Annotated in this window: 51 protein-coding genes (1 of these 51 only partly in view); 25 read left to right on the top strand and 26 right to left on the bottom strand. The window is 66.7% G+C overall.

What is annotated here, in order from left to right:
• Window positions 1-152 precede the first annotated feature (152 nt).
• The 3 genes from groES (at window position 153) to msrA (ending at window position 2,999) form a co-directional block, all read left to right on the top strand.
• The gene (gene groES, locus QTH90_RS15820) at window positions 153-443 is read left to right on the top strand and encodes a co-chaperone GroES (RefSeq protein ID WP_093109638.1); all 291 of its coding nucleotides are present in this window, start codon (window positions 153-155) and stop codon (window positions 441-443) included.
• A 48-nt stretch (window positions 444-491) separates the two neighbouring features.
• A complete protein-coding gene (gene groL / locus QTH90_RS15825) occupies window positions 492-2,144 on the top strand; it encodes a chaperonin GroEL (protein WP_286369040.1) in 1,653 nt (550 codons plus the stop codon).
• 108 nt (window positions 2,145-2,252) lie between these two features.
• Window positions 2,253-2,999 (top strand): peptide-methionine (S)-S-oxide reductase MsrA, encoded by a 747-nt coding sequence (gene msrA / locus QTH90_RS15830; RefSeq protein WP_286665521.1) that lies wholly within the window; start codon window positions 2,253-2,255, stop codon window positions 2,997-2,999.
• 30 nt (window positions 3,000-3,029) lie between these two features.
• Here msrA and QTH90_RS15835 read toward each other — a convergent pair whose 3' ends face one another.
• From QTH90_RS15835 to tal, 3 genes are all read right to left on the bottom strand, one after another.
• Entirely contained in the window at window positions 3,030-3,380 is a 351-nt protein-coding gene (locus QTH90_RS15835) for a DUF805 domain-containing protein (protein ID WP_286665522.1), read from the bottom strand.
• 77 nt (window positions 3,381-3,457) lie between these two features.
• Complete coding sequence (pgi, locus tag QTH90_RS15840; protein WP_286665523.1) at window positions 3,458-5,014, bottom strand: glucose-6-phosphate isomerase; 1,557 nt, start codon at window positions 5,012-5,014, stop codon at window positions 3,458-3,460.
• Complete coding sequence (tal, locus tag QTH90_RS15845) at window positions 5,011-5,961, bottom strand: transaldolase (RefSeq protein WP_286665524.1); 951 nt, start codon at window positions 5,959-5,961, stop codon at window positions 5,011-5,013. Before tal ends, pgi begins: the two co-directional genes overlap by 4 nt.
• Window positions 5,962-6,073: 112 nt before the next feature.
• Between tal and QTH90_RS15850 the strand changes: the two genes are divergently transcribed.
• Window positions 6,074-6,742, top strand: a complete 669-nt coding sequence (locus QTH90_RS15850; RefSeq protein WP_286665525.1) for a lipocalin family protein — start codon at window positions 6,074-6,076, stop codon at window positions 6,740-6,742.
• Here the strand turns inward: QTH90_RS15850 and QTH90_RS15855 are convergent.
• Genes QTH90_RS15855 through QTH90_RS15870 form a run of 4 tightly spaced genes read right to left on the bottom strand, consistent with a single transcriptional unit; the run spans window position 6,688 to window position 11,660 of the window.
• Window positions 6,688-7,350 (bottom strand): HAD family hydrolase, encoded by a 663-nt coding sequence (locus QTH90_RS15855; RefSeq protein ID WP_286665526.1) that lies wholly within the window; start codon window positions 7,348-7,350, stop codon window positions 6,688-6,690. The genes QTH90_RS15850 and QTH90_RS15855 overlap by 55 nt on opposite strands.
• Window positions 7,347-8,393: an ABC transporter ATP-binding protein gene (locus tag QTH90_RS15860; RefSeq protein WP_286665527.1), complete on the bottom strand. Its 1,047-nt coding sequence runs from the start codon at window positions 8,391-8,393 to the stop codon at window positions 7,347-7,349. Before QTH90_RS15860 ends, QTH90_RS15855 begins: the two co-directional genes overlap by 4 nt.
• A gap of 14 nt (window positions 8,394-8,407) precedes the next feature.
• Window positions 8,408-10,639, bottom strand: a complete 2,232-nt coding sequence (locus tag QTH90_RS15865; protein ID WP_444814729.1) for an ABC transporter permease — start codon at window positions 10,637-10,639, stop codon at window positions 8,408-8,410.
• A gap of 1 nt (window position 10,640) precedes the next feature.
• Entirely contained in the window at window positions 10,641-11,660 is a 1,020-nt protein-coding gene (locus tag QTH90_RS15870; RefSeq protein WP_286665528.1) for an ABC transporter substrate-binding protein, read from the bottom strand.
• 170 nt (window positions 11,661-11,830) lie between these two features.
• On the opposite strand from QTH90_RS15870, the gene zwf reads away from it, so the two are divergent.
• Window positions 11,831-13,300, top strand: a complete 1,470-nt coding sequence (gene zwf, locus QTH90_RS15875) for a glucose-6-phosphate dehydrogenase (protein WP_286665529.1) — start codon at window positions 11,831-11,833, stop codon at window positions 13,298-13,300.
• Window positions 13,301-13,315: 15 nt separating this feature from the next.
• Here the strand turns inward: zwf and QTH90_RS15880 are convergent, their stop codons facing one another.
• The 7 genes from QTH90_RS15880 to QTH90_RS15910 form a co-directional block, all read right to left on the bottom strand.
• Window positions 13,316-14,308, bottom strand: coding sequence for an ABC transporter ATP-binding protein (locus QTH90_RS15880; RefSeq protein WP_286665530.1), 993 nt, complete (start codon window positions 14,306-14,308; stop codon window positions 13,316-13,318).
• Window positions 14,305-15,297, bottom strand: coding sequence for an ABC transporter ATP-binding protein (locus QTH90_RS15885; protein ID WP_286665531.1), 993 nt, complete (start codon window positions 15,295-15,297; stop codon window positions 14,305-14,307). The genes QTH90_RS15880 and QTH90_RS15885 overlap by 4 nt, the downstream gene beginning before the upstream one ends.
• Window positions 15,298-15,312: 15 nt before the next feature.
• Complete coding sequence (locus QTH90_RS15890) at window positions 15,313-16,224, bottom strand: ABC transporter permease (protein WP_286665532.1); 912 nt, start codon at window positions 16,222-16,224, stop codon at window positions 15,313-15,315.
• A 94-nt stretch (window positions 16,225-16,318) separates the two neighbouring features.
• Window positions 16,319-17,902, bottom strand: a complete 1,584-nt coding sequence (locus tag QTH90_RS15895) for an ABC transporter substrate-binding protein (protein ID WP_286665533.1) — start codon at window positions 17,900-17,902, stop codon at window positions 16,319-16,321.
• Window positions 17,903-17,931: 29 nt separating this feature from the next.
• Window positions 17,932-19,185: a M20 aminoacylase family protein gene (locus QTH90_RS15900; protein ID WP_286665534.1), complete on the bottom strand. Its 1,254-nt coding sequence runs from the start codon at window positions 19,183-19,185 to the stop codon at window positions 17,932-17,934.
• Window positions 19,185-20,165: an ABC transporter permease gene (locus QTH90_RS15905; protein WP_286665535.1), complete on the bottom strand. Its 981-nt coding sequence runs from the start codon at window positions 20,163-20,165 to the stop codon at window positions 19,185-19,187. Before QTH90_RS15905 ends, QTH90_RS15900 begins: the two co-directional genes overlap by 1 nt.
• A gap of 162 nt (window positions 20,166-20,327) precedes the next feature.
• Window positions 20,328-21,683, bottom strand: a complete 1,356-nt coding sequence (locus QTH90_RS15910) for a porin (protein WP_286665536.1) — start codon at window positions 21,681-21,683, stop codon at window positions 20,328-20,330.
• Between the two features lie 285 nt (window positions 21,684-21,968).
• Between QTH90_RS15910 and coq7 the strand changes: the two genes are divergently transcribed.
• The gene (coq7, locus tag QTH90_RS15915; protein WP_286665537.1) at window positions 21,969-22,598 is read left to right on the top strand and encodes a 2-polyprenyl-3-methyl-6-methoxy-1,4-benzoquinone monooxygenase; all 630 of its coding nucleotides are present in this window, start codon (window positions 21,969-21,971) and stop codon (window positions 22,596-22,598) included.
• Between the two features lie 21 nt (window positions 22,599-22,619).
• Here coq7 and QTH90_RS15920 read toward each other — a convergent pair whose 3' ends face one another.
• On the bottom strand, window positions 22,620-23,069 hold the full coding sequence (locus QTH90_RS15920; protein WP_286665538.1) for an OsmC family protein: 450 nt from the start codon (window positions 23,067-23,069) through the stop codon (window positions 22,620-22,622).
• 252 nt (window positions 23,070-23,321) lie between these two features.
• Here QTH90_RS15920 and ilvA point away from each other — a divergent pair, with 252 nt between their 5' ends.
• Window positions 23,322-24,875, top strand: coding sequence for a threonine ammonia-lyase, biosynthetic (ilvA, locus tag QTH90_RS15925; protein WP_286665539.1), 1,554 nt, complete (start codon window positions 23,322-23,324; stop codon window positions 24,873-24,875).
• A gap of 6 nt (window positions 24,876-24,881) precedes the next feature.
• On the opposite strand, the gene QTH90_RS15930 is transcribed toward ilvA, so the two are convergent.
• A complete protein-coding gene (locus QTH90_RS15930; protein ID WP_286665540.1) occupies window positions 24,882-25,415 on the bottom strand; it encodes a type II secretion system protein N in 534 nt (177 codons plus the stop codon).
• Window positions 25,416-25,480: 65 nt separating this feature from the next.
• On the opposite strand from QTH90_RS15930, the gene gspG reads away from it, so the two are divergent.
• The 12 genes from gspG (at window position 25,481) to QTH90_RS15990 (ending at window position 37,243) form a co-directional block, all read left to right on the top strand.
• The gene (gene gspG / locus QTH90_RS15935) at window positions 25,481-25,921 is read left to right on the top strand and encodes a type II secretion system major pseudopilin GspG (RefSeq protein WP_286665541.1); all 441 of its coding nucleotides are present in this window, start codon (window positions 25,481-25,483) and stop codon (window positions 25,919-25,921) included.
• Window positions 25,896-26,399, top strand: a complete 504-nt coding sequence (locus QTH90_RS15940) for a prepilin-type N-terminal cleavage/methylation domain-containing protein (RefSeq protein WP_286665542.1) — start codon at window positions 25,896-25,898, stop codon at window positions 26,397-26,399. The genes gspG and QTH90_RS15940 overlap by 26 nt, the downstream gene beginning before the upstream one ends.
• Window positions 26,400-26,419: 20 nt before the next feature.
• Window positions 26,420-26,770: a type II secretion system minor pseudopilin GspI gene (gspI, locus tag QTH90_RS15945; RefSeq protein ID WP_286666271.1), complete on the top strand. Its 351-nt coding sequence runs from the start codon at window positions 26,420-26,422 to the stop codon at window positions 26,768-26,770.
• Window positions 26,770-27,414 (top strand): PulJ/GspJ family protein, encoded by a 645-nt coding sequence (locus tag QTH90_RS15950; RefSeq protein WP_286665543.1) that lies wholly within the window; start codon window positions 26,770-26,772, stop codon window positions 27,412-27,414. Before gspI ends, QTH90_RS15950 begins: the two co-directional genes overlap by 1 nt.
• On the top strand, window positions 27,411-28,526 hold the full coding sequence (gspK, locus tag QTH90_RS15955) for a type II secretion system minor pseudopilin GspK (protein WP_286665544.1): 1,116 nt from the start codon (window positions 27,411-27,413) through the stop codon (window positions 28,524-28,526). Before QTH90_RS15950 ends, gspK begins: the two co-directional genes overlap by 4 nt.
• Window positions 28,527-28,647: 121 nt before the next feature.
• On the top strand, window positions 28,648-29,859 hold the full coding sequence (gene gspL / locus QTH90_RS15960; protein WP_286665545.1) for a type II secretion system protein GspL: 1,212 nt from the start codon (window positions 28,648-28,650) through the stop codon (window positions 29,857-29,859).
• Entirely contained in the window at window positions 29,856-30,419 is a 564-nt protein-coding gene (locus tag QTH90_RS15965; protein WP_286665546.1) for a type II secretion system protein M, read from the top strand. The genes gspL and QTH90_RS15965 overlap by 4 nt, the downstream gene beginning before the upstream one ends.
• Window positions 30,420-30,423: 4 nt before the next feature.
• Window positions 30,424-31,227, top strand: a complete 804-nt coding sequence (gspN, locus tag QTH90_RS15970; RefSeq protein ID WP_286665547.1) for a type II secretion system protein N — start codon at window positions 30,424-30,426, stop codon at window positions 31,225-31,227.
• Window positions 31,228-31,229: 2 nt separating this feature from the next.
• Window positions 31,230-33,548 carry a type II secretion system secretin GspD gene (gspD, locus tag QTH90_RS15975; protein WP_286665548.1) on the top strand — a complete coding sequence of 773 codons (2,319 nt, stop codon included), beginning with the start codon at window positions 31,230-31,232 and terminating at the stop codon, window positions 33,546-33,548.
• 9 nt (window positions 33,549-33,557) lie between these two features.
• Entirely contained in the window at window positions 33,558-34,976 is a 1,419-nt protein-coding gene (gene gspE / locus QTH90_RS15980) for a type II secretion system ATPase GspE (RefSeq protein WP_286665549.1), read from the top strand.
• A gap of 131 nt (window positions 34,977-35,107) precedes the next feature.
• Complete coding sequence (gene gspF, locus QTH90_RS15985) at window positions 35,108-36,340, top strand: type II secretion system inner membrane protein GspF (protein WP_286665550.1); 1,233 nt, start codon at window positions 35,108-35,110, stop codon at window positions 36,338-36,340.
• Window positions 36,341-36,343: 3 nt separating this feature from the next.
• Window positions 36,344-37,243, top strand: a complete 900-nt coding sequence (locus QTH90_RS15990) for a 5'-nucleotidase (RefSeq protein WP_286665551.1) — start codon at window positions 36,344-36,346, stop codon at window positions 37,241-37,243.
• Window positions 37,244-37,260: 17 nt separating this feature from the next.
• Here QTH90_RS15990 and QTH90_RS15995 read toward each other — a convergent pair whose 3' ends face one another.
• Genes QTH90_RS15995 through QTH90_RS16005 form a run of 3 tightly spaced genes read right to left on the bottom strand, consistent with a single transcriptional unit; the run spans window position 37,261 to window position 41,109 of the window.
• Complete coding sequence (locus QTH90_RS15995; protein ID WP_444814741.1) at window positions 37,261-38,958, bottom strand: putative 2-aminoethylphosphonate ABC transporter permease subunit; 1,698 nt, start codon at window positions 38,956-38,958, stop codon at window positions 37,261-37,263.
• Between the two features lie 38 nt (window positions 38,959-38,996).
• The gene (locus QTH90_RS16000; RefSeq protein WP_286665552.1) at window positions 38,997-40,064 is read right to left on the bottom strand and encodes an ABC transporter ATP-binding protein; all 1,068 of its coding nucleotides are present in this window, start codon (window positions 40,062-40,064) and stop codon (window positions 38,997-38,999) included.
• 10 nt (window positions 40,065-40,074) lie between these two features.
• Entirely contained in the window at window positions 40,075-41,109 is a 1,035-nt protein-coding gene (locus QTH90_RS16005; RefSeq protein ID WP_286665553.1) for a putative 2-aminoethylphosphonate ABC transporter substrate-binding protein, read from the bottom strand.
• 247 nt (window positions 41,110-41,356) lie between these two features.
• Between QTH90_RS16005 and QTH90_RS16010 the strand changes: the two genes are divergently transcribed.
• The gene (locus tag QTH90_RS16010; protein WP_286665554.1) at window positions 41,357-43,132 is read left to right on the top strand and encodes an ABC transporter ATP-binding protein/permease; all 1,776 of its coding nucleotides are present in this window, start codon (window positions 41,357-41,359) and stop codon (window positions 43,130-43,132) included.
• Here the strand turns inward: QTH90_RS16010 and queC are convergent.
• The 3 genes from queC to QTH90_RS16025 are packed head-to-tail and all read right to left on the bottom strand — an operon-like array spanning window position 43,111 to window position 46,600.
• Window positions 43,111-43,812, bottom strand: a complete 702-nt coding sequence (gene queC, locus QTH90_RS16015) for a 7-cyano-7-deazaguanine synthase QueC (protein ID WP_286665555.1) — start codon at window positions 43,810-43,812, stop codon at window positions 43,111-43,113. The genes QTH90_RS16010 and queC overlap by 22 nt on opposite strands.
• A gap of 47 nt (window positions 43,813-43,859) precedes the next feature.
• Window positions 43,860-44,327: a cyanophycin metabolism-associated DUF1854 family protein gene (locus QTH90_RS16020; RefSeq protein WP_286665556.1), complete on the bottom strand. Its 468-nt coding sequence runs from the start codon at window positions 44,325-44,327 to the stop codon at window positions 43,860-43,862.
• Window positions 44,324-46,600: a cyanophycin metabolism-associated ABC transporter gene (locus tag QTH90_RS16025; protein ID WP_286665557.1), complete on the bottom strand. Its 2,277-nt coding sequence runs from the start codon at window positions 46,598-46,600 to the stop codon at window positions 44,324-44,326. Before QTH90_RS16025 ends, QTH90_RS16020 begins: the two co-directional genes overlap by 4 nt.
• A gap of 127 nt (window positions 46,601-46,727) precedes the next feature.
• On the opposite strand from QTH90_RS16025, the gene QTH90_RS16030 reads away from it, so the two are divergent.
• The 5 genes from QTH90_RS16030 (at window position 46,728) to QTH90_RS16050 (ending at window position 54,098) form a co-directional block, all read left to right on the top strand.
• Window positions 46,728-48,968 (top strand): cyanophycin synthetase, encoded by a 2,241-nt coding sequence (locus tag QTH90_RS16030; protein ID WP_286665558.1) that lies wholly within the window; start codon window positions 46,728-46,730, stop codon window positions 48,966-48,968.
• A gap of 97 nt (window positions 48,969-49,065) precedes the next feature.
• Window positions 49,066-51,633 (top strand): cyanophycin synthetase, encoded by a 2,568-nt coding sequence (cphA, locus tag QTH90_RS16035; RefSeq protein WP_286665559.1) that lies wholly within the window; start codon window positions 49,066-49,068, stop codon window positions 51,631-51,633.
• A gap of 200 nt (window positions 51,634-51,833) precedes the next feature.
• On the top strand, window positions 51,834-52,199 hold the full coding sequence (locus QTH90_RS16040; RefSeq protein WP_286665560.1) for a hypothetical protein: 366 nt from the start codon (window positions 51,834-51,836) through the stop codon (window positions 52,197-52,199).
• Window positions 52,200-52,310: 111 nt separating this feature from the next.
• Complete coding sequence (locus QTH90_RS16045) at window positions 52,311-52,562, top strand: hypothetical protein (protein WP_286665561.1); 252 nt, start codon at window positions 52,311-52,313, stop codon at window positions 52,560-52,562.
• A gap of 30 nt (window positions 52,563-52,592) precedes the next feature.
• Complete coding sequence (locus QTH90_RS16050; RefSeq protein WP_286665562.1) at window positions 52,593-54,098, top strand: CYTH and CHAD domain-containing protein; 1,506 nt, start codon at window positions 52,593-52,595, stop codon at window positions 54,096-54,098.
• Here the strand turns inward: QTH90_RS16050 and QTH90_RS16055 are convergent, their stop codons facing one another.
• The 4 genes from QTH90_RS16055 to QTH90_RS16070 all read right to left on the bottom strand — a co-directional run.
• The gene (locus tag QTH90_RS16055; RefSeq protein WP_286665563.1) at window positions 54,099-54,467 is read right to left on the bottom strand and encodes a ribbon-helix-helix domain-containing protein; all 369 of its coding nucleotides are present in this window, start codon (window positions 54,465-54,467) and stop codon (window positions 54,099-54,101) included.
• 65 nt (window positions 54,468-54,532) lie between these two features.
• Window positions 54,533-55,111, bottom strand: a complete 579-nt coding sequence (locus QTH90_RS16060; protein ID WP_286568182.1) for a DJ-1/PfpI family protein — start codon at window positions 55,109-55,111, stop codon at window positions 54,533-54,535.
• A gap of 106 nt (window positions 55,112-55,217) precedes the next feature.
• Window positions 55,218-56,147: a dihydrodipicolinate synthase family protein gene (locus tag QTH90_RS16065; protein WP_286665564.1), complete on the bottom strand. Its 930-nt coding sequence runs from the start codon at window positions 56,145-56,147 to the stop codon at window positions 55,218-55,220.
• A gap of 16 nt (window positions 56,148-56,163) precedes the next feature.
• Window positions 56,164-57,230, bottom strand: the 3' portion of a protein-coding gene (locus tag QTH90_RS16070) for an IlvD/Edd family dehydratase (protein ID WP_286665565.1). The gene runs 670 nt beyond the window's last position; only the last 1,067 of its 1,737 coding nucleotides appear in the window; the start codon falls outside the window, past its right edge; its stop codon occupies window positions 56,164-56,166.

Consider the following 57,230-nt stretch of genomic DNA (forward strand, 5'->3'; position numbering starts at 1 on the left):
ACGCCGGCCGGCCCGACCCTTGAAAGCGTGCAAAAGGCCCTTATGATTAGCACTCGTCCAAGTTGAGTGCTAACAACACCGGCTTTTGACGTTGTGGAGCCGGCAACCGCGCCGGTGCCCGAACCAACCCCCGTTTCTTATCAGGAGATGCAATGAAACTTCGTCCTTTGCACGATCGCGTGATCGTCAAGCGCATTGAAAGCGAAACCAAGACCGCCTCGGGCATCGTGATCCCCGACAACGCGGCCGAAAAGCCCGATCAAGGCGAAGTGCTGGCCGTGGGCCCTGGCAAGAAGAACGACAAGGGCGAACTCGGCGCGATGAGCGTCAAGGTCGGTGACCGCGTCCTGTTCGGCAAGTACAGCGGCCAGACCGTCAAGGTCGACGGCGACGAACTGCTGGTCATGAAGGAAGACGACCTGTTCGCAGTCGTCGAGAAGTAATTTCTCGCCCGTCCATCCCCCCATCCAACTGAATCTCGGAGAAAACTCATGGCAGCAAAAGACGTAGTCTTCGGCGGCGAAGCCCGCGCGCGCATGGTCGAAGGCGTGAACATCCTCGCCAACGCCGTCAAGGTAACCCTGGGCCCCAAGGGCCGCAACGTGGTGCTCGAGCGCTCCTTCGGCGCCCCCACCGTGACCAAGGACGGCGTGTCGGTCGCCAAGGAAATCGAACTCAAGGACAAGCTCCAGAACATGGGCGCCCAGCTCGTGAAAGAAGTGGCCTCCAAGACTTCGGACAACGCCGGCGACGGCACCACCACCGCGACCGTGCTGGCACAAGCCATCGTTCGCGAAGGTTTCAAGCTGGTGGCTGCCGGCATGAACCCGATGGACCTGAAGCGCGGCATCGACAAGGCGGTCACCGCCCTGGTCGCCGAGCTGAAGAAGGCTTCCAAGGCCACCACCACCTCGAAGGAAATCGCACAAGTCGGCTCGATCTCGGCCAACAGCGACGAAACCATCGGCAAGCTCATCGCTGACGCGATGGACAAGGTCGGCAAGGAAGGCGTGATCACCGTGGAAGACGGCAAGTCGCTCGACAGCGAACTCGACGTCGTCGAAGGCATGCAGTTCGACCGCGGCTACCTGTCGCCCTACTTCATCAACAACCCGGAAAAGCAAAGCGCGATCCTGGACAACCCGTTCGTGCTGCTGTTCGACAAGAAGATCAGCAACATCCGCGACCTGCTGCCCACGCTGGAGCAAGTGGCGAAAGCCGGCCGTCCGCTGCTGATCATTGCCGAGGAAGTCGAAGGCGAAGCCCTCGCGACCCTGGTCGTGAACACGATCCGCGGCATCCTGAAGGTCGTGGCCGTCAAGGCACCTGGCTTCGGCGACCGCCGCAAGGCCATGCTGGAAGACATCGCCATCCTGACGGGCGGCAAGGTCATCGCTGAAGAAGTGGGCCTGACGCTCGAGAAGGTGACGCTGGCCGACCTGGGCCAGGCCAAGCGCATCGAAGTGGGCAAGGAAAACACCATCATCATCGACGGCTCCGGCGCTGCTGGCGACATCGAAGCCCGCGTGAAGCAAGTGCGCGTGCAGATCGAAGAAGCGACCAGCGACTACGACCGCGAAAAGCTGCAAGAACGCGTGGCCAAGCTGGCCGGCGGCGTGGCAGTGATCAAGGTTGGCGCTGCGACCGAAGTCGAAATGAAGGAAAAGAAGGCTCGCGTCGAAGACGCCCTGCACGCTACCCGCGCTGCAGTGGAAGAAGGCGTGGTTGCCGGTGGTGGCGTGGCCCTGCTGCGCGCCAAGCAAGCCGTGGGCGACAAGCTCAAGGGTGACAACGCTGACCAGGACGCCGGCATCAAGCTGGTGCTCAAGGCCATCGAAGCGCCCCTGCGCGAGATCGTCAACAACGCCGGTGGCGAAGCCTCGGTGGTCGTGAACGCTGTGTTGGCCGGCAAGGGCAACTACGGCTTCAACGCCGCCAACGACACCTACGGCGACATGCTCGAACTGGGCATCCTGGACCCGACCAAGGTGACCCGCACCGCACTGCAGAACGCCGCTTCGGTGTCCTCGCTGCTGCTCACGACCGAAGCCATGGTCGCTGACGCACCGAAGGAAGAAGCCGGCGCCGGCGGCGGCATGCCCGACATGGGCGGCATGGGTGGCATGGGCGGCATGGGCATGTAATTCACGCCCGGCTTCCAGCCAACAAGAAAACCCCGCAGCTCGCGCTGCGGGGTTTTTTCGTTTTGGGGGAAAAGCGCCACACTCGGAGGACATGAGGAGCCAGCCGGAATGAAATCACCCAACCATTCGAATCCCAGTCAATCCGCTACCGCCCTGCCACGTCGACCGGTGCTGGCGGCACTCGCCGCGCTGGCGGGACTGGGGCTGTGGCGAGCGACGCCGTCGATGGCGGCCGAGCGCGCGGTGGTCATCCCCCCGCCCAAGGACGACCAGGCCGCAGCCGGTGGCGCGACGTCCGAGACGGCCGTGCTCGCGGGCGGCTGCTTCTGGGGTGTGCAGGGCGTGTTCCAGCATGTCAAGGGCGTGAGCAGCGCGGTATCGGGCTATGCCGGCGGGGATGCCGCCTCCGCCAACTACGACGCGGTCGGGCTGGGCAACACGGGCCACGCCGAATCGGTCCGCATCACCTACGACCCCCGGCAGATCAGCTTCGGACGGCTGCTGCAGATCTATTTTTCGGTCGCCCACAATCCGACCGAGCTGAACCGGCAGGGACCGGACACCGGCACCCAGTACCGCTCGACGATCTTTCCGGCCAATGCCGAGCAGACGCGCATCGCCAGGAGCTACATCGCGCAACTCGACAAGGCCAAGGTGTTCGGCAAGCCGATCGCGACCACCATCGAGCCGCTGAAGGCCTTCTATCCGGCGGAGGGCTACCACCAGGATTTCATGACGCGCAACCCGGACCATCCGTACATTGCTTTCAACGACCTGCCGAAGGTCGACAACCTGAAGCGCGTGTTTCCCGAAACCTATCGCGTGAAGCCGGTGCTGGTGGGCTCCGGCGCCTGAGCGGCGCTGAAGCGAATCGCAGCAGCAGGATCAGGCGCCGGCCGGCACCGGCGCGGGTGGCGGCCCGTACTCATTGGACTCGGGCTGGCTGGGCTGCACCGTGAAATAGAGGAGCACCAGGCCCCCGATCACAGGGATCAGCCCGAGCAGCAGCCACCAGCCGCTCTTGCCGATGTCATGCAGCCGGCGTGCGCCGGCCGCCAGCAGTGGCAGCAGGAAGACCAGCACCACGATGAAGTAGATGTATTCGTGAATGAAGCCGGTCACGAACGCCAGGATGATGTACGCCAGGATGAACCACCAGTACTCGGGCCGCGATGCGCGACCCGAAAAGTCCACGTACTTGCGAAAGCAGGTCTGAACGGCCTGTTGAAAGTTCATGTGCAAACTCCTCTTGTTGATTCCCACGGGAAAACCCCGCGGCCATCATATAGAGCAGTTCGCCGGCCCCGAACGCTTCAGGCGTGCTGCCGCAAACGTTCGAGCAGGCCGGCGGTCGACGCATCGAGACCCTGAGCATTGCCCGAGGCAAGCCGCGGCTCGATGTCCTTGGCGAGCACCTTGCCGAGTTCGACCCCCCACTGGTCGAAGCTGTTGATGCCCCAGAGCGAGCCGCTGGTGAACACGCGGTGCTCGTAGAGCGCCAGGAAGGCGCCGAGCGACTCGGGCGTCAGCTTCTCCATCACGAAGAAGGTGCTGGGCCTGTTGCCGGGGAAGTTCCGGTGGCCGCCTTCGTCGCGCTGGCCGAGCATCAGCGCCTGAGCCTGCGCGAGCGCGTTGGCCAGCAGCTTGGGGTGATGGCCTTCGAGGTCGTGCGCAGCATCGCGCACCGCGATGAACTCCAGCGGGATCACGTCCGTGCCCTGATGCAGCATCTGGAAATAGGCGTGCTGGCCGTTGGTGCCCGGTTCGCCCCAGAGCACGGGCGAGGTCCCGAAGGTCAGCATCTTGCCGGCCATGTCGACCTGTTTGCCGTTGCTTTCCATTTCGAGCTGCTGCAGGTAGGCGGGCAGGCGCTTGAGCGCGCTGTGGTACGGGGCGATGCCCCGGCTGGTGAAGCGGTGGAAGTTGCGATACCAGACATCGAGCAGGCCCAGACGCACGGGCAGGTTCTGCTCGAGCGGCGCCGTGCGGAAGTGCTCGTCCATCGCATGCGCGCCGGCGAGCAATGCACGAAAGCCATCCGCGCCGATCGCCAGCGCAATCGGCAGGCCGATCGCCGACCACAGCGAATAGCGTCCGCCGACCCAGTCCCAGAATCCGAAGGTCGTCTCGATGCCGAAGGCGCGGGCTGCCTCGACGTTGGTCGTGAGCGCAGCGAAATGACGGGCGATGTCCACGCTGCCGGACTGCTCGAACCAGCGCTTGGCCGATTGCGCGTTCGCCATCGTCTCGGCCGTGGTGAAGGTCTTCGACGCGATCAGGAACAACGTGTGCTCGGGTGCCAGGCCCCGCAGGACGCCCGCCAGTTCATGTCCGTCGACGTTCGAGACGAAGTGGAACCGCTTGCCGGGCGCCACGTACTGGTCGAGCGCCAGCACCGCCATCTGCGGCCCCAGATCGGACCCGCCGATGCCGATGTTGACCACGTCGGTGATCGTGTGGTCGGCGCGCACTTCCTCTGCAAACGCAAGCATCGCGGTCAGCGTGGACTGCACGTCGCCGAAAGCAGCGGCGAGGTCTCCGGCGACGGGCGCCGAAGCCGGCCGCCTGAGGAGCGTATGCAGCACTGCCCGGTCCTCGGTCGCGTTGATGTGCTCGCCCGCGAACATCGCGTCCCGATGCGCCTCCAGGCCCGATTCGCGGGCGACGGCCAGCAGGAGTTCCTCGGTCCGTGAATCGAACAGATTCTTCGAAAGATCGGCAAAAAGATGCGGCGCCGATTGGCTCAAGGCGCCGAAACGCTTCGGATCGGCAACAAAGGCCTTTCGCACATCGAAGCCAAGGCCGACCCTGTCGTAGTGCAACTGGAGTTCGGCCCACGCGGCCGTTCGATCGCAGCGCGTTCTCGTCATGTGGCCTCCATCAGCTTTTCGAGCTTCACCGCGTCGGCCGCGAATGCGCGAATGCCTTCGGCGAGCTTTTCGGTGGCCATCGCATCCTCGTTCAGGGCGAAGCGGAATGCAGGCTCATCGAGCGTCACCTTCGGGATGTCGAGACGCCTCGCCGCCTCGGCGTCCAGGGCATGGCTCAGGGGCGCGTCGCTCGCGGCCAGCTCGCCCAGCAACTCGGGGCTGATGGTCAGCAGGTCGCAGCCGGCGAGCGCGGCGATCTGCCCGACATTGCGGAAGCTCGCGCCCATGACCTCTGTAGCGATGCCGTGCTTCTTGTAGTAATCGAAGATCTGGCGCACCGACTTCACGCCCGGATCGTTGGCGCCGGCCTTGTCCGCTTCGTTCCAGTGGCTGCCGGCAGATTTCTTGTACCAGTCGTAGATGCGCCCGACGAAGGGCGAGATCAGCTGCACCCCGGCCGCGCCGCAAGCGACTGCCTGCGCAAAGGAGAACAGCAGCGTGAGATTGCAATGGATGCCTTTTTTCTCGAGCTGCCGCGCCGCCTCGATGCCTTCCCAGGTGGAGGCGATCTTGATCAGCAGTCGCTTCTCGATATCGACGCCCTCTGCACGATAGAGCCCCACGATCCGCTCCGCCCGGGCGATGGTCGCTTCCGGGTCGAAACTCAGCCGCGCGTCGACCTCGGTCGAAACCCGGCCCGGGATGATCGAAAGGATCTCGGTGCCGAAGCGCACCAGCAGTCGATCGATGACCTCGTCGATGGGCTGGCCGTTGTGCTTCCTGACCGCTTCGTCCAGCAGCGGCCGGTATTCCGGCTTTTGCACGGCTTTCAGGATCAGCGACGGATTGGTCGTCGCGTCCTGGGGCTTGAACTGGGCCAGTTGGCGGAAATCACCGGTGTCGGCCACTACGGTGGTCCATTGACGGAGGGCATCGAGTTGGTTCATGCGGCCATTATCCCGCCGCAAAACTACAGCCCGTGTGGTCCCTGGCTGACGCGACATGGCGTGGCTGGTAACTAATCTTGCTGTTTGCTTGTATGCCCTCCGGAGAAACGCCATGCCCTCTCGCACTCCCAGCGCCCCGCCCACCGTTGTCTTCGACGACCGTGCGCACAGCGCATCGATCGGCACGCTCGCTGCGGCTTTCTGCGTCGGCGGCGCGTTGACCCTGCTGGCACTGACGAGCGCCCGCACCGCACGCGCGGCCAACCTCGCCGGTCCCGCCGACGGAGCACCGCTGATGCGTGCCCCGCTCCAGGTCGTGGCGCCGGTGGACCTGAAGCGCTATGCCGGCGTGTGGCACGAACAGGCGCGCCTTCCCAACCGCTTCCAGAAGCAATGCACCGGACCGGTGACCGCTGAATACACCCTGCTGGACGACGGCAGCGTGGAAGTGCGCAACCGTTGCATCCTCGAAAACGGAAGCTTCGACGAATCCGTGGGCTCGGCCAGGGTGGTGCCCGTCGCCGGACAGCCCGGCGCGGGCCGGCTCGAAGTGCGTTTTGCGCCCGAATGGCTGAGCTGGCTGCCGCTGGTATGGGGCGACTACTGGATCCTCAAGCTCGACCGCGACTACCAGGTCGCCCTGGTCGGTACGCCGAACCGGCAATACCTGTGGGTGCTGTCGCGCGCACCCCGGCTCGACGAGGCAGCCCTGCAGGCGGAACTCGACTACGCCCGCACGCTGGGCTTCGATGTCGACAAGGTCGAGCTGACCGGCAGGTAAGCAGCCAACTGCGCGGGCACGGCGCTCGGCCGCTCGCAGTGGATCGCGTGCCAGCCGAATTCGCGCGCCGCCACGACATTGGCGAGCGAATCGTCGATGAACACGGTCTCCGCGCCGTTGAGCCCATAGCGCTCGGCGAGCATCTCGTAGATCCTGCGCTGCGGCTTGATCACCTGCACGTCGCCCGAGAAGATGCCGCCGTCGAACCATCGGAAGAAGGCGTGGCGATACTCCAGCACGCGCGCATACGGCGAAGGCATGTTGGACAGGTAGTAGAGGCGCAAGTCTTCCCCCGCATCGCGGCGCGTGCGCAGCGATGCCAGGAGATCCACCGTGACGGCGATCGGCTCGAGCCGTTCGCCCATCGGCGCCAGCACGTCGCTGAGCCGGTCAGCCGGCAGCGCGAGGCGAAGCGCCATGCGGCCGATGGCATCGTCGAGGCTGTGCGTACCACGGTCGAATCCGAGCCAGTCCTCGTGATGGAACATCTGGCTGGCCAGCGTATGGGCGGCCTCGGCCGTTGGCGCGTGAGGCTCGAAATTCGCTTGCACCAGTGCCACGGGCTCCCAGGTCAGGAGAACGGCACCCAGATCGAAAACAACATTCATAAGGCGGCAGGCACGATGGAAACGCCGTGGCTCGTGAGAGAAAGGTGGGTCTCCGCACCGGCCATCAACGGATGGGCGAGATCGGTGGACACGACGAACACCGAACCGAGTGCGGTGTCGAAAGCGTACTCGTAAAAATTACCGAGGAAAGCGGCCTTGCGCAAGATCGCCGGCAGGCCGACCGCCGCGCCGATGTACCAGGCCTCCGGCCGCACCGCGACCTTGACGATGCCGGGCGCGATCGGGTAGCCGGGTGTCAGCATCAGCGGCCCCATCTGCACCCGGCCGTCGGGCTGGGCCAGCGCCGGGAACACCATTGCTTCACCCATGAAGCCGGCGACGAATTCGCTTTCGGGATGACCGTAGAGCTGCTCGGGCGTGCCTCGCTGCGCGATGACGCCATGGTCCATCACGATGATCTCGTCGCTGACCGCGAGCGCTTCGCTCTGGTCGTGCGTGACGTAGGCGACGGTGAGCTGGAGCCTTCTCTGCAGGTTGCGGATTTCCTCGCGCATCTCGCGGCGCAGCCTTGCATCGAGGTTGGAAAGCGGCTCGTCGAAGAGCAGCACCGCGGGCTCCAGCACCAGCGCGCGTGCGAGTGCCACCCGCTGCTGCTGGCCGCCCGACAGTTCGCTCGGCAGGCGCTCGTCGAAGCCGACCAGCCCCACGCCCTTGAGCGCGTCCCGCGCCCGCGCCGTCGCCTCGTTCTTGCGCACGCCGCTCATTCGCAAGCCGTAACTCACGTTCTCGATCACGTTCATGTGCGGGAACAGCGCATAGCTCTGGAACATCATGCTCACGTTGCGCTCGGCCGGCCCCAGCGTCGTGACGTTGCGGCCGCCCATGAGGATCGAGCCCGAGGTCGGCGACTCCAGCCCGGCAATCATGCGCAGGATAGTGGTCTTGCCGCAGCCCGAGGGGCCGAGGATGGTGGTCAGCGTGCCCGCCGGCACCTCGAAGCTGACCCCCTTGACCGCCAGAGGCGCGCGCGCGTCCTTGCCGTAGCGCTTGGTGATGTTGCGAAGTTCGATGCCGTTGCTCATGGGCTTTTCCGTCATCAATGCACCGGGGCGGCGAAGGCCTGGATGCCGACCTTGCGGCGTCCCAGCTTGCGTTCGCCGACGAGGAGTTGCACGAGCGCGATCGCGACCGACATGAGGATCATCAGCACCGTGCAGTAGGCGAGCGCGAGGCCATAGTCTCCGTTGCCGACGCGGCCGATGATGTAGGTCGTGGCCAGTTCGTTTTCGGCCGTGACCAGGAAGATCACGGCGCTGACCGTCGTCATGGCGCGCACGAAACTGTAGACCAGTGCCGCCACCAGGGCTGGCTTCAGCAGCGGCAGCACCACCTTGAAGAGCGTCTGCGACGTCGAGGCGCGCAGCATCAACGATGCCTCGTCGAGCGAGCGGTCGAGTTGCTTGAATGCCGCCGTCCCCGCGCGTACGCCCACCGGCAGGTTCCGGAAGATGAAGCACAGCACGATGATCAGGCCCGTGCCCGTGAGTTCGAGCGGCGGCACGTTGAACGCCAGGATGTAGCTCACGCCGAGCACCGTGCCGGGAATCGCGAAGGCAAGCAATGCCGCGAACTCGAACGCGCCCTGCCCCTTGAATTCATTGCGCGCCAGCAGCCAGGCGATCAACAGGCCGAAGCCCGCCGTCAGCGGCGCCGAGATGCCGGCGAGCTTGACGGTCGTGATCAGCGAATTCCACGCCGTACCCGCCCACACCAGACCGAACTGCCCCCATTCGAGCGCAAAGGCATTCCTGAAATGATTGAGCGTGAAGGTGTAGTCGCGCCCCCAGGTCTGCACGAAGCCGCCCGCGAAGGCGAAGAGATAGACGACCACGGTGAACGCGATCCACGGCAGCGCAATGCAGTAGGTGGTGCGGCGCACGCCGTCGGGCAGAGCCATGGGGATGCCCGCGTCGCCCTTCCCTGTCACCGTCGTGAAGCTCTGCTTGCCGAGCACCCAGCGCTGGATCGCGAAAACGCCGAGCGCGAAGATCGTCAGCACCCAGGCCAGCGATGCGGCGCGGCCCTGGTCGTACTGCGCACCGACGATCGCAAAGAAGATGTCCGTCGACAGCACGGAGAACTGGCCGCCCACGACGATCGGGTTGCCGAAGTCCGCAATGCTCTCGATGAAGCCGACAAGGAACGCATTGGCGAGCCCTGGCTTGAGCAGGGGCAGCGTGATGGTGAAGAAGGTGCGGCGACGGTCGGCACGCAGCATCTGCGCGGCCTCTTCCAGGCTCGGCGACACGCCCTGCACGACGCCCCGCATGATCATGAAGGCGATCGGCGTGAAGGCGAACAGTTGCGCGACCAGCACGCCCGGCATGCCGTAGAACCAGCGCGTGGGTTCGATGCCGAAGCTGCTTTCGAGGAACTGGTTGACCACGCCGGCCCGGCCGAACAACAGGATCAGGCCAAGCCCGACGACGAAGGGCGGCGTGATGATGGGCAGCAGCGCCAGCACGCGCAACGGCCCCTGCCAGCGCCTGCTGCCGCGTTCGGCCATCAGCGCCATCAGCGTGCCGAGGAAGGTGGTTCCCGCGGCGGTCAGCAGCGCCAACGCGAGGGTGTTCCAGGCCACGCCGCACCGAACGCCGCCCGTGAGACACCCCAGTCCCCAGATGCGCTCCATGCCGAGGCGAGCGGTGAAGGCCGTCAGCGACCATGCCCCATCCTCATTGATGAAAGCGCCCGCGAGCGCCTTGCTCACGGGGTAGGCGATGAACAGGGCCATCAGCACGCCGCATGCGATCACCGCGCCGGACACGAAGAGGTCGCCCTTGAAGAAGCCGAGCCGCGCCAGCCCGAAGGCTGTCAGCAGCACCAGCGACGCAAGAGCGATGGCTCCACCCGCGCCGATACCGAACTGGTTGACCGGCAGTTCACCGAGGTAGCCGTTGAGAAGGCCAAAGCTCCAGCCCTTCGCGCCGATGAGGAAGCCGCTGAGCGCCAGTCCCACGCACCCCACCGCGCCACCGACAAGCAACAGCCGGCCTTGTGCACGGCCGGCACGCAGAAAGCCGCCGATGGCGCACAACGCCAGTCCGATCAACCCGATGTAGAGCCAGCTTCGCCCTTGCAGCGCAGCCTGCATCACGCCGTTCGCGCCCTCGCCTCCACTGAGGACTTGCGGAAGCACTTCGTACCAGGAGGTGTCCTGGATCGCATACCAGGGGAGCGCGACATAGCCGAACACGCCGGCTGCGATGCACAGCCAGATCGGCGCATTGGCGCTGCGGCGCCGTGGGGATGCGGAAGGCGCGGACACGCTAGCGGGGCAGCGAGTTGACGTCCTTCTCCCAGCGCGCGATCAGGCGCCGGCGCTCTGCACTCGCGCCGTACTTGGCGTAGTCGTAGTTGATCATCTTGATCTTCTTGAAGTCCGGCACGTTCGGGTCCACCGGCGTCGCCTTGTTCGAAGGCAGTTGGTACTGCTTGGCCGCGGCCCCGAAGGTCTGCGCCTGCGGCGTGAGCGCCCATTCGTAGAACTTCTTCGCTTGCTCGAGGTTGCGCGCACCCTTGACGATGCTCATGGAACCGATCTCGGCGCCCGTGCCTTCCGAAGGCGTCGTGGTCTCGACCGGGAAGCCTTGCATCCTTTCCTGCGGCGCGTCGTGTACGAAGCTGATCGACACGGCCGTCTCGCCACGCGCGACCGCCTTGATCGGGCCGGTGCCGGAGCGCGTGTACTGGCCGACGTTGCGATGCAGGCCCTTGAGGTACTCGAAGGCCTTGTCCTCGCCCATCAGCTGCACCAGCGTCGCGATCATCGTGTAGGCCGTGCCGCTCGACGCCGGGTTCGCCACCTGGATGTCGCCCTTGTATTCGGCCTTCAGAAGATCGGCCCAACTGCGCGGCACGCCGAGCTTCTTCTTCTGGATGAGTTCAGTGTTGTAGGCGAAGCCCAGCGGCCCCGAGTAGATGCCGACCGTCTTGTAGCCCGATTGCTGGGCCTGCTGCTGGGCCCACGGATAGAGCTGGGGCAGGGTCGGCGACTTGTATTCGAGCGTGAGGCCCGACTCGGCCGCCTGCAGGTGCGGATCGCCGGTGCCGCCGAACCAGACGTCGGTCTTGGGGTTGTCCTTTTCTGCGATCAGTTGCGCAAGTGCCTCACCCGAGCCCTTGAGCGCCATGTTGAGCTTGACGCCCGTGGTGCGTGCGTACACCGTCGAGATCATGTTGCACCAGTCGGCCTGGACCGAACAGATGACGTTGACAGTCTGGGCCGAAGCGCCGGCAGACATGCCGACCCACGCAGCCATCACCGTCATGCTGAAAATCTTCTTCATCCAGGACCTTTCCAAATAATGAGGTCCTCCCTTTTTCTTGACACGAAGCACGTGTAGCTTGGCCGCAAGTTTCAGCCAGCTTAGCCCGGAGGCGCGGCTCTCCAGATCGGTACAAGTACCATTCGCTGGCAAGCTTCATGCTCGCTCCTCACAACCATACGGATGTATCCATGAGTTTCGACCTCGTCCTCTTTGGCGGTACCGGTGATCTCGCATGGCGGAAGCTGATGCCCGCCCTGTTCCAGGCGTTCCGGCACGGCAGCCTGCCCGAAGGCGGGCGCATCATCGGCGTGGCTCGCGATGAACTTTCCGACGACGCCTATCGCGAGCTGATCCAGTCGCGCTTCGAGGCGGTCGAGGGCGCCAAACGGCCGACGCCGGAAGAGTTCAAGAAGTTCGCGTCGCTGCTGTACTTTCTGCGCATGGATCTGTCGCAGCCGGGCGACTATGAAAAACTCGCCCAGGTGCTGAAGGCGCGCGATGCCAGCACGGTGGTGATGTACCTGGCCACGGCGCCGGCGCTCTTCACGCAGGTCGTCGAGCAGATCGCGAAGGCCGGCCTCAACGGGCCGCAGACGCGCGTCGTGCTCGAGAAGCCGCTGGGCCACGACCTGGCCTCGAACCGGGCGATCAACAAGGCCGTGTGCCAGGTCCTCGCGGAGCACCAGGTGTTTCGCATCGACCACTACCTCGGCAAGCCATCGGTGCAGAACCTGTTCGCGATGCGCTTCGGCAATGCGCTCTTCGAACCGATCTGGCGCCGTGAGCACATCGCGAACATCCAGATCACCATCGCCGAGGACCTGGGCGTGGAGAAGCGCGGTGCCTTCTACGACCAGACCGGCGCCCTGCGCGACATGGTGCAGAACCATGCGCTGCAACTGGTCTGCGCGCTCGGGATGGAGCCGCCGATCAATGCGCACGCCGATGCCATTCGCGACGAAAAGCTCAAGGTGCTACGCGCCCTGAAGCCCTGGACGGCCGAATCCATCGGGCTGCATGCGATCCGCGGGCAGTACACCTCAGGCACGGCGTACGGCCAGCGCGTGCAAGGCTACCGCGACGAGCCCGGCGTGGACCCGGAAAGCCGCACCGAAACTTTCGTGGCACTGCGCACCGAGATCGCCAACTGGCGATGGGCCGGCGTGCCGCTCTACATCCGCACCGGCAAGCGCCTTGCGTCGCGCGATGCGCGCATCGAAGTGAACTTCAAGCCGACACCGCATGCGATCTTCCGGGCGCCTGCGAACGCGGTCAACAAGCTGGTGATCAACCTCCAGCCCAAGGACGGCCTGGAACTGCACATGCTCGCGCAGGCGCAGGGCGACCGCCAGCGCAACGGCAATCGCCGCGCCGGTCCGCAATTGGCGCCGGTGCAGCTAGACCTCGATTTCGACAAGCGATTCGGCTCGGAACGCGTGGGCGCTTACGAGCGCCTGCTGCTCGATGTGATCGATGGCCGCCTCAACCTGTTCGTGCGCAGCGACGAGCAGGAAGAGGCATGGCGATGGGTCGAGCCGCTCATCGACAGCTGGAACTCCGATGGCGCCCCGCGACCCTATGCGGCAGGCACGTGGGGGCCTAGCGCGTCGAGCGCGATGATCGCCCGCGACGGCTACGCCTGGGGCGAGGAACAGTAGCCCGGAGGGGCTGGGCTAGGCCCTTCCCTCCTCCACGGCGTGGCAGGCGAACTGCACGCCGCGCAGCATTTGCAACTGCGGGCGTTCGGCCTTGCAGCGCTCGTTGGCCAGGGGGCAGCGCGGATGGAATGTGCAGCCCGTTGGCGGATTGAGCGGGTTCGGCACCTCGCCCTGCACCGGCGTGCGGCGTCGCCCGGTGTGCTTCATCTGCGGAATGGCATCCAGCAGCATCCGCGTGTAGGGATGCTGCGGCGAGTCGAACAGCGTGTGCTTGTCGGCCACTTCGACCAGGCGCCCCAGGTACATCACGCCGACCTGGTCGGCGACATGGCGCACCACCGCAAGGTTGTGCGAGATGAAGAGATAGGTCAGGCCCTGCTCTCGCTGCAGGTCCTTCATGATGTTGAGCACCTGCGCCTGCACGCTCACGTCGAGCGCCGAGGTCGGCTCGTCGCACACGAGAAATTCGGGCTGCGTCGCCAAGGCCCGCGCGATGGAAATGCGCTGGCGCTGGCCGCCGGAAAACTGGTGCGGGTACTTCACCATGTCCAGCGGACTCAGGCCGACCGACTTCAGCAGGTCGCCGACGCGCGCCTTGAGTTCGGGCCCCTTGCCCAGGATGCCGTGCTCGCGCAGCGGCTCGCCGACGATGTCCTCGACGATCCATCGCGGGTTCAGGCTCGCATACGGGTCCTGGAAGATCATCTGGATGCGACGGCGCAGCGTGCGCCCCTCGGCGGTCTTGAACGCCGCGTGCGCATCCTGTCCATCGAACTGCATCCCGCCGCGCGTGGGGTCGTACAGCCCCACCAGCAGGCGCGCCACGGTGCTCTTGCCGCATCCGGATTCACCCACCAGCGCGAGCGTCTTGCCGCGTTCGATCGAGAAGCTCACGCCGTCGACGGCCTTCAGCAGCACGCGCGGCTTGCGCTCCAGCACACGGTTGAGCCAGGGCGGCGAGACGTCGAAGCTCTTGGCGAGATCGTGTGCCTGCACCAATGCCGTCATGCCGCACCTCCGTAGGCCGGCGAGGCCGTGTGCGCTTCGTGCAGCCAGCAGGCGGCCCGGGTGGCACCGGCGTTGAGCAGGTCCGGGCGCTCGACCAGGCAGTGGTCGAAGACGCGCGGACAGCGCGGGTTGTAGGCGCATCCCTTGGGAATGGCATTGAGCCGCGGCATCGCGCCGTCGATCTGGTTGAGGCGTTCGCGGTCCATCGTCATGTCGGGGATGGAGGCCATCAGGCCCGAGGTGTAGGGATGGGCCGGCTGATGGATGACCTCATGCACCGGCCCGATCTCGGCCACACGGCCGGCGTACATCACGGCCACGCGGTCACAGGTTTCGGCAATGACGCCCATGTCGTGGGTGATCAGCATCACGGCGGCGCCATGCTCCTTGCAGATGCCCTTGAGCAACTGGATGATCTGCGCCTGGATCGACACATCCAGCGCGGTCGTGGGTTCGTCGGCAACGATGAGCTTCGGCTCGGCCGCGAGGGCGAGTGCGATCACGACGCGCTGGCGCATGCCGCCGGAGAACTGATGCGGAAAGTGATCGATGCGCTGCGCGGCCGCCGGAATGCCGGTGTCCTCCAGCAGTCCGATGGCGCGGCGGCGCGCCTCCGCCTCGGTCACGGGAAGGTGCGTGCGGATGGTTTCGATCAGTTGCCGCCCGATCGTGTAGAGCGGGTTCAGCGAAGTCAGCGGGTCCTGGAAGATCGCGCCGATCTTGCGTCCGCGAATGTGACGCATGGCCTCGTGGCCGAGGTTGTCGATGCGCTGCCCCTCGAGCACGATCTGCCCGCCGGCCACGCGGCCGGGTGGCTCGAGCAGGCCGATGATCGCGGCGCCGGTCAGCGACTTGCCCGCGCCCGATTCACCGACCACGCCGAGGATCTCGCCCGGCGCGATCTCGAAGGAGATGTCGTCCAGCGCGCGCAGTGTGCCGCGGCGATTCGGAAACTCGACGACCAGGTTCTGGACTTGAAGCAGGCTCATGGGTACGTTCCGCCTTCAGCGCAGTCGCGGGTTGAGGGCGTCGCGCAGCCAGTCGCCCAGCAGGTTCACGCTCAGTGCGATCAGCACGAGCATCGCGCCGGGGAACACGGTGATCCACCATTCGCCGGAGAACAGATATTCGTTGCCGACGCGGATCAAGGTGCCCAGCGACGGCGATGTCGGGGGCACGCCAACGCCCAGGAAGGACAGCGTGGCTTCGGTGATGATGGCTGTCGCGACCTGGATCGTCGCCAGCACCAGCACCGGGCCCATCACGTTCGGCAGCACGTGGCGCATCATGATCCGCCACGGCGATACGCCGGTCACGCGAGCGGCCTGCACGTACTCCCTGCTCCGCTCCACCAGCGTCGACCCGCGCACGGTGCGTGCGTATTGGACCCAGCCGGTGAGCGATATCGAGATGATCAGCACGCCGAAGGCCACCGAGGTGGGCGCATCCGGAAACAGCGCCCGGCCGACACCCGCCATCAGCAGGGCCACGAGGATCGGCGGGAACGACAGCATCACGTCGCACACGCGCATGAGGAAGGCATCGAGCCATCCGCCCCAGAAGCCCGCCAGCAATCCGAAGAGCACGCCGACGAAGACCGAAACGATGACCGACACCAGCCCCACGATCAGCGAGATGCGTGCGCCGTAGATCACCGCCGAGAGGATGTCCCGGCCCTGGTCATCGGTGCCGAGCAGGTACTTGGCCGTGCCTTCGGCGCTCCACGCCGGAGGAAGGCGAGCGTCGCCGAGTTCGAGTGTCGCGAGGTCGAAAGGGTTGTGCGGCGACACCCATCCCGCGAACACGGCGCAGAACACGCAGACGAAGGCGACCGCGGCCGCCAGCATCGCGACGGGCGAACTGCGAAAGCTGTGGCCGACATCGCTGTCAAGCCAGCGGGCTATGGTTTTTTTCATCGGGGTGAAGAAGAGATGGCGCGATCAGGCCCGTGCCGTGCCACCCCGTTCGGGGGCAGCGACGACACGAAGTGCGTGAGCAGTGCTCACACGCTCAAGGCTTGATGCTCATCCACTTGAACATCATCCAGTTGTCGGCGAGCTGAGTCAGCTCGACCTTCTTGCTCACGCCCCACGCCAGCGACTGCTGGTGCAGCGGCAAGTGGCCCACGTCATCAGCGTGGATCGCGAAGGCTTCCTTGATCATCGCGTCGCGCTTGGGCTTGTCGGTCTCGGACTGGATCTTCTTGGTCAGTTCGTCCACCTTGGGATTGCAGTAGGCGCCGAGGTTGAACTGGCCGGTTCCCTTGTCGTCGACGCAAGCGGCGAGCGAACTGAGCGCGTTGTGCGAGTCATACGTGGTCGGCGTCCAGCCGAGCAGGTAGAAGCTGGTGTCGCGGCGGAGGACCTTCGGGAAGTAGGTGCCCTTGGTCTCGGCCGCGAGATTGATCTTGACGCCGATCTTCGCGAGGCTGGCCGCCACGCTCTGGCAAATCTGGCCATCGTTGACGTAGCGGTCGTTCGGGCAGTTCATCGTCACTTCGAAGCCGTTGGGGTAGCCCGCATCGGCCAACAGCTTCTTCGCCGCCTCGACGTCGTAGGGCAGCCGCTTGTCCTGCTCGGCCGTCCAGCCATTGATGCCCGGACCCACCAGCAGCGCGGTGGGACGCGAGGCGCCGCGCATCACGGTTCGCTGGATGCCTGTGATGTCGATCGCCTGATAGAAGGCCTGGCGGACGCGCTTGTCCTTGAACGGGTTCTTTCCCTTCACGCTGGAGTACAGCAGCTCGTCGCGCTTCTGGTCCATGCCCAGGAAGATGGTCCGCAGTTCCGGGCCGGCGATGACACGTGCGTTCGGGCTCGCATTGACGCGTGCGACGTCCTGCACCGGCACCGGCTCCATCACTTCGACCTCGCCGGAAATCAGGGCGGCCACACGCGTCGCAGGATTGGCGATCGGCGTGAAGATGACTTCCTGGACGTTGCCTTCGATCTTGCCCCAGTAGTTGTTGTTGCGAACAAAGACCGTGCGCACATTGGGCTGGCGCTCACGCACGCGGAACGGTCCGGTGCCGTTGGCCTTGAACGACGCGGTGTTCTCGATGCCCTTGCGGCGATCGACCGGCCGTGTCGCCTGGTTCTCCTCGCACCACTTCTTGCTCATGATCATCAGCTGCGAGATCACGTCGGGGAGAATCGGAAACGGGCCGCGCGTTTCGATCTCGACCGCGAGATCGCCCACCTTGCGGACTTCCTTTATGTCGGTGGTGGCGCCCTGCATGTCCGAGCCCTCGCCCGCCGCGCGCTTGAAGCTGAACACCACGTCATCCGCCGAGAACGGCGTGCCGTCGTGGAACTGCACGCCCTTGCGCAGCTCGAAGCGCCAGACCGTGGGCGATGTCTGCTTCCAGCTCGTGGCGAGCAACGGTGCCAGGGTCAGGTCCTTGTTGCGTCCCACCAGCATCTCGTAGACGTTGGCGGTCGTGCTCAGTTGGAGCGTCTCATTGAGCGAGTGCGGATCCAGAGAGAGTGCATCGCCCTGGTTTGCAATGCGAATGGTTTGCGCACCGGCCATCAAGCTCGTGGCCGCCAGGACGGAAAGAACCGCTGCAGCAACCAAACTTTTCTTCAGACTCATGGGAAAGCACTCCTCGGGGTTGGAAAGACTCAAGACGCTGTCGAAGCGATCTTGTTTTTGGGTTTCTCGGCCACGGTGGCCAGCGGCATGCCCTGCTCGATCAGGCCCGCATGCAACGCGGCGCCGAGCGGCAGGATCTCGTCGTTGAAGTCGTACCGGCTGTTGTGCAGGAAAGCGCCGCCCCTGGCGTCCTGGCCGATGCGCAGATAGGCGCCCGCCTTCTTCTGCAGCATGAAGGAAAAGTCTTCCGCGCCCATGCTCGGCTCCATGTTGCGCTCGACGTTGTGCGCGCCCACCAGCGACTGCGCGACATCGCCGGCAAACACGGCCTCCGGCGCGGTGTTGATGGTCGCGGGGTAGATCCTCTCGAACTTGACCTGGGCCGTGGCACCGAATCCGGAAGCGACTGCGGCGCACAGCTCCGCCAATCGGCGCTCGACCTGCTCCTGCACCCTGGAGCTGAACGTGCGCACCGTGCCGACCAGCGTGGCCTTGCCCGGCACGACGCTCATCGCGCCCAGGTCGCCCGCGCTCACTGCGCAGATGCTGATCACGGCGGCATCGATCGGCCGCACGTTGCGCGACACGATGCTCTGCACCGCGGTGATGATGTGCGCGGACACCACAACGGGATCGACCGTCAGATAGGCATGCGCGCCGTGCCCGCCCTTGCCGGTGACTTCGATCGTGATGCGATCGGCCGCGGCCATCATCGCGCCGCGATTGATGCCCACCGTGCCGGCCGGCATGCCCGGCCAGTTGTGCATGGCATAGACCGAATCGACCGGAAAGCGGTCGAAGAGGCCGTCCTCGATCATCACGCGCGCACCGGCAAAGCCTTCTTCGCCCGGCTGGAAGATCAAGACCGCAGTGCCATCGAAGTTGCGGGTTTCCGCGAGATAGCGCGCGGCGCCGACGAGCATGGCGGTGTGGCCGTCGTGACCGCAACCGTGCATCAGGCCGTTCTTGGCCGAGCGCCAGGGGAAGTCGTTGTCCTCGCACATGGGCAAGGCATCCATGTCGGCGCGCAGGCCCATCATGCGACCGCTTGCCGTCGAAGCGCCGCGAATCACGCCCACCACACCGGTCTTGCCGATGCCGGAGTGGATCTCGTCGACGCCGCAGGCCCTCAACGCCTCCTGCACGCGGCCAGAGGTGTAGACCTCTTCGAAGCCGAGTTCGGGATGCGCGTGCAGGTCGCGACGGAATGCGGTGATTTCGGGATAGAAGCGGGCGATGTGGGCGAACGCCCTCCCCGCCGCTTGCAGACGAGGCTCAGTCATCAGTGACCTCCAGCGTTGCCAATACGCAACCGCGGGTCGACGACGAAATAGAGCAGATCGACCACGAGATTGATGACAACAAAGATGAGTGCGATCAGGCACAGATAAGCCGCCATCACGGGGATGTCGGCAAAGGTCACGGCCTGGATGAACAGCAGGCCCATGCCGGGCCACTGGAACACCGATTCCGTGATGATCGCGAATGCGATCAGGCCGCCGAGCTGGAGGCCGGTGATCGTCATGACGGGCACCAATGTGTTCTTGAGTGCGTGTCCGAAATGGATTGCGCGATCCGAAAGGCCGCGTGCGCGAGCGAACTTGATGTAGTCGGTGCGCAGCACTTCGAGCATCTCCGCTCGCACGAGCCGCATGATCAATGTGAGTTGAAAGATGGCAAGCGTGACTGCGGGCAACACGATGTGAAGCCAGCCGTCGGCCTTCAGCAGGCCCGTGCTCCACCAGCCGAACTGCACGGTGTCGCCGCGTCCGAAGCTGGGGAACCAGCCGAGCAGCACGGCGAAGACGAGGATCAGCAGGATGCCGATCAGGAAGGTGGGCAATGAGACGCCGAGCAGGGAGATCGTCATGAACACCTGGCTCATGAAGCTGCCGCGCCGCAGCGCCGTGTAGACGCCCATCGGAATGCCGATGGCCAACGCGAGCACGGCTGCGACCAACGCAAGTTCGAGCGTGGCGGGGAAGCGTTCGCCAATCAGGCGCGACACCTTCGCACCTTGCCGCAAGCTGAGACCGAACTCGCCTTGCGCGGCATTCACGAGGAAGTGCCAGAACTGCACGAAGAAGGGCTTGTCGAGTCCGAGGCTCTCACGAAGCTCTCGGATCTGCTCTGGCCTTGCGTCCTGGCCGAGCAGGAACACCACCGGATCACCCACGTACTGGAAGAGAAGAAAGGCGATGAAGGCAACCGCGACCATCACTATCACGGCTTGGATCAGGCGACGCAGTACGAAAGCGATCATTCAGGAAACAAAGTTTTCAATGATGCTAGCAGAGCAAAGTACGTGCCCATGCGGGAGTTCCCCGGGGGCACCACATCGGTCACCCAAAGAAAAAAAGCCATCCGACTTGCATCGGATGGCTTTCAAGAACTTCCCTTGAAGCTGGCTTACGCCAGCGTCAGATCAGAAAGCGTGACGGATACCGAAGTCGTAGCCCATCGAGCTCTTCGGGGTCAGGCTCGGCACTGCCAGGGGGTTGGGCGTGCCAACACCGGTGACCGGGTTCACGTTGATGACTGCCGGAGCATTGCCGAAGTACTCGGGGCTGCCGCCGATGGTCAGGTCAGCACCATTCTTGTTGTCGATGTAGGCGACCGTTGCGTACAGAGCGGTGCGCTTCGACAGGTTGTGCACGTAGCCCAGGGCCCACTTGCTGGCCTTCGGCTCAGGCAGACCAAAGAATTGGTTAGCCGGGGTCGTGTTCTTGTAGTCGACAGCGGAGTACGCAGCGCGGATCAGGCCAGGGCCAACCGGCACGGTCACGCCAACCAGCCAGCCGTCAGCGCCGGGCTCACGGAAGCCGAGTGCGCCAGCAACGGTGGTCGGGAACGGAGCCGACGATTGGATCTTGGTGTCAGCCTTCGAGTATTCACCGAAGAGCTTCACGACGCCGAAGTCGTACGAAGCGCCGATGCTGCCCGAATCCAGCTTGCTCGTGGTGCCGTTGACGAAGTTGCTGGCCAGCGTGGTTTCAGCGTAGGAGAGCGCGACGTCCAGAGGACCGTTGGCGTAGCCAACGCGACCACCGATGTAGCGGCCGGTGCGCGAGTCATTGAACGCAACGCCAGGGCCAGGAACAGCGGCGCCGGTCACGGGGTTCACGCCGGTCTGCACCAGCACGCCCGGATCCAGGCTAGCCTTCTCGTTGAAGGCGTACATGAACTGACCGTAGAAGCCACCCAGGTTCGGCGGCAGGAAGTAGCCGATCGAGTTGCTGGAACGCACGTATTGGTTGTTGATCGTGAAGCCGCTGTTCGCGATGTTGCCGCTGGCGTAGCCGTTGGCCGTCGAGATCAGGTTGGTACCCACGCCGTTGGTGCCGAACGGATCGAACACGGTGTCGTTCCAGAACGTCGGGGTGTAGTCGCGACCGAGGCGGACTTCACCGAATGCACCCGACAGGCTCACGGTTGCACGACGGTTGAACGTCAGGCCACCACCACCCGTGGCGGTCGGGCCAAGGCCAGTGATGGTCTGGCCGGTGCCGTCGTCGTTGTTGATACCGGCTTCGAGCCAGAAGCTGGCTGCCAGGCCACCGCCGAGGTCTTCCGTACCACGGAAGCCCAGACGGCTGGAGTTGTAGCCCGAGTTCGACAGCGCGGTGCGCTTGGTCGTAACGCTGTTGCCGAAGACATCTTCCGTCTTGTTGGAATAGCCGCTGACAGCGGCGTCAACCACGCCGAACAACGTGACAGACGACTGAGCCGAGGCGACGCCGGCGACAGCCAGAGCAGCCAGGGCAACTAGAGATTTTTTCATTGCAAGTTTCTCCAAGGTTAAACATAGGGCTCCGGTGCGAAGGGCTCACCGTGACTGGCACTTTTGTGCTCCCACCGGACCCCGGGCCAACCTCCTTTTGGGAAGTTGTCGCTATTGCACCAGAGCCGGTTCGCCAGGGCAAAACAATTCGCCCGAAAACACGGGTGTCCAGCGCGTTTCGTTGCAGTAGTGCAACAAAAGTTCTGGGGGTTTTGCGACACCACGATGTGAAAGGATTGGGCCCCGAGGAGTTGTGACTTTCTGTGTTTCGGGTCCAATCGGGCCATGACCCCATCTCTCGACTCCGTCCTGGCAGTGGCAGACGCGGCGCTGCGCACACTGTTCGCCAAGCCGCATGCAACAAGGGATGCCCCTGCGCCCGCAACTCCGGCAAGCGCGCTGAGCGATGCCGAACGGCGGGAAGCGGGGGCCCTGATGCGCGTGAACCACGTTGGAGAGGTCTGCGCCCAGGCGTTGTATACGGCCCAGGCGGCCGTCACCCGGGATCCGGCGCTGCGGATGCACTTCAGCGACGCGGCGCGCGAGGAAACCGATCACCTGGCCTGGACGCAGCAACGGCTTGATGAACTGGGCGCTCATCCGTCGGTCCTGAATCCAGTCTGGTACCTGGGCGCATTCGGCCTGGGCCTCGTCGCTGGCCGGCTGGGGGATTCATTGAGCCTCGGCTTCGTCGCCGAGACGGAGCGCCAGGTGGAGGCCCACCTCGATGGTCACCTCGACCGATTGCCGGCAGGCGACACCGCATCGCGGGCTGTCATCAACCAGATGAAACTCGACGAGGCGCGCCACGCCGCGCAGGCGTGGAGTGCGGGCGCGACGGAACTCCCGGCCCCCGCGAAAGCCATGATGCGCATGGCCTCCCGGGTGATGACGACCGTCGCTCACCGCATCTGAGCGAGCGCACGACAGGCGCGATCAAGCCTCGATCAGGTCGAAACTGGTCGTGATTTCTGCGGTCTTGGCCAGCATGACGCTGGCCGAGCAATAGGTGTCGTGGCTCAACGCGATCGCCCGTTCGACGGCCGCTGTCGGAATGCCTTTGCCCGCCACAGTGAAATGCATGTGGATCTTTGTAAAGACCTTGGGGTCCTTTTCGGCGCGTTCGCTGGTCAGCTTGACACTGCAACGCTCCACCTTGTGGCGTCCGCGCTTCAGGATGAGCACCACGTCGTAGGCCGTGCACCCGCCGGTGCCCGCCAACAGGGTTTCCATCGGGCGGGCGGCGAGGTTCTGCCCGCCGTTCTCGGGCTTTGCGCTGTCGGGCGCTCCATCCATCATGAGGACATGGCCCGTGCCGGTTTCGGCGACGAATCCCATCGCCGACCGCGTGCCGGTGTTGCCGGTCCAACTCACTGTGCATTCCATCTTTGCTGACTCCAGGACGCGCGATGGAGGTCAAAAACTCTCATCGGCGTGATTTAGTGTTCGAAAAGCGCCACTCGCTTGTTGCAATGCAACAAACAGTCGATATACTTTATTTCATTGCACACCGACACGTGTGCGCAGGTTGTCTCCTCCACCCTCCCAATTGGTGGATTTAGCCCCGAGCCGCAAGGCCCGGGGCTTTTTTCTTGGCGGCTCCAGCCCCTGCATCGGCCGGCCTATGATCGCGGCCCTATGTCCACGCCGACCACGCCTCTCACTCCCGCCGACTACCTGAAGAAAATCCTCACCGCGCGCGTCTACGACGTGGCGGTGGAATCGGCCCTCGAGCCGGCGCGCGCGCTGAGCGCAAGGCTCGGCAACACCGTGCTGCTCAAGCGCGAGGACCAGCAACCCGTCTTCAGCTTCAAGCTGCGTGGCGCGTACAACAAGATGGTGCAACTGAGCGAAGAACAGCTCACGAAAGGCGTGATCTGCGCGTCGGCCGGCAACCATGCCCAGGGCGTGGCCCTCAGCGCCCACAAGCTGGGTGTCCGCGCGGTCGTCGTGATGCCCGTCACCACGCCCCAACTGAAGGTCGATGCCGTTCGCGCCCTCGGCGGCGAAGTGCATCTGCACGGCGACAGCTATTCGGACGCGTATGCGTATGCGGTCGAGCAGCAAAAGCAGCACGGGCTGACCTTTGTCCACCCCTTCGACGACCCGGATGTGATCGCCGGCCAAGGCACCATCGCGATGGAGATCCTCCGCCAGCACCAAGGGCCGCTGGACGCCGTTTTCGTCGCCATCGGCGGGGGCGGATTGATTTCCGGCGTGGCCAACTACATCAAGGCCGTGCGCCCCGAGATCAAGGTCATCGGCGTGCAGATGAACGATTCGGACGCGATGATGCAGTCGGTCGCGGCCCATGAGCGGGTGACGCTGCCCGATGTCGGCCTCTTCTCTGACGGCACTGCTGTCAAGCTGGTCGGCGAGGAAACCTTCCGCATCGCGAGCGACCTGGTGGACGAGTTCATCACGGTCGACACCGACGCGGTCTGCGCCGGCATCAAGGATGTGTTCATCGACACGCGCAGCATCGTCGAACCCGCGGGTGCGCTCGCCGTGGCTGCGATCAAGCAGTATGTCGAGGAGCGTGGCACGCGCGGCGAAACCTACGCGGCCATCCTCTGCGGCGCGAACATGAATTTCGACCGCCTCCGCTTCGTCGCAGAGCGGGCCGAGGTGGGCGAGGAACGCGAGGGGCTGTTCGCCGTGACGATCCCCGAGGAGCGGGGCAGCTTCCGGCGCTTCTGCGAGCTGGTCGGCCAGTTGCCGGGCGCATCGCGCAACGTGACGGAGTTCAACTACCGGATCAGCGATTCGAAGGAGGCCCACGTCTTCGTCGGCCTGACGACGACCACGCGAGGCGAATCGAAGACGATCGCAGACACCTTTGTTGCGCACGGTTTCGGCGCCATCGACCTCACGCACGACGAACTCGCCAAGGAGCACATCCGCCATCTGGTCGGCGGCCGCACCGGCCTCGCGAAGGACGAACGCCTGCTGCGCTTCGTATTCCCGGAGCGTCCTGGTGCGCTGCTGAAGTTCCTGAGCCTGTTGCGGCCCAACTGGAACATCAGTCTCTTTCACTACCGGAACCAGGGCGCCGACTACGGACGCATCCTCGTCGGACTGCAGGTGCCAGGCGCGGACAACGAGGCCTTCGACGAATTCCTCCAGGCGCTGGGCTATCCCTTCGTGGAAGAGACCGCCAACCCGGCGTACCGGCTGTTCCTGCAGGCCTGAAGACCCTTATCGAACCGGGGCGACGGGCGCGCCAGGCGCGGCGGGCGCAATGACGGGAGGCGGCGAAGACAAGGCGGGCGGCGTCATCACCGCCAACGGCCGCGTCGGCAACTGCAAGGTGAAAGCCAACGCCGAATTCGCACTGGCACCGAAGGACGCGGCACGCGTCGTGACCGACTGGAGCACATAGCCTTCCTCGACCTTGGCGCCCACACGGAACGGCTTCGCCGGCTTGCCGTCTACGGCAATGAGCGCCGCGCCTTGCCCGTCGCTGTCCGCCACCACGCCGAGCAGCGCGAAGCGGCTCGCGGCTTCGGGCGCGGCCACCACCGCGGCCTGAGTCGGCACGGCACCCAGCAACTGGGCGACCGCGGCCGGATCGGCGGCCGCCTGAGGCGTGGCCACAGCGGGCGGCGCGATGGCGTCCGATGGTGCGGCCAGCCTCAGTCCCCAGAACACGATGCTCGCGGCCGCAAGCGCCCAGAGACCAGTGGTCGCCGTGGCCACGGGCCAGCGGGCAGGAGCGTAGGGAACTGACATGGGGCCGGATTATCATTCAGTGAACGCGGCACGTGCTGCCTCCCCGACGCTCTCACCACATCTTCATGCCCCTTTCTCACCGTTCTCTTTCGCGCGCGATCCAACGCGGCTTCACCCTGATCGAGCTGATGGTCGTCCTGGTGATCATCGGCGTGCTCGCCGCGCTGATCGTGCCGAACGTCATCGAGCGCGCGGACGACGCCCGCGTGACGGCGGCCAAGACCGACGTCAACAACCTGATGCAGGCGCTCAAGCTCTACCGGCTCGACAACCAGCGCTACCCCACGGCCGAACAGGGCCTGCAGGCGCTGCTCACGCGGCCGACGAACGGCCCGGCAGCCCCCAACTGGAAGCCTTACGTCGAAAAGCTCCCGAACGACCCGTGGGGCCGTCCCTACCAGTACATGAACCCGGGCATCAAGGGCGAGATCGATGTGCTTTCGCTCGGCGCCGACGGCCAGCCTGGCGGCGAAGGCAAGAATGCCGACATCGGCAGCTGGCAGTAAGGCGCGCTGCCGTCTCTCCGAAAGCGCTCGCCGCAGGACTGGCGGGTTCACGCTGCTCGAACTGCTGGTCGTCATCGCCATCATTGCCCTGGCCACGGCCGGGGTCGGAATGGCGATGCGTGATTCCGGCCAGGCCACGCTCGACCGCGAGGCCGAGCGGCTCGCAGCCCTGCTCGAGGCCGCCCGCGCGCAATCGCGCGCTGCCGGGGTCGCGGTCCGCTGGCGCCCCACGCCCGACGGGCCCGGCAATTTCAGCTTCGATGGACTGCCATCCAACTCTCTCCCAACCGCATGGCTCGCCGACGGCATCACGGCCCAGCCGATGAGCGCAGACGGCGTTGCCGTGCCTGCACTGCAACTGGGGCCCGATCCGATCATCGCGGCGCAACAGGTGCTGATCACGTCCGACGGCTCGCCGAGCCGCAGCCTGCGCATCGGCACCGACGGGCTGCGTCCCTTTGCGGTGGTTTCGCCGTGAAGCAGCGGCGCCGCAGCCCCATGCTCGGCTTCACGCTGATCGAGGTGCTGGTCGCCCTGGGCATCGTCGCCATTGCGCTGATGGCGGGCACGCAGGCGACGATGGCGCTCACGCGCAACGCCCAACGCCAGTCCGACGTGATGCTGGCCCAGATGTGCGCGGAGAACGAACTCATCAAGGCCCGCCTGGCGCGGCAACTCCCCGCTGTCGGCGATGCGGGCCTGGTCTGCACCCAGGCCAATGTGAGCTTTGGCGTCACGGTCTCGACCACGCCGACGTTGAACCCCAACTTCCGCCGCGTCGACGTGCAGGTTCGCGATGCCGACGAGGCGCCGGTGCTGCGGCTTTCCACCGTGGTGGGGCGCTACTGATGCGCAGGTCGCGCGGCTTCACACTGATCGAGTTGCTGGTCGCGATCTCGGTCATGGCGCTGCTCGCGATCATGAGTTGGCGCGGCCTCGACGGCATGGCGCGCGCGCAGGCCCAGAACCGCGAGCGCGGCGACGCCGTGCTCACGCTGCAGACCACGCTGACGCAATGGGGCGCCGATCTCGACGCCACCGTGGCGCTGTCGCAGACCCGCGCCATGGACTGGAACGGCCGCGTGTTTCGGCTCACCCGGCGCAGCACCGACGGCGGCACGCCGCGCGTCTACGTGGTGGCCTGGACCTTGCGCACCGACGCTGCCGCCGGCACGCACTGGCGCCGTTGGCAGTCGCCCGGCTTCACCACGCGCGCCGAGTGGCAGCAGGCCTGGGACCGTGCCGCCGCCTGGGCGGAGAACGGCAGCAACGAGGCCCACGACGCGGAGGTCGACCTGATGCCGGCCGACGGCTGGCAGATCTACTACTTCCGCAGCGACAACTGGTCGCCCGCCGTCAGCGCCGAAGCCCTGGGAACCACGCCCGTGCCGGACGGGGTGCGGCTGGTCCTGAGCCTGCCGCCGGGGCCGGCGCTCGCGGGCGTGATCACGCGCGACTGGGTGCGGCCCTCGTTGACGGTGCCCAAGACATGAAGCGCCGGACGCCCATTCCGGCTGGCGCGCGTCAACTCGGCGCCGCGCTGCTTGCCGCCATGCTCACCGTCACGCTGGTCGCGACCTTCGCGGCGGCGGCGCTCTGGCAGCAATGGCGCGCGACGGAAATCGAAGGGGCCGAGCGGGCACGGGTGCAATCGGGCTGGATCCTGCTCGGGGCGCTCGACTGGTCCCGGCTGATCCTGCGGGAGGACGCCCGCGCCGCCACTCCCACCAACGCGGCCGATCATCTGGCCGAACCGTGGGCCATCCCGCTGGAAGAAGCCAAGCTGACCAGCTTCCTCGCGGCCGACAAGAACATCGCCAGCGACGCGCTCGAGGGGCTGCCGGACGCCTTTCTCTCGGGTCGCATCATCGACGCCCAATCCAAGCTCAACGTGATGAACCTGGTGGCAAGCGGCAAGCCGGTCGACGCGTCGGTCAAGGCCTTCGAGAAGCTCTTCCAACTGCTCGGCCTGCCCGCACAGGAAGTCCCGTTGATGGTGAGGAGCCTTCAACAGGCGCTCCCGGCCACGGCGAGCGTGGCGCCCACGACCGGAACGACGGGAACCACAGGCACAACGGGAACCACGGGCGCGACGCTCGTCACGCCGGTGCCCACGGCATCGGCGGAAACCGACACGTCCGCATCGGCCACCGGCCCCCTGATACCGCAGCACACCGCCCAATTGGTCTGGCTGGGCGTGTCACCGACGACCGCAGCGGCGCTGGAACCCTATGTCACCGTCCTGCCCGTGGGCACCGCCACGAAGCTGAACATCAACACAGCCAGCGCCGAAGCCATCTTTGCCAGCGTCCCGAAGCTGGATCTCGCGAGCGCCAAGCGGGTGGTCGAGCAGCGAAAGGCGCGGGGCTATTTCCGCACCCTCGCCGACGCCAATGCGCTGATCCAGCAAAACTCGGCGCAGTTTGCCGAGGACCAGCACAGCATCGTCACCAGCTATTTCGAAGTCCATGCCCGGCTGCGCCTCGAAAGCGCCTGGGTGGACGAGCAGACGCTGTTGCGTCGGGACGGCATCGACGTCCGAATCGTCTGGCGGGAGCGTGGCGCAGGCGCCACGGTGGCAGCACCCAAACCCCTGAACCCGTGAGCAACGAAACCCTTTGGATCAAGAATTAGCGCAGCGCCCGTAGCCTCTGCATCACACGCTATCAAATCTGTAGCGCCTGCGATGACCCCACTCCTACAATACTGATCCTTTCGTTTTCTCCATGGCCTTGCTGCTTGTAACCATTCCTCTCACACCCGGTTCGGCTGCCGCCGAATACGGCTGGGCGATGTGGTCCAGCGACGGCCGCAAGCTGCGTTCACAGGGAAGCGCGGCGCCTGCGCTCCTGCCATCGAGCGATGAAGTCATCCTTGGCGTGCCCGCTGCCGCGCTCTCATGGCACCAGGTCACCTTGCCGCAGGGCAGCATGAGCGGCGCGGTGCGCCTTCGCTCGGTGCTCAGCGGCCTGCTCGAGGACCGCCTGCTCGACGATCCCGAGTCCCTGCACTTCGCGCTGGAGCCCGGGGCCCGCGTCGGCGTTCCGGTGTGGGTGGCCGCGTGCAATCGCATCTGGCTGCGCAGCGCCGTGCAGGCACTGGAAGGCGCGGGCCGCCGCGTCACGCGGATCATTCCCGAGTTCGCGCCCCAGCCGTCCGGCGCGCCAACGATGGTTTTCGCCATCGGCGAGCCTGGCGCGGCGCTCTGCGTGGTTTGCGGCACGGACGGGGTCGCGATGCTGCCGCTCGACAGTGGCGGACTTGCGCTGGCCGGCAACCTGCCCGCCGACACCACCGCGCTGGCCGAACCCGCGGTCGCCGAACTGGCGGAAAGCGTGCTCGGCTATCGCGTGCCGATCGTCAAGCCCGCGGAACGCTGGCTCCGGGCCAGCGAGTCGCCGTGGGATCTCGCCCAGTTCGATCTCGCGTCCACCGGCCGCGCCCGCGCGAGCAAGAAGTTCGTCGCCATCTCGCGGGCGCTGTGGCACGGGCCGCAGTGGCGCGCCGCTCGTTGGGGCGCCGCGGTCCTGGTGCTCGCGCAGCTCGTCGGCCTCAATGCGTGGGCCTGGAAAGAGCGCAACGCGCTCGACGCCAAGCGCAATGCGATGCGCAACGTGCTCACGCAGACATTCCCCTCGGTGCAACTGGTGGTCGACGCGCCCGTCCAGATGCAGCGCGAAGTCGCCGCATTGCAGCAGGCGACCGGTGGCGTCACTGCCGGCGATTTCGAACCCATGCTCGGCGCACTGGCCGCGAGCCTCCCGCGAGGGCGCGCGCCCACAGCGATCGACTTCAGCGCCGGCCAGCTGCGATTGCGCGGCCTCGGCCTGCAAGCGGCGGAGCTCGGCAGCGTGACCACCGCCATGGCATCGCGCGGCTACAGCGCCCGCAGCGAGGGCGACCTGCTGCTGGTGCAGGCAACGGAGGCAACGCGATGAAGGCGCTCCAATCGCTCCAGGCGCGCCGGCAGGCCTGGTGGCTCGCACTGGAACCGCGCGAGCAACGCATGGTCGCCATCGCCGGCACGCTCGTCGTGCTGGCGCTGTTCTGGTGGCTTGCATTGGCCCCGGCGTTGCGCACGCTGTCGTCGGCCCCGGCCGAACACGCGCAGCTCGATGCCCAACTGCAGCGGATGACCAGCCTGCAAACGCAGGCCAAGGCGCTGCAATCCCAGCCGCGCGCGAACCGGGAAGACGCCATGCGCGGTCTCGAGACCTCGGTTCGCCAGAACCTCGGGCCCAACGCCCAGATGCAAGCCGCGGGCGCCGGCGAGGGCGTGACCATCGCGCTGCGCGCCGCACCGGCGGACGCGCTCGCCCAATGGTTCGGACAGGCTCGCAGCAACGCGCGCGCCGTGCCGCGCGAAGTGCACCTGACGCGCAGCACGCAGAGCACCACCCCTTCCCCATCCTCGGCCCCGTCCGGCACCGCAACGACAGGTGACTCGTCGCGCGTGCGCTGGGACGGCACCGTGGTCATGAGCCTGCCGGCACGCTGACGCCATGGCGACCCGCCTGTCCAACCCCGACGCTCCCGCCAAGACCGGCTGGCGCTGGGCCGTGCTCGGCGTGCTCATCGGCTCCTTCCTGGCGTTCTCGCTGTTTGCGCCGGCTCGCTGGCTCGCCGCCGGCGTGGCGCGGTGGAGCAACGGCCACCTGCAGTTGGTGAACGCGCGCGGAACGGTCTGGACCGGATCGGCCGGTGTCGTGTTCTCCAGCGGCGCAGGCGGGGCGGAATCGATCTCGCTGCCGGGCACGCTCGGCTGGGCCTTGCGGCCGCGCTGGGACGGTGTCACCGCCGCGCTCGATCTCCCCTGCTGCGCGGCCAAACCGCTCGAATTCAGGGCTCTTCCGCGTGCAAGCGGCCTCCAGCTCGAATGGCGCGACGGGCAGTCGCGCTGGCCCGCCGCGATGCTCGCCGGCTTCGGCGCGCCATGGAACACGCTCAAGCTCGAAGGCATGCTGGACATTTCGACCCAGGCCTTCGTCCTGCGCTCGAACGGTCCGCAACTGGCACTCGAAGGACGTGCAACACTCGATGCCACCGACATTTCTTCCAGTCTCTCGACCCTGAGACCCATGGGCAGCTATCGCGTTGCCCTCGAGGGCGGCTCTGCGCCGAGCCTCCTGGTGACCACACGCGAGGGAAGCAGCCTGCTCCTCAGCGGCAGCGGCCGCTGGACCGGCATCGCTTTCCGCTTCGACGGCGAGGCCAGTGCCGCCCCGGGGCGGGAAGACGCACTTTCGAATTTGTTGAACATCATCGGGCGACGCGAAGGCGCGCGCTCGCTCATCACACTGGGATGAACATGAAGCCAAAGACTTCGACCGGCATCCGCATCGGAACCATCGCGCTCGCGGCGCAGATGCTGATCGCGGCCTGCATTCCTCTTTCCGCGTTCGCACAGGACACGATCGTGCGTCGCGGCGAACCGATCACGCTGAACTTCACCAACGCCGAGATCGAGTCCGTCGCACGCACCATGGCGGTCGTGACCGGTCGCGACGTGGTCGTCGACCCGCGCGTCAAGGGCACGCTCACGTTGCAGACCGATCGCGCCATCTCGCCGGACGCGGCATTCAACCAGTTCGCGGCGGCGCTGCGGCTGCAGGGCTTCGCAGTGGTGCAGTCCGACGGCCTCTACAAGGTGGTGCCGGAAGCCGACGCCAAGCTGCAGAGCAGCACAGTGACCACCTCCACGCCGACGGCGTCGAGCGTGAACGGCAACCAGATCGTCACGCAGATCTTCAAGCTCAACTACGAATCGGCCAACAACCTGCTGCCGGTGCTGCGCCCGCTGATCGCGCCCAACAACACGATCAACGTGAACCCCGGCAACAACTCGCTGGTGATTACCGACTACGCCGAGAACATGCGCCGCCTCGCACGCATCGTGGCGGCGCTGGACGTGCCGAACGCTTCGGACATCGAGGTGATTCCGCTCAAGCATTCGATCGCCACCGACATGGTGCCGCTGATCACGCGGCTGCTCGAAGGCGGCGCGAGCACGAGCGTAGGCACCGCCACGCCGGGCTCGGTCGATTCGTCGTTCCGCACCACGCTGCTCGCCGAGCCGCGCGGGAACGCGCTGATCCTGCGTGCGGCCAACCCGGCGCGGGCGCAACTGGTTCGCACGCTGGTCGACAAGATCGACCGCCCGGCCATCGACACCGGCAACGGCGCCGCTGGCAATGTGTACGTCGTCTATCTGAAGAATGCCGATGCGGTGAAGCTCGCGGCGACGCTGCGTGCGGCCATGTCCGCCGAGGCACGCGGAGGCACCGGCACCAGCGGCCTTCAGGGCACCAGCGGCACCCAGCAGGCGTCGCAACAGCTCAGCACCGCGCAGAGCAGCCTGTCGCAGGCCAGCTCGGCCGCGACGGCGCCCATCAACACCAACGCCAACCAGCCGTCGACCGGCGGCCAGGTGCAGGCCGACCCATCCACCAACTCCCTGATCATCACGGCGCCCGAGCCACAGTACCGGCAGATGCGCGCCGTGATCGACCGCCTCGACGGCAAGCGCGCGCAGGTGCTGGTCGAGAGCCTGATCGTCGAAGTCAATGCCGACAAGGCGGCTGAGTTCGGCATCCAGTGGCAGACCGGCATCGGCAACAGCGGCGACCGGAACGTCGGCTTCATCGGCACCAACTCCAGCCTGGGCGGCCAGAACATCGTCGACCTCGCGGTCGGCCTGGCGACCGGCAACACCGCGACGCGGCCTTCGACCGGCATCAACTTCGGCATCGGCACCAAGTACGGCGGCCAGTACATCCTCAGCTTCATCGCGCGCTTTCTCGAAAGCAATGGCGAGGGCAACGTGCTGTCGACACCCACGCTGCTGACGCTGGACAACGAGGAAGCCAAGATCGTGATCGGCCAGAACGTGCCCTTCCTCACGGGCCAGTTCACCAACACGGGGGCCGCCAACGGCTCGGTCAATCCGTTCCAGACCATCGAACGCAAGGACGTCGGCCTGACGCTGCGCGTGCGGCCGCAGATCAATGAGAGCAACACCGTCAAGATGGCGATCTTCCAGGAGGTCTCGACCATCCAGGCGTCGACCCTCAACAACGTGAACGGGCCGACCACCAACAAGCGCAGCATCGAATCGAACGTGGTGGTCGACGACGGCAACATCATCGTGCTCGGCGGTCTGCTGCAGGACGAGTATTCGAGCGGCACCGAGAAGGTGCCGCTGGCCGGCGACATCCCGATCCTCGGCAACCTCTTCAAGAGCGAGACCCGCTCGCGCAAGAAGACCAACCTGATGGTGTTCCTGCGGCCGGTGGTGGTGCGCGACAACGCCGTGAGTGACCAGCTCGCCCTGGACCGTTACGACGCCATCCGCGGTCTCCAGCAGACCTCGCAACCCGAGAAGAACATCTTCCTGCGCAGCGTGGAAGAGTCCGCGGTGCTGCCAGCGGCGCCGCCCGGCCAGGGCATGCAGCCGTTGCAGCCCGCGCCCGTGCTGCCGCCGGCCGCCAATCCGGACCGCCGCATCGAAGGCACGCGCCTGGTGCCGCCGCCGCTCACGCCGAGCGACACGCGCGCCCTGCGCCCCGGCACCATGAAGGGCGCATTGCCACCCACCGCCGATCCGTCGACGGCGCGCGAATTGCCCTAGAGTCCGGTCGTGCGCTATCCCCTCCCCTACGCCTTCGCGCGCGGCCAGCAATTGTTGCTGGAAGAAACTGACGAAGGCAGCTACACCCTCTGGATGCCCAGGCTGCCTCCGCGCAGCGCGCTGGGCGAAGTGCTGCGCAAGTACCCGGTCAAGACTTTCGAGCCGCTCGCGCCCGAGCAGCTGGCGCAGCGCATCAGCGCGGCGTACGCGCAGGGCGAATCGAATGCCGCTGCGGTGGTGAGCGAGGTGCAGGGCGATGCCGACCTCTCGCGCATGATGCAGGAGCTGCCGGCGGTCGAGGACTTGCTGGAATCGGCCGGCGACGCGCCGATCATCCGCATGCTCAATGCACTGCTGACGCAGGCAGCGCGCGATGGCGCCAGCGACATCCACATCGAGCCCTACGAGCGGACCTCGTCGGTGCGCTTTCGCATCGACGGCACGCTGCGCGAAGTCGTGCAGCCGAATCGCGCGCTGCATGCGGCGCTGATCTCGCGGCTGAAGATCATGGCCGACCTCGACATCTCCGAGAAGCGCCTGCCGCAGGACGGTCGCATCAGCCTGCGCATCGGCACCCGCGCGGTCGACGTGCGCGTGTCGACGCTGCCCTCGGCGCACGGCGAGCGCGCGGTGCTGCGCCTGCTCGACAAGTCGGAAAGCAAGCTCACGCTGGAATCGGTCGGCATGCAGGGCGACACACTGGCACGCTTCGAACAGCTGATTGGCCAGCCGCACGGCATCATCCTGGTGACCGGCCCGACCGGCTCCGGCAAGACCACCACGCTCTACGCCGCACTCAGCCGGCTCGACGCAAGCAGCAGCAACATCATGACGGTCGAGGACCCGATCGAGTACGAGCTGCCCGGCGTCGGCCAGACCCAGGTCAACGCCAAGATCGAGCTGACCTTCGCCAAGGCCCTGCGCGCCATCCTGCGTCAGGACCCGGACGTCATCATGATCGGCGAAATCCGCGATTTCGAAACCGCGCAGATCGCCATCCAGGCCTCGCTCACCGGCCACCTGGTGCTCGCGACGCTGCACACCAACGACTCCGTCAGTGCCGTGACGCGCCTGACCGACATGGGCGTCGAGCCCTTCCTGCTCAGTTCGTCGCTGCTCGGCGTGCTGGCGCAACGGCTGGTCCGCAAGCTGTGCCCCGTGTGCTCCGTCCCCGCGCCCGGTACCGAAGGCCAACCCGTCGGCTGCGACGCCTGCGGCCAGACCGGCTACCAGGGCCGCACCGGCATCTTCGAACTGCTCGTCGCCGACGACACCGTGCAATCGCTGATCCACAACCGCGCGCCCGAAAGCCAGCTCTTCGTCGCCGCCGAACGCGGCGGCCTGCGTTCGATGCGCGAAGACGGCGAACGCTTGCTCAAGGCTGGCATCACCTCCCGCGCCGAACTCCTGAGAGTCACCAGAGACTAAGCAGCCCTTACGCACGCCCGCACCCCCATTCGCGGGCTGCCACGGATCCGGCTCCGCCGGTCCGAAGGCAGCGCCCCCGGAAGGGGGTGGGCGGCCACACGAAGTGGGCAAGCCTGGGGGAGAATCACCAGATGCCCGCCTATTCGTTTGACGCCATCGACCAGCAAGGCCAGCCCCGCAAGGGCGTGCTCGAAGCCGATACCGCCCGCAGCGCGCGCGGCATGCTGCGTGCGCAGGCGCTGATCCCTCTCGAGGTCACGCCGGTCGGCAGTGTGCAAAGCGGCGCGCCTGCCGCGGGTGGCTGGCGCCGGCTGCTCGGCGGCGGCCGCATCTTCAACTCCACGACCCTCGCTGTCTGGACGCGCCAGATCGCGGGCCTCGTGTCTTCGGGCCTCCCGCTTGAACGCGCACTCACGGCGCTGACCGACGAAGCCGAGAGCGAAGCGCAACGCAACCTGGTCGCCTCCTTGCGCGCCGAAGTCAACGCCGGCTCACCCTTCGGTCGGGCGCTCGCGCAGCATCCGCGCGAGTTCTCGCCGATCTACACCGCCGTGATCGGCGCTGGCGAGCAAAGCGGCAACCTCGGCCTCGTGCTGGAGCGTCTGGCCGATGACCTCGAGCAACGACAGGCCCTGCAGCAGAAGCTCGTCGGCGCCGCCCTGTATCCGGCGATCGTGACGCTGGTCGCGATCGTCATCGTGATCTTTCTCGTCAGCTATGTCGTGCCGCAGGTCGCCAACGTGTTCGCGGGCACCAAGCGCGCGTTGCCGATCCTCACGGTCGCGATGCTGGCCCTCAGCGACTTCGTGCGCAACTACGGCTGGCTGATGCTGGGCGTCATCGTGCTCGGGGCCATCGGCGCGCGGATGGCGCTCGCCCGCGACGCGTTCCGCGAGAAGTTCGATGCGGCGTGGCTCAATCTCCCACTCGTCGGCAAGTTGTCCCGCGGCTACAACGCGGCGCGCTTTGCGAGCACGCTGGCGATGCTCGCGACGGCGGGCGTGCCCATCCTGCGTGCGCTGCAGGCCGCATCCGAAACACTCGGCAACCGGGCCATGCGCGCCGATGCGCTCGATGCCCTGGTGCTCGTGCGCGAAGGCGCGCCGCTGGCTTCGGCGTTGGCACAGAAGAAGCGCTTTCCCGGCATCGTCTCGATGTTCGCGCGCCTCGGAGAGCAGACCGGCACCTTGCCCTTGATGTTGCAGCGAGCGGCGAACCAGCTCGGTGCCGAGGTGCAGCGTCGCGCCATGCACCTCGCCACGATCCTGGAGCCCCTGCTGATCGTCGCGATGGGCGGCGTGGTGATGCTGATCGTTCTGGCAGTTCTCATGCCCATCATTCAACTGAATCAATTCGTGAAGTAGCGTATGGCGGTCTCCCTCGACGACAAGCTGGTGGTGGCGATCTCCTCGCGCGCACTCTTCAATCTCGAAGAGGAAAACCGCATCTTCGAATCAGGCGACGACGCGGGCTACATGAAGCTGCAGCTCGAACGCCTCGACGTACCGGCCCAGCCGGGCATCGCCTACTCGCTGGTGCGCAAGCTGATGCGGTTCAACGACGACGGCAAGCAGCGCGTCGAGGTCGTGATCCTGTCGCGCAACGACCCGGTATCGGGCATGAGGATCTTCCGTTCCGGCGTGGCCAACGGCATCTCGCTGCAGCGCGGTGTGTTCACGCAGGGGCGGCCACCGTTCGGCTACCTTCGACCGCTGCGCGCGCACCTCTTTCTCTCGGTCAATGCGGAAGACGTGCGCGAAGCCCTGGTCGCCGGATTCCCCGCCGCGCGGGTGCTCGTCGAATCGGTGCAAGCCAGCGACGCCTATCCAAATGAAGTGCGCATCGCGTTCGACGGCGATGCGGTGCTTTTCAGCGACGAAGCCGAACGCGTGTTCCAGGCCGAGGGCCTCGACGCCTTCCAGCTGCACGAATCGAGCAAGGCGCAGATGCCGCTGCCCGAAGGGCCGTTCAAGCCGCTGCTCGCGGCATTGCACCGGCTGCAGCAGGCCAGCAGCCCGGCCATGCGCATTCGCACCGCGCTGGTCACCGCACGCAGCGCGCCGGCGCACGAGCGCGCCATCCGCACGCTGATGGACTGGAACATCAAGGTCGACGAGGCGATGTTCCTCGGCGGCCTGCCCAAGGGCGAATTCCTGCGCGAGTTCGAGCCCGATTTCTTCTTCGACGACCAGACCGGGCACGTCGATTCGGCCGCGCGCCATGTGCCCTCAGGGCACGTGTCCAGCGGCATCAGCAATCCGCGCTGAGTTGCGCGGACGCAAGGCTACCGGCTTCTCCAGCGCTGCGTGCGGGCCAGCGCCGAGCGGCCCGCCAGCGCGAACACGCCGCGGCCGAGCGCAGCGGTCAGCATGATCAACGACGCCATGGCTGCCGCCGGCGCCACATCGCCCGCATCGTCCATGTTCAGCACCGCGATCGCCGCCAGCGTGGTCTGAGGCGAGTAGAGGAAGACCACCGCCGAAACCGTGGTCATCGCGTTGACGAAGAAGTAGCCGGCGACGTTGAGCACCGTCGGCAGCGCCACCGGCACGTGCACGCGCCACAGCGTGCGCCAGAAGGGCACGCCCATCGACTCCGACACCAGTTCGTACTCGCGGTCGAGTTGCCGCAGCGCCGTGAGCGAAGTCAGGTGCGCGACCGAGAAGAAGTGCGCCACCGTGCAGATCACGAGGATCGCCATGCCGCCGTAGAGCCCGCGCAGCGGGTTCGACGGCGCGTTGAAGAAGAAGATGTAGCCCACGCCCAGCACCAGCCCCGGCACCGCGAGCGGCAGATTCGCGAGGAGGTTCAGCGCCTCGCGCAACAGGCCGAAGTGGCGCGGCTTCTCCACCAGGTAGGCCGAGAGAAAGGTGGCGATCGCGCCTGCCACGGCCGCGCCCACTGCCAGCCGCAGAGAGTTGAAGTAGCTGCCCCAGCCGCCGCCGTCCATGTTGCTGAAGTCGTAGTTCCTGAGCGAAGGCGTCAGCTTGTAGGGCCAGTAGGTTGCGAGCGAGGCGAACACCGCCATGCCGATCATGACGACGATGCAGAACGCGATCAGCAGGCAAGCGGCCAGCAGCGCCCGGTCGCGCACCGGCACGGGCTCAGGCATGTAGGGCGTAGCACGCGCGGACAAGGCGGCCGATTGCCGGCTGCGCACGCGGCGCTCGACCAGGAAGGACAGCACGGCAGGGATCAGCAGCACGAAGCCGACCACCGCGCCCATCTGGAAGTTCTGCTGGCCGACGACCTGCTTGTAGATGTCGGTCGCGAGCACGCCGGTCTGGCCGCCCACCACCTTGGGCACGCCGAAGTCGGTGATGACCAGCACGAACACCACCATGCCGGCGACGATCAATCCGTAGCGCGAACCCGGCAGCGTCACGGTACGGAAGATGCGCCAGCGCGAGGCGCCCAGCGTCTGTGCCGCCTCGTAGAGCCGGCCATCGGACGTGGCCATCGCCGTGGTGAGAATCAGCAGCGCATGCGGCAGGGTCCAGAACACCGAGCCGAGCACGATGCCCAAGGGGCCGTAGATCGACACATCGCCGAGCCAGCCCTTGAACACGCCCTGGTTGCCGAACAGGTAAACCAGGCTGATCGCCGGCAGCAACGATGGCGCAAGCAGCGGCATCAGCGCGATGGCACGCAGCAGGCCCTTGCCGCGCATGCACGAGAGCGTGAGCCCGTAGGCATACACATAGGCGATGCCCGTGCACAACGCCGCGCTGACCACCGCCAGCCAGACGCTGTTGAAGGCCGATTGAACGAGCGCCGGGTTGTCGATGTAGCGCCCGAAGTTCGCGAGGCCGACGAAGGCTCCCGCGCGATCGAAAAAGCTCTGCCCGACCAGCGCGCCCACCGGCAGCGCGACGATCACGATCAGCACCGCCACGGCCAGCAGCACGCCGGCGCCGGTCAGCCAGCGGTCGCGGTCGAAAGCGGTGCGCCGGCGCGGCAGGCCGCTCGTGGGGGCAATGATCGTCGACACGGTCGTGGCGTCGACGTCAGCGAAGGCGCTCAACGCGCCAACACCGACAGTGCGTGCTGCGGCAACTGGATGTGCACCATGCTGCTGGGCACCAGCGGATCGACGCTGCGATGGTCGGCCGGCAGGTCGGCTTCGATCTCGATGCCCAGCGGTTCGCAGGCGAGGCGCGCGGCCGTCCGGTTGCCGAAGAACTCGGTGTCCAGAAGGCGCGCCGCGAAACTGTTGATGCCCACGTCGTCACCGAAGCGCCGGACCACCACATGCTCGGGCCGGATGCCGATGGTGGCCTCTGCGCCCACACCCATGTCACCCGGCTCGCAGACCAGTTCGCTGTCGCGCACGCGCATCCTGCCGTCGGGCAGGACCGTCGCGGGCAGCATGTTCATGCGGCCGACGAAGCTCGCCACGAAGCGGGTGCGCGGCCGGTGGTAGAGATCGTCCGGCGTGCCGGCCTGTTCGATGCGGCCGTTGTGCATCAGCACCACGCGGTCCGCCATCGACAGCGCCTCTTCCTGGTCGTGCGTGACCATGATCGTCACGACGCCGAGGCGCTTCTGCAGCGCGCGGATCTCGCTGCGCAGGCTGGTGCGCACCTGCGCATCGAGCGCGGAGAGCGGCTCGTCCAGCAACAGCAGGCGCGGATTGGGCGCCAGCGCGCGCGCCAGTGCCACGCGCTGCTGCTGGCCGCCCGAGAGCTGCACCGGGTACCTGTCGGCGTGCGCAGCCAGGCCGACGAGGTCGAGCATCTCGCGCGAGCGCTTGGCGATCTCCCGTGCCAGCGCACCGGTCGGCTGCAGGCCATAGGCGATGTTCTGCGCCGCCGTGAGGTTGGGAAAGAGTGCGTACGACTGGAACACCACGCCGAAGCCGCGCGCCGCCGGCGGCAGGCCCGCGATGTCCTGCCCGCCCAGCAGCAGCTGGCCGTGGTCCGCGTGCTCGATGCCGCAGACGATGCGCAGCAATGTGGTCTTGCCGCAGCCCGAGGGCCCGAGCAGGCACACGAACTCGCCGGGTTCGACGTCCAGGTCGATCCCGTCGAGCACGCGGGTATTGCCGAAGGATTTGCCGATGCCGCGCAGGGAAAGAAAACTCGTCATGCGCCAACCGTCACTGCGGAGCCTTCTTCTCGGACTTCGACTCGTAGCGCTTGGACCACTCGGTCAGGATGCGCTCGCGATTGGCGGCAGCCCAGTCGAAATCGTTCTTCGCGAGCAGCTTCTCGACGTCGCCCGGCACGAACTCCAGCTTCTCCTGGATGCCCGGCAGCGCGAGCACCGCAAAGTTCTTTGCATAGAGCTCGTTCGCCTGCTTCGTCACGGCCCAGTCGGCCAGCGCCTTCGCGGCCTCGGGCTTCTTCGTCGTCTTCATGACGCCGGTGGCTTCCATGTCCCAGCCCAGGCCTTCCTTGGGCAGCACGATGTCGATGGGCGCGCCGTCGCGCTTGGTCTTGTTGGCGCGGTACTCGAAGGACATGCCGAGCGCGAACTCGCCAGCGCCCGCCTGGCGGCAGGGCTTGCTGCCGGACTGGCTGTAGATGCCGATGTTCTGGTGCAGGGCGTCCATGTACTGCCACGCCTTCTGCTCGCCCATCATCTGGATCCAGCCCGAGACCATCAGGTAGCCCGTCCCCGAGGCGGCGGGGTTCGGCATGGTGATCTGGCCCTTGTAGACCGGATTCGTCAGGTCGGCCCAGCTCGTGGGCTTGGGCAGGTTCTTCTTCTGCGCCTCGGCGGTGTTGAAGCACACGGCGGAGGACCACACGTCCATGCCGACCCACTTGGGCGGGTTGGCGCTGTCGCGCATCGTGGGCTTGATGGCTTCCAGGCCCTTCGGGGCGTAGGGCTGCAGCATGCCCTCCTTGTCTAGCAGCATCAGCGAGGTCGCGGCCAGGCCCCACACCACGTCGGCCTGCGGATTGGCCTTCTCGGCGAGCAGCTTGGCCGTGACGATGCCGGTGGAGTCACGCACGAACTTCAGTTCGATGGAGGGGTTGTCCTTCTCGAAGGCCGCCTTGTAGGCCTGCACCTGATCGGCTTCGAGCGCGGTGTACACCAGCAGCTCGGTTCGGCCCTGGGCGGCCGCGCCGACGCCGATGGTCAGCAGGACGGCGGGCAGGGCCCATTGAAAAGTACGACGCAGCATGAGGGTCCTCTTGGGTTTTGGGGGCGATGGCCGGCGGCAGAGCGCCGATCGGTGCGCGGCTCCGCGCGAAACCTGCTGATCATCGGAAGCGCATGTGACAGGCGTTTGTCAAATCCCCGGGGACGGTGACGGCCTGTCACGGCACTGTCATCTCGCCGGCATGTTTCAGCACCACTTAAGAATGCGGCGCATCGGGACGCTAGGATGAAAGCAACGCGCCGCTCCGGCGTGAACCTATCCCCACGCCATGACCGTCATAGCCCGATCCAAGAACCTGTTGTCGATCCTGCGCAACATCGGCGCCCTGGCGGCGCCCTACTTCCGGTCCGAGGAAAAATGGAAAGCGCGGGCGCTGCTGATCGCCGTCGTGGCGCTCAATCTCGGCTCGGTCTATGTGACGGTATTGCTCAACCAGTGGAGCCGGGTCTTCTACGACGCGCTGGAAGCCCGCAACCAGCCCGTCTTTTGGACCCAGCTCGCGCGATTCACCTACATCGCGATGGCCGGGATCGGCGTCGCGATCTTCAAGTTCTACCTGACCCAGCTTCTGCAAGTGCGCTGGCGTGCATGGATGACGCGCAGCTACATGACCCGCTGGCTGGCCAATCGCACCTTCTACCGGCTGGAACTGGCGCGCTACGCCCGGCAGCCGAAGGACGCCAAGGCCGCCCAGGTCCATCCGGACAACCCGGACCAGCGCATCCAGGAAGACATGCAACTGTTCACCGACTACACGGTGAGCCTGTCGATGGGCATCCTCAATTCGGTCGTCACGCTGGCGAGCTTCATCGGCATTCTCTGGGCGCTCTCCGGTCCGTTCTCCTTCGCATTGGGCGGGCACGACATCTCGGTGCCCGGCCTCATGGTCTGGGTGGCGCTGGTCTACTGCGGCATCGGGACGGCCATCACGCATTTCATCGGTCGGCCGCTGATCGGGCTCAACTACCAGCAGCAACGCTACGAGGCCGACTTCCGGCATCACCTCGTGCGGGTGCGGGAATACAGCGAGGCGATCGCCCTGGACCGCGGGGAGCAGGTCGAGCACGCACAGCTCGACACCCGTTTCTCGAGCGTGCTGCGCAACTACCTGTCCCTGATCAAGCAACAGAAGAACCTGGTGGCCTTCACCGCCTCGTTCGGGCAGCTGGCCGTCGTGTTCCCCTTCTTCCTGGTGGCGCCGCGCTTCTTCAGTGGCGCCATCCAGTTCGGGGAGGTGATGCAGATCGCCCGCGCCTTCAATACCGTGCAGGAAGCGCTGTCCTGGTTCGTCGACAACTACGATCGCGTCGCGGTCTGGCGTGCCACCGCCGACCGGCTCACGTCCTTCGACGAAGCCATGCGCGAACACGAGGTTCCGGACAGTGCCGTCGAGCAGGGCAACGGCGCCTCGCTGCACACCGACGACCTCGACGTCTCGCTGCCGGACGGCAGCCAACTGCTGATGGGCGCCGCCCTCGCCGTGCAGCCGGGCGAGAACGTGCTGCTGCAGGGCCCCTCGGGCAGCGGCAAGTCGACGCTGTTCCGCTCCTTCGCCGGCATCTGGCCCTTCGCGGGCGGCAAGGTCACCATGCCTGCGAACGCGATGTTCATTCCGCAACGCCCCTACGTGCCCGACGGCCGCCTGCGCGACGCGTTGGCCTATCCCGAGCCGGCCGACAAATACACCGACGAGCAGCTCGTGCAGGCCCTCGGCGATGCCTTGCTGCCCGACCTGGCCGCCCGTCTCGACGACAGCGACGCGTGGAGCCAGAAGCTCTCCGGCGGCGAGCAGCAACGGCTGGCCATCGCCCGCGTGCTGCTGCGCAAGCCGGCCTGGCTGTTCGCCGACGAGGCCACCAGCGCGCTCGACGCCGAAGCGGAGGAGACCCTGTACAAGCGGCTGGCAGCCGGCGTTCGCGCCGCGGGTGGCGCCATGGTCTCGATCGCGCACCGCGCATCGGTCGGCGCCTTCCACGACAAGCGCTGGACGCTGGTGCCCGAATCCGTCGGCGCTTCCGCGCGCTACAGGGTCGAGGCCACGTAGCGCTCCCAGCCTCGCGAGCGCAACTCGCACGCGGGGCAGTTGCCGCACCCGTAGCCCCATGCGTGGCGCTGGTCGCGGTCGCCGAGGTAGCAGGTGTGCGTGTCCTCGACGATCAGGTCGATCAGCGGTTCGCCGCCGAGCCGGTGCGCCATGGCCCAGGTCTCGGCCTTGTCGATCCACATCAGCGGCGTCTCGATCACGAAGCGCCGGTCCATGCCGAGCGACAACGCGAGCTGCATCGCCTTCATGGTGTCGTCGCGGCAGTCGGGGTAGCCGGAGAAATCCGTCTCGCACACGCCGGTGACGATCACCTCCAGCCCGCGCCGGTACGCCAGCGCGCCGGCCAGGGTGAGGAACAGCAGGTTGCGGCCCGGCACGAAGGTGTTGGGCAGTCCATTGGCCTGCATCTCGAACGCGATGTCCTGCGTGAGAGACGAGGCGCTGACCTGCCCCAGCACGTCGACCGACAGCATGTGGTCCTCGCCCAGCCGCGGCGCCCACTGCGGGAAGCGTTCGCGCAGACGCGCCAGCACGGTGGTCCGGGCTTCGAGCTCGACGCGATGGCGCTGGCCGTAGTCGAAGCCGATGGTTTCCACGCGCTCGAATTTTTCGAGCGCATCGGCCAGGCAAGTGGTGGAGTCCTGGCCGCCGGAGAAGAGGACGAGTGCGGTGGTATGCATGGTGAGCGCCATTTTCGCCAAGGGGCGCGAGTCCGGCACTCAGGCGCTCACAGGAAGCGCTCCAGCAGCTTTCGCGAGGGACGGTCCAGCGCCTTCACGTCGGGAATGCGGAATTGCACGCCATGCGCGCTGGCGATCAGCAGCGCACCGCCTTCCAGGCGCCGGATGTCTTCTTCGGCCTTGAGCACGAAGCTGCTTTCGCCGCGGTCGGTGCTCACCTGCCAGGTGCTCGGCACGCCGAAGCTCGACACCTTGTGCAGTTTCAGCAGCGTCGGCGCGAAATCGCGCGCGGCCAGATCCTCGTCGAGCAACCGGCGCAACGCTGCGGGCAGCGCATCGAGGCGGTCGATCCACACGATTTCGCGGCCGTCGCTGCCGACCAGCGAGATGCCGTCGTCCGGCGCGGTGAGCGGGAACGCGCGCACCGGCACGACGCCCGCGTGGCGCACGCCTTCCGCGTCGATCAGCACGAGGCGGCCGAACGCATCGCGTTCCAATTGAAGTTGTTCGATCATGCTTCCCCCGCCGGATGGGCCGCGTGGCCGCCGAGCGCCATCGCCACCGACGCGCGTTCGTCCGCGGCGCCGGCGCTCTCGTCGTCCGCTTGCCGCAGTTGCGCCTGGTAGAGCCGCCAGTAGGCGCCCTGCCGGGCCATGAGTTCGTCGTGCGGCCCCACTTCGACTATCTCGCCGCGGTCCATCACCACCAGCCGGTCGGCCTTGCGCAGCGTCGAAAGGCGGTGCGCGATGGCGATCGTCGTGCGGCCCTGCACGAGGTTGTCGAGCGCCTTCTGGATTTCCTTCTCGGTCTCGGTGTCGACTGCCGACGTGGCCTCGTCGAGGATCAGGATGCGCGGATCGATCAGCAGCGCGCGCGCAATGCTGATGCGCTGGCGCTCCCCGCCCGACAGCCCCTGGCCGCGCTCGCCGACCAGCGAGTCGTAGCCATGCGCCAGCCGCAGGATGAAGTCGTGCGCATGCGCGGCGCGGGCAGCGGCGACGATTTCCTCGCGCGTGGCGTCGGGCTTGCCGTAGGCGATGTTCTGCGCGATGGTGCCGAAGAACAGGAAAGGCTCCTGCAGCACCAGCCCGACGTGGCGCCGGTAGTCGGCCACTGCAAAGCGGCGGATGTCGGTGCCGTCGACCTTGATGGCGCCGTCGGTCACGTCGTAGAAGCGGCAGATCAGGTTGACCAGCGTGCTCTTGCCCGATCCGCTGTGGCCCACGAGCCCTATCATCTCGCCCGGCTCGATCACGAGGTCGAGGTCGCGGATCACCGCGCGGCTGCCGTAGCGGAAACCCACGTCGGCCATCTCGATGCGCCCCTGCACGCGCTCGACCTTCACCGGGTTGGCCGGCTCGGGCACGTTGCTCACGTGGTCGAGGATGTCGAAGATGCGCTTGGCGCCGGCCGCGGCCTTCTGCGTGACCGAGACGATGCGGCTCATCGAATCGAGCCGCGTGTAGAAGCGCCCGATGTAGGCGATGAAGGCGGTCAGCACACCGACCGTGATGCTGCCGCGCGCCACCTGCCAGATGCCGAAGCCCCAGACCACGAGCAGGCCGATTTCCGTCAACAGCGACACGCTGGGCGTGAACAGCGACCAGGTCTTGTTGAGCTTGTCGTTGACCTGCAGGTTGTAGAGGTTCGCGGCGTGGAAGCGGTTGGCTTCGCGCTTTTCCTGCGCGAAGGCCTTCACCACGCGGATGCCGGGGATGGTGTCGGCCAGCACGTTGGTGACCTCGCTCCACACGCGGTCGATCTTCTCGAAACCGGTGCGCAGGCGGTCGCGCACGACATGGATCATCCAGGCGATGAAGGGCAGCGGAACCAGCGTGACGACCGCCAGCAGCGGGTTGATCGAGAACAGGATCACCGCCGTCATCGTGATCATCAGCACGTCGGTCAGGAAATCGAGCGCGTGCAGGGACAGGAAAACGTTGATGCGGTCGGTTTCCGAGCCGATGCGCGCCATCAGGTCGCCCGTGCGCTTGCCGCCGAAGTAATCCAGCGGCAACGTGAGCAAGTGTTCGTAAGTGGTGGTCCGCAGGTCCGCGCCGATGCGTTCGGACACCAGCGCCAGCATGTAAGTGCGCGCCCACCCCAATCCCCAGCCGACCAGCGCCGCCCCCAGCAAGGCGCTGAGGAACATCACCACCTTGGCGACCGCGATCTTCTGGCCGTTCTGGAACGGGATCAGGATGTCGTCCATCAGCGGGATGGTCAGGTAGGGCGGCACCAGCGTGGCGGCGGTGGAAGCCAGCGTCAGCAGGAAACCCGTGATGAGCTGCTTGCGGTAGGGCTTGGCGAAGCGGCCCAGCCGCAGCAGGACCCAGGTGGAAGGCGGGGTCTGGAGTTCGGGCTCGACGAGCGCCGCTTCATCGGCGTCAGCCCCCTCGACTGTCGCCTGCGCGACTCCGGCCACCTGCTGATCGAACAGCTTCTGCAGCCGCAGCGCGGCCGGCTGGTGCGCCAGGGTGTAGCGCCAGCGGGCCAGCCGGCCCCGGCCGTCTAGCAGATCGAGAGTGCCGATGCCCGCGTGGTCGGCCATCTGCAGTTCCAGGCCCGGTGCCGGAAGCGGCCATTCCTCCCAGCTGCCATCCGGCGCGCGGGCCATCAAGCGGCGGTCCGTCAGCGCCAGCAAGCCGGTGGCAAACCGAAGATCCCCGTCGAGGTCAACCGGCAGGCTCGCCAGAACGTTTTCCGCATCAGTGAGCCGGCTTTTCAGAATGTCTGAAGCCTCCTCCGCTTCGCCCCCCGGGGTGCCTACTGGATCGTGATGTTGCATTGTGTTTCTGTATCTCTGGCCCACCAACGGACCCTACATGGCGCTCGCCGGGCGCCGATTCTGACCGATCACCATGGGCGCTCTTGAAGGTGCCGCGGTGCTCGGCCAAAGCACATCGAACGTTTTCATGACCCGTTTCGACGACATACGCCTGCTGCGCATCAACTATTTGCGCGGCCCGAACCTCTGGACTTACCGGCCCGTGCTGGAAGTCTGGCTCGACCTTGGCGCGCTCGAGGACTATCCCTCCAACAAGATCGACGGCTTCACCGACCGCCTGACGACCCTGCTGCCGGCGCTGATCGAGCACCACTGCGGCGTCGGCGAGCGCGGCGGCTTCATCCAGCGCCTGACCGAAGGCACCTGGGCCGGCCACGTGCTGGAGCACGTCGTGATCGAGTTGCTCAACCTGGCCGGCATGCCGACCGGTTTCGGCCAGACGCGCAGCACCTCGCAGCATGGCGTCTACCGCATGGTGTTCCGCGCCCGCGACGAGCAGGTCGCCCGCGTGGCGCTCGCCGAAGGCCACCGGCTGCTGATGGCGGCCATCAACAACACCCCCTTCGACGCCGCCGACGTGCAGCGCGCGGTCGACGCGGTGAAGGCCAAGGTCGAGGACTGCTACCTCGGCCCGAGCACCGCCTGCATCGTGGGCGCCGCCACCGATCGCGGCATCCCGCACATGCGGCTCAACAGCGGCAACCTCGTGCAGCTGGGCTATGGCGCCAACCAGCAACGCATCTGGACGGCCGAGACCGACTACACCAGCGCCATCGGCGAATCGATTGCCAGCGACAAGGAGCTGACCAAGTCGCTGCTCGCCAGCTGCGGCGTGCCGGTGCCCGAGGGCCAGGTGGTCGCCTCCGCCGAGGAAGCCTGGGAAGCCGCCGAGGACATCGGCCTGCCCGTGGCCGTGAAGCCGTCGGACGCCAACCACGGCCGCGGCGTCTCGCTCGAACTCCACACCCGCGAGGAAGTCATCGCCGCCTTCGCCGTCGCCGAGCCCGAAGGCAGCGACGTGATGGTCGAGCGCTTCATCCGCGGGTCGGAACACCGTCTGCTGGTGGTCGGCGGCCAGGTCGTTGCCGCGGCGCGCGGCGAGATCATCACCGTGACCGGCGACGGAACATCGACCGTGGCCCAGCTCATCGACAGCCAGCTCAACAGCGACCCCCGCCGCGGTGCCGAGGAAGAATTCCCGCTGGACGTGATCGTTCTCGACACGGATGCCAAGCTGCAACTCGAACTCAAGCGCCAGGACCTCGACGGCGCCTCCGTGCCGGCCACCGGCCGGGTCGTCACGATCCAGCGCAACGGCAACATGGCCATCGACTGCACCGACCAGGTGCATCCCGAAGTCGCGCACGCCGCGGTGCTGGCCGCCCGCGTGGTCGGCCTGGACATCGCCGGCGTCGACCTCGTGGCGCAGGACATCTCGCGGCCGCTCGCGGCCCAGGGCGGCGCCATCGTCGAAGTCAATGCCGGCCCCGGCCTGCTGATGCACCTGAAGCCCGCCGTCGGTTCGCCGCGGCCGGTGGGGCGCGCGATCTGCGATCACCTCTTCCCTGACGACGCACCCGGCCGCATTCCGGTGGTCGGCGTCGCCGGCTCGCGCGATACCGCCGTGCTCTCGCGTCTTGTCGCCTGGCTTATCGGCCTGGGCGGCCGCCACACCGGACTCGCCTGCCGCGACGGCCTCTTCCTCGAACGCCGCCGCGTCGACGCTCGCGACAGCGCCAACTGGGAAGCCGGCCACCGCCTGCTGGTCAACCGCGCCGTGCAGGCCGTGGTGGTCGAGAACGGTGCCGAAACCATCCTGCGCGACGGCCTCGCCTACGACCGCTGCCAGGTCGGCATCGTCACCGACCTCGAAGGCGCCGACGCGCTCGCCGAATTCGACATCACCGAGAGCGACCAGATGGTGCGGGTGCTCCGCACCCAGGTCGACGTCGTGCTGCCCGAAGGCACCGCCGTCCTCAACGCCGCCGACCAGCGCGTGGCCGGGCTGGCGCCGCTGTGCGATGGCGACGTGATCCTCTATTCCGCCGATCCGCAGGCCGAGGCGCTGGCGAAGCACCAGTCCAGCGGCGGCAAGGCCGTGCTGGTGCGCCAGGACCGCGTGGTGCTGGCCAACGGCAGCAGCGAATCCTTCCTGCCCGGACTCGGCCGCCTGACGATCTGGCGCGCCACGCATGTGGGCGTCAGCCTCGAAAGCCTTCTCGCCGCCGTCGCTGCGGGCTGGGCACTCGGCATCCCGCTGAACCTGATCGGCGCTGGCGTCGAAGCCTTCGAAGCGGACCTGCAGGCGGCGCTGGCCTCACTGCAGCTGTCCCAGACCCTGATCTCACCCGAACTACAACTCGCCTAGAAATTACCCCGGGCTTCTCGACCAACGCCCCCAAGCGCCGCGGAGCAGCGGCGGGACCGGCTACGCGAAGCGACCAAGCACCGGGGGGGAGCCCAACATGGACATCACACGCATCCGCGCCTTGCGCGGCCCCAACCTGTGGAGCCGCCACACCTGCATCGAGGCGATCGTCACCTGCAAGGACGAAGAGAACGCCATCGAGCGGCTGGCCGGCTTCGAGCCCCGCCTGCGCGCACTGTTCCCGAACATCGGCGAACTGCACCCCGTCGTCCTAGGCCAGCCGCTGGCGCTCGCCCACGTGCTGGAAAACGCCGCCGTGGCGATGCAGGCCCAGGCGGGTTGTGCAGTGAATTTCGGCCACACCTCGCGCACGATCGAGGAAGGCGTCTACCAGGTCACCTTCCAGTACAGCGAAGAGGCCGTCGGCCGGCGTGCGCTCGAACTGGCCAAGGCGCTCCTCGACGCGGCGCAGAACGGCACCGAATTCGATGCCACCGTGGCCATCACCGAATTGCGCGACCTCGACGAATCCGAACGCCTGGGCCCGAGCACCGGCTCCATCGTCGATGCCGCCGTCGCGCGCGGCATTCCTTATCGCCGCCTCACCTCCGGCAGCCTCGTGCAGTTCGGCTGGGGCTCGAAGCAGCGCCGCATCCAGGCCGCGGAAGTCGACAGCACGAGCGGCGTGGCGGAGGCGATCGCGCAAGACAAGGAACTGACCAAGCAACTGCTCAACGCGGCCGGCGTCCCGGTGCCGCTGGGCCGGCCCGTCAGCGATGCCGAAGACGGCTGGGCTGCCGCGCAGGAAATCGGCCTGCCCGTGGTGGTCAAGCCGCAGGACGGCAACCAGGGCAAGGGTGTCACGGTCAACATCACGACGCGGGAGCAGCTGATCTCCGCCTATGACTCGGCCGCCGTCTATGGCGAGGTCATGGTCGAGAAATTCCTGCCCGGCTTCGACTTCCGCCTGCTGGTCGTGGGCGACCGGCTGGTCGCTGCCGCCCGCCGCGATCCGCCGCACGTGATCGGCGACGGCACGAAGACGGTTCGCGAACTGGTCGACGTCGTGAACCAGGACCCGCGGCGCGGCGAAGGCCATGCCACCTCGCTCACCAAGATCCGGCTCGACGACATCGCCATCGGCCGCCTGGAGGCGCAAGGCCTCGCGCCCGACAGCGTGCCCGCGCTCGGCCAGCGCGTGGTGCTGCGCAACAACGCCAACCTTTCCACCGGCGGCACCGCCACCGACGTGACCGACACGGTGCACCCCGAAGTGGCGGCACGCGCGGTCGATGCGGCCCAGATGGTGGGCCTGCACATCTGCGGCGTCGACATGGTCTGCGAGAACGTGCTGCGGCCACTGGAAGAACAGCACGGCGGCGTGGTCGAGGTCAACGCGGCGCCCGGCCTGCGCATGCACATCTCGCCCTCCTTCGGCCGCGGCCGCGCAGTCGGCGAAGCCGTGATGGACACGCTCTTCGCGCATGGCGACGACGGCCGCATCCCCGTGGTGGCGGTCACCGGCACCAACGGCAAGACCACCACCGCGCGCCTGATCAACCACCTGCTCGCCGGCAGCGGCCTGCGCACCGGCATGACCAACACCGACGGCGTCTACGTCGACGGCAGGCAGACCGACAGCGGCGACTGCAGCGGCCCCAAGAGCGCGCGCAACGTGCTGCTGCACCCGGACGTCGATGCGGCCGTGTTCGAAGTGGCGCGCGGCGGCATCCTGCGCGAGGGCCTCGGCTTCGACCGCTGCCAGGTGGCGGTCGTTACCAACATCGGCAGCGGCGACCACCTCGGCCTCAACTACATCACGACGGTGGAAGACCTCGCCGTGCTCAAGCGCGTCGTGGTGCGCAACGTGGCGCCCACCGGCTACGCGGTGCTCAACGCGGCCGACCCCAACGTGGCGGCCATGGCCGTCACCTGCCCCGGCAGCGTGATCTTCTTTGCCGCCGACCGGCAGCATCCGGTGATGGCCACGCACCGCGCGCAAGGCAAGCGCACGGTCTACGTCGACCAGGACACGCTGGTCGCCGCCGAAGGCTCGTGGCGCGAGCGCATTCCGCTGCGCGACGTGCAGATCACCCGCAACGGCGCCATCGGCTTCCAGGTCGACAACGTGATGGCGTCCGTCGCTGCCGCCTGGGCGGTGGGCCTGGACTGGGACACCATCCGCAGCGGCCTCGCCAGCTTCAAGAACGATGCCGCCGGCGTGCCGGGCCGCTTCAACGTCATGGACTACCGCGGTGCGACCGTGATCGCCGACTACGGCCACAACACCGACGCGATGCGCGCACTGGTCGCCGCGGTCGACACCATGCCCGCGAAGAAGCGCTCGGTGGTGATCAGCGGCGCCGGCGACCGCCGCGACTGCGACATCCGCGACCAGACCGCGATCCTCGGCGAAGCCTTCGACGACGTGATCCTCTACCAGGACGCGGCGCAGCGCGGCCGTGCCGACGGTGAAGTCATGGCCCTGCTACGTCAGGGCCTCGAAGGCGCCCAGCGCACGCGCTTCATCGACGAGATCCGCGGCGAGTTCATCGCCATCGACAGCGCGCTCGCGCGGCTGCAGCCGGGCGACCTCTCGCTGATCCTGGTGGACCAGGTCGACGAAGCGCTCGCTCACCTCGCCAAGCGCATCGCGGCGGGCTGAGCCGCACGGGAAGCCCGCCGCAGGCGCGGCGGACTTCTGCGAGCCTTCTGCCCGTTCGATTGCGGGATCTGTCCGACAAGAACGTGCGCTTCCGGGGACTGGCTGTCGGTCCGGATCTCCCACACACTCCGAACTTCCCAGGCGGCAGACTTCGTACCCATGGCGGTGCAAGTCCGCGCCCCAAGCCAAAGGAGTGATTCATGTCCAATGCCCTTCGTTCGTGCCTCGCGGTTCTTGTCGCGGCCGGTGGTCTGGTCGGCGCGTCGTCGGCGCTCGCCCAGGGGTCCGCTTCCGGGTCCCTCGTCTGCGACGGCGTCCAGCAGAACAAGCAGGCGTGCCTGCGCGAAAGAGGCGCGGCGCAGGATGCAGCGCGCCGCGGCGGGCTGTCGAGCCCCGATGCGGCCACGCTCCAGGCGAACGCACTGGCCCGCTGCAACCGGCAGCCGCCGGAAGACCGGCCCGCCTGCGAGGCACGCGTGCTCGGCACCGGACAAACCAACGTCACCGGCAGCGTGCTGGGTGGCGGGGTGATCCGCACGACCGTGGTGCCCGTGCCGGCGCGGTAGCCGCACGGCCGATACGTAGGACCAATGTCCTACTCCGTCATGCGGCTGTCACAAATGGCGCGGGGGCGCTGGCTATAGTCGAGGGCTTGTCTCCACGCGGAAAGCTCGCCCATGAACGCCATCAAGGTCGCTCGCCGGTTCATCGAAACGGACCCGGCCAACGAGTCGGCAAAGATCCTCGCCAGGCTGGTGCTGGCGCTCGAGTCGGAACACAGCTTCGAACTGGTCACGCTGTATGAACTCGATTACAAGAGCTTCCAGTTGGCGATGGACATCCTCAAGGAATGGCGGTTGGACCGCTACTACGCCAGCAAGTCGAAGCTGTTCGACCTGTCGATGCAGGTCAGTGAACTGGACAGCTGATTCCAGCGCGCCAGCGCTGCTGGGCGCGCAGTGACCGAGTTCGAACTCAAATTCCAGATCGATCCGCCGCACCAGGCGACGGTCGAAGCGGCGGTGGCCCGGGGACGGTCCTACCGCACACGGCTGCGTGCACGCTACTTCGACACCGCAGATGGCGCCCTGGCGGCGCAGCGCATCGTGCTGCGCCTGCGCAAGGAAGGCGGCACCTGGGTGCAGACGGCCAAGGCGCCGACCGACGGGCCGCTGCAGCGCCACGAACACAACTTCGAACTGCCCCCCATGGGCGCGCGCGAGTTGCCCTTGCCGCGCATCGACCGGCACGATGACACGCCCGTCGGCGAACTCGTCGCCAAGGCATTGCGCCAGGCCGGACACGACCCGGCAACGGTCGAGCTCGTCCCGCTCTACGGCACCGACGTCTGGCGCACCACGCGTGAGATGCGCACCGGCGACGCGCTGATCGAACTCGCCTTCGACCGGGGCGAAGTGCGCGCGGGCGAGCATGCGCATGCGTTGTGCGAACTGGAGATCGAACTCAAGCACGGCAGTCCGCAATCGATGCTCGAACTCGCCCAGCGCTGGCGCAACCGGTATGCGCTCTGGCTCGACACGGTGTCGAAATCGGCACGCGGCGAGCGGCTGGCGAAAGGCATCCAGCATGGCCCACCGACGAAGGCGGTGCAGCCTTCGCTGGAAAGCGATCCGTCCGGCCCGGAAGTCTTTCGCGCGGTATTGAACACCTGTCTCGCCCAGATCCTTCCCAACGCGAGCGAAGTCGCCGCGGGCAGCCAGGATGCGGAGCACGTGCACCAGCTGCGCGTCGGCATCCGACGCCTGCGGACGGCGCTGCGCGAGATGGCCGATTTCGCCCCGGACATCGACTCCGCGTGGGAGGCCCCGCTCGTCGGCGCGTTTCGCGCGCTCGGGCTTCAGCGCGATCGGGAGCATCTTCGGCAGACGGTGCAGCCGCAGATCGAGGCCGCGGGCGGCCCCCCTGTCGCATGGCCGGACGTCGCCCACATTCCGAAGCCAGCCGACGTGGTGCGGGGCGCGGATTTCCAGACGGTATTGATGGATCTGATCGCAGCCTCGCTTCCCCCCGAGGTGACGGACGATGCCACCACAGAGGAAGCGCCCCCCGCGCGCAAGCGCCTGCGGGAGCGGCTGGCGAAGCTGCATCGCCAGATCGCGCGCGACGGCCGGCGCTTCGAAGAGCTGGAGCCTGTAGCGCAGCACCGAGTCCGCAAGCGCCTCAAGCGTCTGCGCTACCTCGGCGAGTTCGTTGCCCCGCTGTTCGGCCGCCGCGAGGCCAGGCACTATCTGAAGGACCTGGAACCGGCCCAGGACGCCCTCGGCAAGCACAACGACGACGCCGTGGCGATCGCGGCCTACCGGGAGCATGCCGCCCAAGACGGGCGCGCATGGTTCGCCGTCGGCTGGCTGAGCGCGCGACAACCCGCCGACGCGGTGGAATGCCGCAAGGCGCTCGACAGGATCGCCGAGGCGCGGCCCTTCTGGAAGAAGAAGAAAACCTAGCTAGGTCAACGCGGCCGCCTGCGACCAGCCTCTGGGCATGGCATGCAGCACGGCCTTGGCGTCGAGCGACCGGATCGCCACCGAGGTGTCGGTCGGGATCCGCCCCTGAGCGACCATGGCTTCGTAGCGCAGCGCGCTGACGCGCAGGAACGAAGAGAAGTTGCCGACCTCTCCTCGCGCCGCGACCAGTTCATCGTAGAGCTTCTCGATCAGTTGCACGACACCCATGTCGTCGCGCGCCGCGATTTCCTCCAGCACCTGCCAGAAGAGGTTTTCGAGCCGGATGCTGGTGACGACGCCGTGCAGCCGGACCGAGCGCGTGCGGCTGTCGTAGCTCTGGGGATCGGCGCTGATGAAAACTTCGCACATGAGCCTTCTCCTGTGTCGGGGCAGGTGACGCGGATCAAGACTGTAGCGTCACCGGCGGCTGCGCATCAGGTCTCGATGCGCGTGCCGAGCACCTTGAGGAACTGTCCGATCCACGCCGGATGGGCCGGCCATGCCGGCGCGGTGACGAGATTGCGATCGGTCACGGCCTGGTCGACCGGGATGCCCATGTACTCGGCGCCGGCGAGTTCGACTTCGACCTGGCAGGCCGGATAGGCCGAGACCTTGCGGCCCTTCAGCAGCCCCGTGGCCGCCAGCAGTTGCGCACCGTGGCAGACCGCCGCCACCGGCTTGTCGGCGGCAAGGAAATGCCTGGCAATCTCGACGACGCGGCTGTTCAGGCGCAGGTATTCGGGCGCGCGGCCGCCGGGGATGACCAGGGCGTCATAGGCCTCGGGGCGCACATCGGCGAAGTTCGCGTTCAGCGTGAAGCGGTGACCCGGCTTCTCGCTGTAGGTCTGCGCGCCCTCGAAGTCGTGGATCGCGGTGTGGACCCAGTCGCCGGCCTTCTTGTCCGGCGCGACCGCATGGACCGTGTGGCCCACGGCCAGCAGTGCCTGGAACGGCACCATGGTTTCGTAATCTTCGGCGTAGTCGCCGCAAAGCATCAGGATCTTGCGTGCCATCGTGTCTCCTTCAAGGTGTGGACAGTCGAATCCGTGAGGATCCGGCCTGGCCCCATTGTTCGGAAGGAGAGGCGATGGGTGGTAGCAGTCGGTTGTGACATTCGGGCTAGCGTCCCCAGCGCAGCACCAGCGGATCGAGCCGCCGCGCGGTCTCGATCAGTCCCGCCCGCGTGTCCGGATGCATGGCCGCCAGCGGATGACGTGGCGCCTCGCACGCGATCACGCCGCCCTCCTTCATCAGCGCCTTGCACGCCAGCAGCCCGGCTTGCCTGTTCTCGAAATTGATCAAGGGAAGCCACTGCTGGTAGCGCTCGAAAGCCTGCTCGCGCCGTCCCGCGAGATGGTCCGCAATGATCGGCCGGATGCCGTCGGGGTAGCCGCCGCCGGTCATCGATCCCGTCGCACCCGCATCCAGGTCGGGCATCAGCGTGATGGCTTCCTCGCCGTCCCACGGCCCTTCGATGGCATCGCCGCCGAGCCGGATGAGTTCGCGCAGCTTCGTCGCCGCGCCCGCCGTCTCGATCTTGAAGTACGCGACGTGCTCGATCTCCTTCGCCATGCGCGCGAGAAAAGGCGCCGTCAGCACCGTGCCGCTGGCCGGTGCGTCCTGGATCATGATGGGAATGTCGACCGCATCGGACAGGCGCGCATAGAAGTCGTGGATCTGCGGCTCCGACACGCGGAAGGTCGCGCCGTGATACGGCGGCATCACCATCAGCATCGCGGCGCCCATGTCCTGCGCACGGCGGCTGCGCTCGGCGCAGACCCTGGTGCTGAAGTGCGTGGTCGTGACGATCACCGGCACGCGGCCGGCCACGTGCTCCAGGATCGCGCGGGTCAGCACTTCGCGCTCCTCGTCCGACAGCACGAACTGCTCGGAGAAGTTCGCGAGGATGCAGATGCCGTCCGACCCGGCATCGATCATGAAGTCGATGGCTCGCTTCTGGCTCGCGAGATCGAGCTCGCCCGACTCGGTGAAGGTGGTCGGTGCCACCGGAAAGATGCCCTGGTAGCGGCGTTGGGTCGAAGCTGTCATGAAAGGTTTCTCCGGATCAATGCGAATGGCGTGGCACGGCCGCGCCGCGGCAACCGACGAGGAAGTCGAAGTCGCAGCCCTCGTCCGCCTGCAGCACGTGCTCGACATAGAGACGCTGGTAGCCGCCGCCCTTGATGGGCGCCGCATCGGCCGAGATGGCTTCGAGGCGTGCGGCCAGTTCGGCGTCGCTGATGTCGAGATGCAGCCGGCCCTCATGGCAATCGAGCTCGATCCAGTCCCCGTCGCGCACTGCCGCCAGCGGGCCGCCATCCGCCGCCTCGGGCGCGACGTGCAGCACCACCGTGCCGTAGGCCGTGCCGCTCATGCGCGCGTCGGAAATGCGCACCATGTCCTTGATGCCCTGGCGTAGCAGCTTGGGCGGAAGGCCCATGTTGCCGACCTCGGCCATGCCGGGGTAGCCCTTGGGACCGCAGTTCTTCATCACCAGAACGGAACTGGCATCCACGTCGAGCGCCTCGTCGACGATGCGCTCCTTGTAGTGCTCCAGGTTCTCGAACACCACGGCGCGGCCGCGATGCTTGAGCAGCTCGGGCGAGGCGGCCGAGGGCTTCAGCACCGCGCCGCGCGGCGAGAGGTTGCCGCGCAGGATGCAGATGCCACCGTCGTCGATGAGCGGGTTGTCGAGCGGGCGGATCACCTCGTCGTTGTGGCTCGGCGCCTCGCGCACGTTCTCCCACAGCGTCTTGCCGTTGACCGTGAGCGCATCCGGGTACGGAAGGAGGCCATGCTCGCCGAGACGGCGCAGCACGGCCGGCAGGCCGCCCGCGTAATAGAACTCCTCCATGAGGAAGCGGCCCGACGGCATCAGATCCACCAGCGTGGGCGTACCGCGCCCAATGCGCGTCCAGTCTTCCAGTTCGAGCGGCACGCCGATGCGCCCCGCGATCGCCTTCAGGTGAATCACCGCATTGGTCGAGCCGCCGATCGCGGCATTGGTGCGGATCGCGTTCTCGAAGGCTTCGCGCGTGAGGATCTTCGACAGCGTCAGCCCCTCGCGCGCCATCGCGACCGCCCGCATGCCCGACATCTGCGCCAGCACGTAGCGACGCGCATCGACCGCAG

It is taken from the genome of Variovorax flavidus (assembly GCF_030317145.1).
Lineage (GTDB): Bacteria > Pseudomonadota > Gammaproteobacteria > Burkholderiales > Burkholderiaceae_C > Variovorax > Variovorax flavidus.

Coding starts and splice junctions, on each gene's coding strand:
- groES (WP_093109638.1), top strand. CDS start 153: ATGAAACTTCGTCCTTTGCACGATCGCGTGATCGTCAAGCGCATTGAA.
- zwf (WP_286665529.1), top strand. CDS start 11,831: ATGAGTTTCGACCTCGTCCTCTTTGGCGGTACCGGTGATCTCGCATGG.
- QTH90_RS15990 (WP_286665551.1), top strand. CDS start 36,344: ATGGCGGTCTCCCTCGACGACAAGCTGGTGGTGGCGATCTCCTCGCGC.
- QTH90_RS16025 (WP_286665557.1), bottom strand. CDS start 46,600: ATGCAACATCACGATCCAGTAGGCACCCCGGGGGGCGAAGCGGAGGAG.
- gspD (WP_286665548.1), top strand. CDS start 31,230: ATGAAGCCAAAGACTTCGACCGGCATCCGCATCGGAACCATCGCGCTC.
- QTH90_RS15890 (WP_286665532.1), bottom strand. CDS start 16,224: ATGAAAAAAACCATAGCCCGCTGGCTTGACAGCGATGTCGGCCACAGC.
- QTH90_RS16040 (WP_286665560.1), top strand. CDS start 51,834: ATGTCCAATGCCCTTCGTTCGTGCCTCGCGGTTCTTGTCGCGGCCGGT.
- gspN (WP_286665547.1), top strand. CDS start 30,424: ATGGCGACCCGCCTGTCCAACCCCGACGCTCCCGCCAAGACCGGCTGG.
- QTH90_RS15850 (WP_286665525.1), top strand. CDS start 6,074: ATGCCCTCTCGCACTCCCAGCGCCCCGCCCACCGTTGTCTTCGACGAC.
- QTH90_RS15965 (WP_286665546.1), top strand. CDS start 29,856: ATGAAGGCGCTCCAATCGCTCCAGGCGCGCCGGCAGGCCTGGTGGCTC.
- ilvA (WP_286665539.1), top strand. CDS start 23,322: ATGTCCACGCCGACCACGCCTCTCACTCCCGCCGACTACCTGAAGAAA.
- pgi (WP_286665523.1), bottom strand. CDS start 5,014: ATGACGAGAACGCGCTGCGATCGAACGGCCGCGTGGGCCGAACTCCAG.
- QTH90_RS16010 (WP_286665554.1), top strand. CDS start 41,357: ATGACCGTCATAGCCCGATCCAAGAACCTGTTGTCGATCCTGCGCAAC.
- gspK (WP_286665544.1), top strand. CDS start 27,411: ATGAAGCGCCGGACGCCCATTCCGGCTGGCGCGCGTCAACTCGGCGCC.
- QTH90_RS15950 (WP_286665543.1), top strand. CDS start 26,770: ATGCGCAGGTCGCGCGGCTTCACACTGATCGAGTTGCTGGTCGCGATC.
- QTH90_RS16055 (WP_286665563.1), bottom strand. CDS start 54,467: ATGTGCGAAGTTTTCATCAGCGCCGATCCCCAGAGCTACGACAGCCGC.
- QTH90_RS16030 (WP_286665558.1), top strand. CDS start 46,728: ATGACCCGTTTCGACGACATACGCCTGCTGCGCATCAACTATTTGCGC.
- QTH90_RS15910 (WP_286665536.1), bottom strand. CDS start 21,683: ATGAAAAAATCTCTAGTTGCCCTGGCTGCTCTGGCTGTCGCCGGCGTC.
- QTH90_RS15860 (WP_286665527.1), bottom strand. CDS start 8,393: ATGAGCAACGGCATCGAACTTCGCAACATCACCAAGCGCTACGGCAAG.
- QTH90_RS15870 (WP_286665528.1), bottom strand. CDS start 11,660: ATGAAGAAGATTTTCAGCATGACGGTGATGGCTGCGTGGGTCGGCATG.
- queC (WP_286665555.1), bottom strand. CDS start 43,812: ATGCATACCACCGCACTCGTCCTCTTCTCCGGCGGCCAGGACTCCACC.
- cphA (WP_286665559.1), top strand. CDS start 49,066: ATGGACATCACACGCATCCGCGCCTTGCGCGGCCCCAACCTGTGGAGC.
- gspG (WP_286665541.1), top strand. CDS start 25,481: ATGCCCCTTTCTCACCGTTCTCTTTCGCGCGCGATCCAACGCGGCTTC.
- QTH90_RS16060 (WP_286568182.1), bottom strand. CDS start 55,111: ATGGCACGCAAGATCCTGATGCTTTGCGGCGACTACGCCGAAGATTAC.
- gspI (WP_286666271.1), top strand. CDS start 26,420: ATGCTCGGCTTCACGCTGATCGAGGTGCTGGTCGCCCTGGGCATCGTC.
- QTH90_RS16000 (WP_286665552.1), bottom strand. CDS start 40,064: ATGACGAGTTTTCTTTCCCTGCGCGGCATCGGCAAATCCTTCGGCAAT.
- QTH90_RS15855 (WP_286665526.1), bottom strand. CDS start 7,350: ATGAATGTTGTTTTCGATCTGGGTGCCGTTCTCCTGACCTGGGAGCCC.
- QTH90_RS15905 (WP_286665535.1), bottom strand. CDS start 20,165: ATGATCGCTTTCGTACTGCGTCGCCTGATCCAAGCCGTGATAGTGATG.
- QTH90_RS15835 (WP_286665522.1), bottom strand. CDS start 3,380: ATGAACTTTCAACAGGCCGTTCAGACCTGCTTTCGCAAGTACGTGGAC.
- QTH90_RS15930 (WP_286665540.1), bottom strand. CDS start 25,415: ATGTCAGTTCCCTACGCTCCTGCCCGCTGGCCCGTGGCCACGGCGACC.
- QTH90_RS15900 (WP_286665534.1), bottom strand. CDS start 19,185: ATGACTGAGCCTCGTCTGCAAGCGGCGGGGAGGGCGTTCGCCCACATC.
- gspL (WP_286665545.1), top strand. CDS start 28,648: ATGGCCTTGCTGCTTGTAACCATTCCTCTCACACCCGGTTCGGCTGCC.
- QTH90_RS16045 (WP_286665561.1), top strand. CDS start 52,311: ATGAACGCCATCAAGGTCGCTCGCCGGTTCATCGAAACGGACCCGGCC.
- QTH90_RS16005 (WP_286665553.1), bottom strand. CDS start 41,109: ATGCTGCGTCGTACTTTTCAATGGGCCCTGCCCGCCGTCCTGCTGACC.
- QTH90_RS16065 (WP_286665564.1), bottom strand. CDS start 56,147: ATGACAGCTTCGACCCAACGCCGCTACCAGGGCATCTTTCCGGTGGCA.
- QTH90_RS15880 (WP_286665530.1), bottom strand. CDS start 14,308: ATGACGGCATTGGTGCAGGCACACGATCTCGCCAAGAGCTTCGACGTC.
- tal (WP_286665524.1), bottom strand. CDS start 5,961: ATGAACCAACTCGATGCCCTCCGTCAATGGACCACCGTAGTGGCCGAC.
- groL (WP_286369040.1), top strand. CDS start 492: ATGGCAGCAAAAGACGTAGTCTTCGGCGGCGAAGCCCGCGCGCGCATG.
- QTH90_RS15940 (WP_286665542.1), top strand. CDS start 25,896: ATGCCGACATCGGCAGCTGGCAGTAAGGCGCGCTGCCGTCTCTCCGAA.
- msrA (WP_286665521.1), top strand. CDS start 2,253: ATGAAATCACCCAACCATTCGAATCCCAGTCAATCCGCTACCGCCCTG.
- coq7 (WP_286665537.1), top strand. CDS start 21,969: ATGACCCCATCTCTCGACTCCGTCCTGGCAGTGGCAGACGCGGCGCTG.
- QTH90_RS15920 (WP_286665538.1), bottom strand. CDS start 23,069: ATGGAATGCACAGTGAGTTGGACCGGCAACACCGGCACGCGGTCGGCG.
- QTH90_RS15895 (WP_286665533.1), bottom strand. CDS start 17,902: ATGAGTCTGAAGAAAAGTTTGGTTGCTGCAGCGGTTCTTTCCGTCCTG.
- gspF (WP_286665550.1), top strand. CDS start 35,108: ATGCCCGCCTATTCGTTTGACGCCATCGACCAGCAAGGCCAGCCCCGC.
- QTH90_RS15885 (WP_286665531.1), bottom strand. CDS start 15,297: ATGAGCCTGCTTCAAGTCCAGAACCTGGTCGTCGAGTTTCCGAATCGC.
- QTH90_RS16020 (WP_286665556.1), bottom strand. CDS start 44,327: ATGATCGAACAACTTCAATTGGAACGCGATGCGTTCGGCCGCCTCGTG.